The 57254-nt window shown below is 75.9% G+C and carries 51 protein-coding genes, 1 rRNA gene and 1 pseudogene (1 of these 53 running past the window's edge); 37 read left to right on the forward strand and 16 right to left on the reverse strand.

Annotation, left to right across the window (positions count from 1 at the left end; all coding sequences use genetic code 11):
* The first annotated feature begins 8 nt into the window (after positions 1 to 8).
* From rrf to IEY75_RS18420, 4 genes are all read left to right on the forward strand, one after another.
* Positions 9 to 125 (forward strand): 5S ribosomal RNA (rrf, locus tag IEY75_RS18405).
* Between the two features lie 826 nt (positions 126 to 951).
* A complete protein-coding gene (locus tag IEY75_RS18410) occupies positions 952 to 3546 on the forward strand; it encodes a valine--tRNA ligase (RefSeq protein WP_189115684.1) in 2595 nt (864 codons plus the stop codon).
* A gap of 110 nt (positions 3547 to 3656) precedes the next feature.
* A complete protein-coding gene (locus IEY75_RS18415; protein ID WP_189115685.1) occupies positions 3657 to 4928 on the forward strand; it encodes a bifunctional folylpolyglutamate synthase/dihydrofolate synthase in 1272 nt (423 codons plus the stop codon).
* A 92-nt stretch (positions 4929 to 5020) separates the two neighbouring features.
* Positions 5021 to 5317, forward strand: coding sequence for a DUF4233 domain-containing protein (locus IEY75_RS18420; RefSeq protein WP_189115686.1), 297 nt, complete (start codon positions 5021 to 5023; stop codon positions 5315 to 5317).
* Here the strand turns inward: IEY75_RS18420 and IEY75_RS18425 are convergent.
* Positions 5228 to 6559: a VOC family protein gene (locus IEY75_RS18425; RefSeq protein WP_189115637.1), complete on the reverse strand. Its 1332-nt coding sequence runs from the start codon at positions 6557 to 6559 to the stop codon at positions 5228 to 5230. The two genes, IEY75_RS18420 and IEY75_RS18425, sit on opposite strands and share 90 nt — an antisense overlap.
* Positions 6560 to 6739: 180 nt before the next feature.
* Between IEY75_RS18425 and ndk the strand changes: the two genes are divergently transcribed.
* Positions 6740 to 7159 (forward strand): nucleoside-diphosphate kinase, encoded by a 420-nt coding sequence (ndk, locus tag IEY75_RS18430; RefSeq protein WP_189115638.1) that lies wholly within the window; start codon positions 6740 to 6742, stop codon positions 7157 to 7159.
* A gap of 67 nt (positions 7160 to 7226) precedes the next feature.
* Here ndk and IEY75_RS18435 read toward each other — a convergent pair whose 3' ends face one another.
* The gene (locus IEY75_RS18435) at positions 7227 to 7919 is read right to left on the reverse strand and encodes a DUF4360 domain-containing protein (protein ID WP_189115639.1); all 693 of its coding nucleotides are present in this window, start codon (positions 7917 to 7919) and stop codon (positions 7227 to 7229) included.
* Positions 7920 to 7950: 31 nt separating this feature from the next.
* Positions 7951 to 8604, reverse strand: a complete 654-nt coding sequence (locus IEY75_RS18440) for a DUF4360 domain-containing protein (RefSeq protein WP_189115640.1) — start codon at positions 8602 to 8604, stop codon at positions 7951 to 7953.
* 230 nt (positions 8605 to 8834) lie between these two features.
* On the opposite strand from IEY75_RS18440, the gene IEY75_RS18445 reads away from it, so the two are divergent.
* The 4 genes from IEY75_RS18445 to IEY75_RS18460 all read left to right on the forward strand — a co-directional run bounded on the left by IEY75_RS18445 (position 8835) and on the right by IEY75_RS18460 (position 15139).
* Positions 8835 to 9509 (forward strand): lysophospholipid acyltransferase family protein, encoded by a 675-nt coding sequence (locus IEY75_RS18445; protein ID WP_189115641.1) that lies wholly within the window; start codon positions 8835 to 8837, stop codon positions 9507 to 9509.
* 127 nt (positions 9510 to 9636) lie between these two features.
* Positions 9637 to 11589 (forward strand): TIGR03960 family B12-binding radical SAM protein, encoded by a 1953-nt coding sequence (locus IEY75_RS18450; RefSeq protein ID WP_189115642.1) that lies wholly within the window; start codon positions 9637 to 9639, stop codon positions 11587 to 11589.
* A 26-nt stretch (positions 11590 to 11615) separates the two neighbouring features.
* Positions 11616 to 12770 (forward strand): dTDP-4-amino-4,6-dideoxygalactose transaminase, encoded by a 1155-nt coding sequence (gene rffA, locus IEY75_RS18455; RefSeq protein WP_189115643.1) that lies wholly within the window; start codon positions 11616 to 11618, stop codon positions 12768 to 12770.
* The gene (locus IEY75_RS18460; protein WP_189115644.1) at positions 12767 to 15139 is read left to right on the forward strand and encodes a hypothetical protein; all 2373 of its coding nucleotides are present in this window, start codon (positions 12767 to 12769) and stop codon (positions 15137 to 15139) included. Before rffA ends, IEY75_RS18460 begins: the two co-directional genes overlap by 4 nt.
* Positions 15140 to 15207: 68 nt before the next feature.
* On the opposite strand, the gene IEY75_RS18465 is transcribed toward IEY75_RS18460, so the two are convergent.
* The 5 genes from IEY75_RS18465 to IEY75_RS21085 all read right to left on the reverse strand — a co-directional run bounded on the left by IEY75_RS18465 (position 15208) and on the right by IEY75_RS21085 (position 19949).
* Complete coding sequence (locus tag IEY75_RS18465; RefSeq protein WP_189115645.1) at positions 15208 to 15969, reverse strand: class I SAM-dependent methyltransferase; 762 nt, start codon at positions 15967 to 15969, stop codon at positions 15208 to 15210.
* A gap of 68 nt (positions 15970 to 16037) precedes the next feature.
* Complete coding sequence (locus tag IEY75_RS18470) at positions 16038 to 16901, reverse strand: formyltransferase family protein (protein ID WP_189115646.1); 864 nt, start codon at positions 16899 to 16901, stop codon at positions 16038 to 16040.
* A gap of 32 nt (positions 16902 to 16933) precedes the next feature.
* Positions 16934 to 17920, reverse strand: coding sequence for a glycosyltransferase family 2 protein (locus IEY75_RS18475; protein WP_189115687.1), 987 nt, complete (start codon positions 17918 to 17920; stop codon positions 16934 to 16936).
* Entirely contained in the window at positions 17920 to 18888 is a 969-nt protein-coding gene (gene rfbB / locus IEY75_RS21080) for a dTDP-glucose 4,6-dehydratase (RefSeq protein WP_229789884.1), read from the reverse strand. Before rfbB ends, IEY75_RS18475 begins: the two co-directional genes overlap by 1 nt.
* Positions 18885 to 19949 (reverse strand): glucose-1-phosphate thymidylyltransferase, encoded by a 1065-nt coding sequence (locus IEY75_RS21085; protein ID WP_229789885.1) that lies wholly within the window; start codon positions 19947 to 19949, stop codon positions 18885 to 18887. Before IEY75_RS21085 ends, rfbB begins: the two co-directional genes overlap by 4 nt.
* Before the next feature lie 105 nt (positions 19950 to 20054).
* On the opposite strand from IEY75_RS21085, the gene IEY75_RS18485 reads away from it, so the two are divergent.
* From IEY75_RS18485 to IEY75_RS18500, 4 genes are all read left to right on the forward strand, one after another.
* Complete coding sequence (locus IEY75_RS18485) at positions 20055 to 20522, forward strand: GtrA family protein (RefSeq protein ID WP_189115647.1); 468 nt, start codon at positions 20055 to 20057, stop codon at positions 20520 to 20522.
* Positions 20519 to 22822, forward strand: coding sequence for a hypothetical protein (locus IEY75_RS18490; protein ID WP_189115648.1), 2304 nt, complete (start codon positions 20519 to 20521; stop codon positions 22820 to 22822). Before IEY75_RS18485 ends, IEY75_RS18490 begins: the two co-directional genes overlap by 4 nt.
* 135 nt (positions 22823 to 22957) lie before the next feature.
* Entirely contained in the window at positions 22958 to 23701 is a 744-nt protein-coding gene (locus IEY75_RS18495; protein WP_268244367.1) for a TIGR03936 family radical SAM-associated protein, read from the forward strand.
* Positions 23702 to 23856: 155 nt separating this feature from the next.
* The gene (locus IEY75_RS18500) at positions 23857 to 26814 is read left to right on the forward strand and encodes an Rne/Rng family ribonuclease (RefSeq protein ID WP_189115649.1); all 2958 of its coding nucleotides are present in this window, start codon (positions 23857 to 23859) and stop codon (positions 26812 to 26814) included.
* Positions 26815 to 26905: 91 nt separating this feature from the next.
* Here the strand turns inward: IEY75_RS18500 and IEY75_RS18505 are convergent, their stop codons facing one another.
* Positions 26906 to 27160 (reverse strand): hypothetical protein, encoded by a 255-nt coding sequence (locus IEY75_RS18505; RefSeq protein ID WP_189115650.1) that lies wholly within the window; start codon positions 27158 to 27160, stop codon positions 26906 to 26908.
* A gap of 235 nt (positions 27161 to 27395) precedes the next feature.
* Between IEY75_RS18505 and IEY75_RS18510 the strand changes: the two genes are divergently transcribed.
* From IEY75_RS18510 to IEY75_RS18530, 5 genes are all read left to right on the forward strand, one after another.
* Complete coding sequence (locus IEY75_RS18510; RefSeq protein ID WP_189115651.1) at positions 27396 to 27818, forward strand: hypothetical protein; 423 nt, start codon at positions 27396 to 27398, stop codon at positions 27816 to 27818.
* A gap of 287 nt (positions 27819 to 28105) precedes the next feature.
* Positions 28106 to 28420, forward strand: coding sequence for a 50S ribosomal protein L21 (rplU, locus tag IEY75_RS18515; protein ID WP_189115652.1), 315 nt, complete (start codon positions 28106 to 28108; stop codon positions 28418 to 28420).
* A 9-nt stretch (positions 28421 to 28429) separates the two neighbouring features.
* A complete protein-coding gene (gene rpmA / locus IEY75_RS18520; protein WP_189115653.1) occupies positions 28430 to 28687 on the forward strand; it encodes a 50S ribosomal protein L27 in 258 nt (85 codons plus the stop codon).
* A gap of 96 nt (positions 28688 to 28783) precedes the next feature.
* Entirely contained in the window at positions 28784 to 30283 is a 1500-nt protein-coding gene (obgE, locus tag IEY75_RS18525; RefSeq protein ID WP_189115654.1) for a GTPase ObgE, read from the forward strand.
* 1400 nt (positions 30284 to 31683) lie between these two features.
* A complete protein-coding gene (locus IEY75_RS18530; protein ID WP_189115655.1) occupies positions 31684 to 32226 on the forward strand; it encodes a hypothetical protein in 543 nt (180 codons plus the stop codon).
* A 43-nt stretch (positions 32227 to 32269) separates the two neighbouring features.
* Here the strand turns inward: IEY75_RS18530 and IEY75_RS18535 are convergent, their stop codons facing one another.
* Positions 32270 to 32926 (reverse strand): JAB domain-containing protein, encoded by a 657-nt coding sequence (locus IEY75_RS18535; protein ID WP_189115656.1) that lies wholly within the window; start codon positions 32924 to 32926, stop codon positions 32270 to 32272.
* 167 nt (positions 32927 to 33093) lie between these two features.
* On the opposite strand from IEY75_RS18535, the gene nadD reads away from it, so the two are divergent.
* From nadD to IEY75_RS18575, 8 genes and pseudogenes are all read left to right on the forward strand, one after another.
* Entirely contained in the window at positions 33094 to 33699 is a 606-nt protein-coding gene (gene nadD / locus IEY75_RS18540; RefSeq protein ID WP_189115657.1) for a nicotinate-nucleotide adenylyltransferase, read from the forward strand.
* Between the two features lie 91 nt (positions 33700 to 33790).
* The gene (rsfS, locus tag IEY75_RS18545; protein WP_189115658.1) at positions 33791 to 34207 is read left to right on the forward strand and encodes a ribosome silencing factor; all 417 of its coding nucleotides are present in this window, start codon (positions 33791 to 33793) and stop codon (positions 34205 to 34207) included.
* The gene (locus IEY75_RS18550) at positions 34204 to 34854 is read left to right on the forward strand and encodes a histidine phosphatase family protein (RefSeq protein WP_189115659.1); all 651 of its coding nucleotides are present in this window, start codon (positions 34204 to 34206) and stop codon (positions 34852 to 34854) included. Before rsfS ends, IEY75_RS18550 begins: the two co-directional genes overlap by 4 nt.
* Positions 34855 to 34867: 13 nt before the next feature.
* Positions 34868 to 35272, forward strand: a complete 405-nt coding sequence (locus tag IEY75_RS18555) for a hypothetical protein (protein ID WP_189115660.1) — start codon at positions 34868 to 34870, stop codon at positions 35270 to 35272.
* Positions 35273 to 35555: 283 nt separating this feature from the next.
* Positions 35556 to 36359, forward strand: a complete 804-nt coding sequence (locus IEY75_RS18560; RefSeq protein WP_373290297.1) for a ComEA family DNA-binding protein — start codon at positions 35556 to 35558, stop codon at positions 36357 to 36359.
* A gap of 110 nt (positions 36360 to 36469) precedes the next feature.
* Positions 36470 to 38743: pseudogene (locus tag IEY75_RS21505) on the forward strand (ComEC/Rec2 family competence protein); the annotation flags it as partial.
* A gap of 103 nt (positions 38744 to 38846) precedes the next feature.
* Positions 38847 to 39818 (forward strand): DNA polymerase III subunit delta, encoded by a 972-nt coding sequence (gene holA, locus IEY75_RS18570; protein ID WP_189115661.1) that lies wholly within the window; start codon positions 38847 to 38849, stop codon positions 39816 to 39818.
* Positions 39818 to 41002 (forward strand): hypothetical protein, encoded by a 1185-nt coding sequence (locus IEY75_RS18575; protein ID WP_189115695.1) that lies wholly within the window; start codon positions 39818 to 39820, stop codon positions 41000 to 41002. The genes holA and IEY75_RS18575 overlap by 1 nt, the downstream gene beginning before the upstream one ends.
* 280 nt (positions 41003 to 41282) lie before the next feature.
* Here IEY75_RS18575 and rpsT read toward each other — a convergent pair whose 3' ends face one another.
* Positions 41283 to 41549, reverse strand: coding sequence for a 30S ribosomal protein S20 (rpsT, locus tag IEY75_RS18580; RefSeq protein ID WP_189115662.1), 267 nt, complete (start codon positions 41547 to 41549; stop codon positions 41283 to 41285).
* A gap of 299 nt (positions 41550 to 41848) precedes the next feature.
* Between rpsT and lepA the strand changes: the two genes are divergently transcribed.
* Together lepA and IEY75_RS18590 are read left to right on the forward strand one after the other, a co-directional pair.
* Positions 41849 to 43726 (forward strand): translation elongation factor 4, encoded by a 1878-nt coding sequence (lepA, locus tag IEY75_RS18585; RefSeq protein WP_189115663.1) that lies wholly within the window; start codon positions 41849 to 41851, stop codon positions 43724 to 43726.
* An 80-nt stretch (positions 43727 to 43806) separates the two neighbouring features.
* Positions 43807 to 44091 carry a GlsB/YeaQ/YmgE family stress response membrane protein gene (locus IEY75_RS18590; protein WP_189115664.1) on the forward strand — a complete coding sequence of 95 codons (285 nt, stop codon included), beginning with the start codon at positions 43807 to 43809 and terminating at the stop codon, positions 44089 to 44091.
* Positions 44092 to 44177: 86 nt separating this feature from the next.
* On the opposite strand, the gene IEY75_RS18595 is transcribed toward IEY75_RS18590, so the two are convergent.
* Both IEY75_RS18595 and IEY75_RS18600 read right to left on the reverse strand, forming a co-directional pair.
* A complete protein-coding gene (locus tag IEY75_RS18595) occupies positions 44178 to 45035 on the reverse strand; it encodes a hypothetical protein (protein WP_189115665.1) in 858 nt (285 codons plus the stop codon).
* A 95-nt stretch (positions 45036 to 45130) separates the two neighbouring features.
* The gene (locus IEY75_RS18600; RefSeq protein ID WP_189115666.1) at positions 45131 to 45922 is read right to left on the reverse strand and encodes an enoyl-CoA hydratase-related protein; all 792 of its coding nucleotides are present in this window, start codon (positions 45920 to 45922) and stop codon (positions 45131 to 45133) included.
* A 78-nt stretch (positions 45923 to 46000) separates the two neighbouring features.
* Between IEY75_RS18600 and hemW the strand changes: the two genes are divergently transcribed.
* Complete coding sequence (hemW, locus tag IEY75_RS18605) at positions 46001 to 47224, forward strand: radical SAM family heme chaperone HemW (protein ID WP_189115667.1); 1224 nt, start codon at positions 46001 to 46003, stop codon at positions 47222 to 47224.
* Positions 47225 to 47290: 66 nt separating this feature from the next.
* Here the strand turns inward: hemW and IEY75_RS18610 are convergent, their stop codons facing one another.
* Positions 47291 to 47902, reverse strand: coding sequence for a DUF4870 domain-containing protein (locus IEY75_RS18610; RefSeq protein WP_189115668.1), 612 nt, complete (start codon positions 47900 to 47902; stop codon positions 47291 to 47293).
* A 228-nt stretch (positions 47903 to 48130) separates the two neighbouring features.
* Here IEY75_RS18610 and hrcA point away from each other — a divergent pair, with 228 nt between their 5' ends.
* The 8 genes from hrcA to IEY75_RS18650 all read left to right on the forward strand — a co-directional run bounded on the left by hrcA (position 48131) and on the right by IEY75_RS18650 (position 56051).
* A complete protein-coding gene (gene hrcA / locus IEY75_RS18615) occupies positions 48131 to 49153 on the forward strand; it encodes a heat-inducible transcriptional repressor HrcA (protein WP_189115691.1) in 1023 nt (340 codons plus the stop codon).
* 70 nt (positions 49154 to 49223) lie between these two features.
* Entirely contained in the window at positions 49224 to 50372 is a 1149-nt protein-coding gene (gene dnaJ, locus IEY75_RS18620) for a molecular chaperone DnaJ (protein WP_189115669.1), read from the forward strand.
* Positions 50373 to 50374: 2 nt separating this feature from the next.
* Positions 50375 to 51142, forward strand: a complete 768-nt coding sequence (locus IEY75_RS18625; protein WP_189115670.1) for a 16S rRNA (uracil(1498)-N(3))-methyltransferase — start codon at positions 50375 to 50377, stop codon at positions 51140 to 51142.
* 65 nt (positions 51143 to 51207) lie between these two features.
* Positions 51208 to 51558: a histidine triad nucleotide-binding protein gene (locus tag IEY75_RS18630; protein WP_189115671.1), complete on the forward strand. Its 351-nt coding sequence runs from the start codon at positions 51208 to 51210 to the stop codon at positions 51556 to 51558.
* A gap of 71 nt (positions 51559 to 51629) precedes the next feature.
* Positions 51630 to 53021 (forward strand): serine hydrolase domain-containing protein, encoded by a 1392-nt coding sequence (locus IEY75_RS18635; RefSeq protein WP_189115692.1) that lies wholly within the window; start codon positions 51630 to 51632, stop codon positions 53019 to 53021.
* Between the two features lie 228 nt (positions 53022 to 53249).
* Positions 53250 to 54221, forward strand: a complete 972-nt coding sequence (locus tag IEY75_RS18640; protein WP_229789889.1) for a PhoH family protein — start codon at positions 53250 to 53252, stop codon at positions 54219 to 54221.
* Between the two features lie 22 nt (positions 54222 to 54243).
* A complete protein-coding gene (gene ybeY, locus IEY75_RS18645; protein WP_189115673.1) occupies positions 54244 to 54708 on the forward strand; it encodes an rRNA maturation RNase YbeY in 465 nt (154 codons plus the stop codon).
* Positions 54705 to 56051, forward strand: a complete 1347-nt coding sequence (locus IEY75_RS18650; RefSeq protein WP_189115674.1) for a hemolysin family protein — start codon at positions 54705 to 54707, stop codon at positions 56049 to 56051. The genes ybeY and IEY75_RS18650 overlap by 4 nt, the downstream gene beginning before the upstream one ends.
* Positions 56052 to 56065: 14 nt before the next feature.
* On the opposite strand, the gene IEY75_RS18655 is transcribed toward IEY75_RS18650, so the two are convergent.
* Both IEY75_RS18655 and IEY75_RS18660 read right to left on the reverse strand, forming a co-directional pair.
* The gene (locus tag IEY75_RS18655; RefSeq protein ID WP_189115675.1) at positions 56066 to 57223 is read right to left on the reverse strand and encodes a pentapeptide repeat-containing protein; all 1158 of its coding nucleotides are present in this window, start codon (positions 57221 to 57223) and stop codon (positions 56066 to 56068) included.
* 2 nt (positions 57224 to 57225) lie between these two features.
* Positions 57226 to 57254, reverse strand: the 3' portion of a protein-coding gene (locus IEY75_RS18660) for a hypothetical protein (RefSeq protein ID WP_189115676.1). The gene runs 400 nt beyond the window's last position; only the last 29 of its 429 coding nucleotides appear in the window; its start codon lies off the right edge, out of view; it ends in the stop codon at positions 57226 to 57228.

Below are 57254 nucleotides of genomic sequence, written 5' to 3' on the forward strand. Positions count from 1 at the left end.
CATAGAGTTACGGCGGCAATAGCGGAGGGGAAACGCCCGGTAACATTCCGAACCCGGAAGCTAAGCCCTCCAGCGCCGATGGTACTGCACTCGTGAGGGTGTGGGAGAGTAGGACGCCGCCGGACATACTTATCGAAAAGGCGACCCGTTTACGCGGGTCGCCTTTTCGCGTTGTGCGGTAACGGGTGCAACATGGCACGCCGGAGGTGAACACCAGCCGGAGGTGAACACGACGGGGAGCCTGGCCGGGCAGCGGCGGGCAGCTCTGGCGGGGCGGCTACGGCGGGTCAGGGCTGGGGGCCGCGGCGGCTTCGCTGCGTCACGGCCGGTGCCGCCGACTCTGGGGGTTCGATGGCTCCGTAGAATTCCGACGTGACCGAGTCAGCCCCGCACCGCAGTGACGCCCCCTCCGCCGACCAGGCCGACACGGCGGCGACGGCGCCGCCCGCCGCCGTCAGCGCGCCCGGGCAGCGCGCGGCCGCGCTCGACGGCGCCGGAGCGACGGTCGGTCAGGACAGCGCCGCCGACGCCCACCCGGCCGGCAGCCCGCTCCCGACCGGCGGCAGTGCCGACCCTGCCCAAGAAGCTGGCGCTGCCGAGCAGGAAGTCGCCGCCACGGAGGCCGGAGCAAAAGTCGTCGGAGCACAGGTCGCCGGCACCGAAGCCAAATTCGTCGAGGCCGAAGCAGGAGGCGTCGAGGCCGAAGCCCGAGTTGCCGAGGTCGAAGCGGGTGGCGCCGCTGGCTCCGAGGCCACCGACACGCGCGATGTCCCCGGAGATGTGGCCGACGCAGTAGCCGGTAGCGGTCGGGTGGACGCCGATCTGGCGGACGCCGGTGCGGATGGCGGGCTGGCCGGCGGCAACGGGGCCGGAGCACCGTCGGCGGGTGCAGACGACGCGGACCCCGCCGGAGCGAGCCCTGTCGAGGCGCCCGCTGCGGCGCCGCCGGCCGTGGAGCTGCCCAGTCAGTACCCGGCGGGAGAGGTGGAGCAGCGCCGCTACGCCGCGTGGCTCTCCGCCGGGGCCTTCGCCGCGGACGCCGCCAGCGACCGGCCGCCGTTCACGATGGTCATCCCGCCGCCGAACGTCACCGGCTCCCTGCACATCGGCCACGCCCTGGACCACACCATCCAGGACGCGCTGGTCCGGCGGAAGCGGATGCAGGGCTTCGAGGCGCTGTGGCTGCCCGGCATGGACCACGCCGGCATCGCCACCCAGAACGTCGTGGAGCGGCAGCTCGCCGCCCAGGGACTCTCGCGGCACGACCTGGGGCGGGAGGCCTTCGTCGAGCGGGTGTGGCAGTGGAAGGCCGAGTCCGGCGGGGCGATCCTCGGGCAGATGAAGCGGCTCGGCGACTCGGTGGACTGGTCGCGGGAGCGGTTCACCATGGACGCGGGGCTCTCCCAGGCGGTCCAGACGATTTTCAAGAAGCTGTTCGACGACGATCTGGTGTACCGGGCCGAGCGGATCATCAACTGGTGTCCGCGCTGCCTGACGGCCCTCAGCGACATCGAGGTCGAGCACTCCGACGACGACGGCGAGCTGGTCTCGATCCGGTACGGCGAGGGGGAGGCGAGCATCGTCGTCGCCACCACGCGCGCGGAGACGATGCTCGGGGACACGGCCGTGGCGGTGCACCCGGACGACGAGCGGTACCGGCACCTGGTCGGCACCGAGGTGGAGTTGCCGCTGACCGGCCGGCGCATCCCCGTCGTCGCCGACCCGCACGTCGACCCGGCGTTCGGCAGCGGCGCGGTGAAGGTGACGCCCGCGCACGACCCCAACGACTTCGAGATCGGGCGGCGGCACGACCTGCCGAGCCTGACGGTCCTGGACGAGCGCGGCGTCATCACCGCGCACGGCCCGTTCGAGGGCCTGGACCGGTTCGAGGCGCGCCCGGCGATCGTCGCCGCGCTCCGCGAGCAGGGGCGGGTCGTCGCGGAGAAGCGGCCGTACGTGCACGCGGTCGGCCACTGCTCGCGCTGCCGGACGACGGTGGAGCCGCGCCTGTCGCTGCAGTGGTTCGTCAGGACCGAGCCGCTGGCACGGGCCGCCGGGGAGGCGGTCCGCGACGGGCGGGTGCGGATCGCGCCGCCGGAGCTGGCCAAGCGGTACTTCGCGTGGGTCGACAACATGCACGACTGGTGTATCTCGCGGCAGCTCTGGTGGGGGCACCGGATCCCGGTCTGGTACGGCCCCGACGGCGAGGTGCGCTGCGTCGGGCCGGGCGAGACCCCGCCGTCGGGGGAGGGCTGGCGGCAGGACGAGGACGTGCTGGACACCTGGTTCTCCAGCGCGCTGTGGCCGTTCTCGACGCTGGGCTGGCCGGAGAAGACGCCGGACCTGGCGAAGTTCTACCCGACCAGCGTGCTGGTCACCGGGTACGACATCCTGTTCTTCTGGGTCGCGCGGATGATGATGTTCGGCCTGTACGCCATGGAGGGCACGCCGCCGTTCGCGGTCGTCGCCCTGCACGGGATGGTGCGCGACCAGCACGGCAAGAAGATGAGCAAGTCCTCCGGCAACGTGATCGACCCGCTGGACTGGATCGACCGGTTCGGGGCCGACGCGACGCGGTTCACGCTGGCCCGCGGGGCGAACCCCGGCGGGGACGTGCCGGTCAGCGAGGAGTGGTGCCAGGGGTCGCGGGCGTTCTGCAACAAGCTGTGGAACGTGACCCGGTTCGCGCTGCTCAACGGCGCCACCGTCGCGGGGGCGCTGCCCTCGCCGGGGGCGCTGTCCAGCGTCGACCGGTGGATCCTGTCGCGGCTCCAGGACGTGGTGGAGCAGGCCGACGAGCAGTTCGAGGCGTACGAGTTCGCCAAGGCGTGCGACCTGCTGTACCACTTCGCGTGGGACGACGTGTGCGACTGGTACGTCGAGCTGGCCAAGCCGGTGCTGGCCGCGGGCGGTCCGGCCGCCGAGGCGACCCGGCGGGTCCTCGGCCATGTGCTGGACGAGCTGCTGCGGCTGCTGCACCCGGTGATCCCGTTCGTGACCGACGAGCTGTGGACGGCGCTGACCGGCTCGCTGACCGTCGCGACGGCGGCGTGGCCGATCCCCGCGCAGTCCTACCTGGACCCCTCGGCCGAGGCCGAGATCGGGCGGCTCCAGCGGGTGGTGACCGAGGTGCGGCGGTTCCGTGCCGACCAGGGGGTGAAGCCCGCGCAGCGGGTGCCCGCGGCGCTGGTCGGCCTGGCCGAGGCCGGGCTGGACGCGCACGAGGGCCTGATCCGGGCGATCGCCCGGCTGGACCCGCCCGGCGAGGACTTCACCGCGGGCGCCAGCCTGGCCGTGACCGGCGCGGTGAGCGTGGAGCTGGACACCCGCGGCACCATCGACGTCGCCGCCGAGCGTGCCCGGCTGGCCAAGGACGCCGCGGTCGCCGAGAAAGAGATCGCCCAGTGCCGGGCCAAGCTCGGCAACGAGGCGTTCGTCGGCAAGGCGCCGGCCGAGATCGTCGACAAGATCAAAACCAGGCTGGCGGCCGCCGAGGCCGACGCCGTGCGCATCGCGGCGGCGCTGGCGACCCTGGCGGACGCGTGAGCGGCCCGGCGGATCCGGGGACCGGCCGGCCCGGTGCGCCGGCCGGCGTGGCGGGTCCGGTGACGTTCGCCGACGCGGAGGCGGCGCTGCTGGCGCGCGGCAACACCCGGATGGTGTTCGACCTCGACCGGATCACCGGCCTGCTGGAGCTGCTCGGCGACCCGCAGCGCAGTTTTCCGAGCATCCACCTGACCGGTACCAACGGGAAAACCTCCACCGCCCGCATGATCGACGCGCTGTTGCAGGCGCACGGGCTGCACACCGGCCGGTTCACCAGCCCGCACCTGGAGACCGTGCGCGAGCGCGTCGCCCTCGACGGGGTGCCGCTGGACGAGGAGCGGTTCGCCGCGGTGTACGCCGAGGTGGCGCCCCTGGCGGCGCTGGTCGACGCGGCCGGTTCGCACGCGCTCACCTACTTCGAGATGACGGTGGCGATGGCCTTCGCCGCCTTCGCCGACGCGCCCGTGGACGTGGCCGTGATCGAGGTCGGGCTCGGCGGCGCCGAGGACGCGACCAACGTGCTCCAGGCGCCGGTCTGCGTGCTCACGCCGATCGGCCTGGACCACACCGAGTGGCTCGGCGACCGGGTGTCCGACATCGCCGACGCCAAGGCGGGGATCATCCACGACGGCGCGACCGTGGTGACCGCCGCGCAGGACGACGAGGCGGCCGAGCCGATCCTGCGCCGGTGCGCCGAGGTGGGGGCGAGCGTCGCGCGCGAGGGCGGCGAGTTCGGCGTGATCGGCCGGGAGCTGGCCTTCGGCGGGCAGCTACTGTCCCTCCAGGGGCTCGGTGGACGGTACGACGAGGTGTTCCTGCCTCTGCACGGGGCGCACCAGGCGCAGAACGCGGCGGTCGCGCTCGCCGCCGTCGAGGTCTTTCTCGGCGCCGGCAGCCGGCGGGCGCTGGACGCCGACGTGGTCCGGGAGGGCTTCGCCCGGGTCAGCACGCCGGGGCGGCTGGAGCGGGTCCGCACCGCCCCGACGATCCTGCTCGACGGCGCGCACAACCCGCACGGGATGGCGGCGACGGTGGCCGCCATCCAGGAGGAGTTCACGTTCCGGCGACTGGTCGGCCTGGTGTCGGTGCTGGCCGACAAGGACGTGCCGGCCGTCCTGGACCTGCTCGAACCGATCCTCGACGCCGTCGTCGTGACCCGCAACAGCGCCGAGCGGGCGATGCCGGCGGCGGCCCTGGCCGAGGTCGCCCGGGAGGTGTTCGGGCCGGAGCGGGTGACGGTCCGCGCCGCGTTCGCCGACGCGATCGAGGCGGCGGTGGCGCTGGCCGAGGAGAGCGTCGACAGCGGGCTCGCCGGGGCGGGCGTGCTCGTCACCGGGTCGGTCGTGACGGTCGCCGACGCGCGGAAGCTGCTGGCGCGGTGAGCGACGGCGGCGGTCCGCGCGACGGCGAGGGCGGCGGGGCGCCGTCCGGGCCGCGGTCGGGTCTGCGCAACCCCGCCGCCGCCGTGCGCGGCATGGGTACCGGGACCCTGGCCATGGAGGCCCTCGTCCTGCTGCTGGCCGTCCAGCCGCTGCGGACGCTCGACGACGGCCTCGGTACCGCCGGGGTGGTCGCCGTGCTGGTGCTGGCGGCGGCGCACCTGCTGCTCATCGGGGCGCTCCGCCGGCCGTGGGGCTGGTGGGCGGTCCTCGGGGCGCAGGGCGTACTGCTCGCCTGCGGGCTACTGCATGGGGCGCTGGGTGTCCTCGGGGTGCTCTTCGGACTCGTCTGGTGGTACCTGCTGCGGGTCCGTCGCAGCATCCTCGGCTGACTCCGCCGGCCGCCACTGCGTGATAGCCAGGCCGTTGCCGTCCGGGTCGCGGAACGGCGCCGACCAGAGCTGGAGCCGGGCGCCGCCGCCGACGACCGCCGGCTCCGCCAGGAACCGCACCCCGGCGGCGCGCAGCGCCTGGTGGCTGGCGTCGATGTCGCCGACCTCCAGGTTGAGGTGCCCCGCCCCGCGCGGCGCGCCGTCGCCGGCCGCCGTGCGCAGGAGCAGCCGGGTGTCGCCCGAGGCGAGGATCGCCAGGTCGGGGCCGCGGTCGATGGTGGCGAAGTCCAGGACGCCGGTGTAGAAGTCGACGGCCCGGTCGAGGTCGCCGACGGTCAGGGTGGCGCCGACGCCGTGGACCGGGCCGGCGCCGGCCGGGCGGGCCGTCCGGTGCACGGTGGCGACGTCCGCGACGCCGGCGAGCGGGACGGCGCCGCTGACCCGGGGCCGGGGTACGGCGACCGGCTCCTCGGGGCGGCGCGCCGCCGGTACCGCGGGCGGCTCCGCCTCCTGGTCGTAGACGTCGCCCGCGCCGCGGTCGGCGGCGGGGTCGCCCGGGCCGGCGGTGCCCGCGGGCGGCTGGTCGGGCGCGGGCGCGCCGGCCGGGTCGTCGCCGGCGCGGGGCGCGGGCGCGCGGCGCGGCGCGGGGGCGGCGAAGTCGCGGATCTGCGCGGGGGTGGCGAACTCGTGGGTCTGCCCGGGGCCGGTCAACTCGCGGGTGGGCGCGTCGGCGGTGCGCGGGACGTCGATCGGCGCCACGCCCACCGTGGTGGGTACGCGCGGGGTGTCGACGGGGTCCGGCCGGGCGGCGGGGACCTCGTCCCACTGCACCCGGACGTTGCGCCGGTCGTCGACGGCCACGAGGACGGGCAGCGCGGTACCGGGCCGGGGCCAGCGGTCCACGGGGACCTTCGGGTCGCGCACCTTGACGGCCACCGTCGGCAGCCCGGGGCCGGTGAGGACCAGTTCCAGCTCCGCGCGGCCGTACTCCTGGTTGGCCGGCGCCGGGGAGGCGGCGATGACGTGGGCGGAGGCGGCCATCCAGGCCCGCTCGCCGCCCCGGACGGCCTGGACGGTGACCAGCCCGACCGCGACCAGGCCGAGCGCCGCGCCGACCGCCACCACCGACCAGCTCGGCACGCCGATGCCGATGGACAGGATGAACAGCCCGACCGCGCCCAGCAGCGCGGCGGCCGCCCTGCGGGCCGTGCTGGTGCCGGCCTTCGGCTGTCGGGTAGTCACGTGCGCACCTCCGGGGGGACGTCCGGGGGCAAGGCTAAGCCCGCATCGGACGGTGCGCCAAGGCCCACCGGCGAGTCGCCGTGCCGGTGCTCGGTACGCTGCCGTCCGGTATGTGGGCCGGGCGGCACGGAGGTCGCCGCGGCCGGGGAGCGGCCCCGGGCCGCCGTCGGGAGGAGACCTGTGTCCAGCGAGGACAGCGAACGCACGCTCGTGCTGATCAAGCCGGACGCGGTCCGCCGCGGCCTGGTCGGCGAGATCCTGGGCCGGCTGGAGCGCAAGGGCCTGACGCTGGCGGCGGTGACGCTGCGGACGATGTCGGCGGACCTGGCCGACGCGCACTACGCCGAGCACGTGCAGCGGCCGTTCTACCCGCCGCTGAAGCAGTTCATGACCTCCGGGCCGCTGGTGGCCGCGGTCGTCGCCGGGGACCAGGCGGTGGCGGTGGTCCGCACCCTGGTCGGCGCCACGGACGGGCGGGCCGCGGCGGCCGGCACGATCCGCGGCGACCTGTCGCTGTCCAACCGGGAGAACCTGGTGCACGCCTCCGACTCGGCGGCGAGCGCGCAGCGCGAGATCGCCCTCTGGTTCCCGGCGGGTTGAGTCCGGGACACGCGGCAGGGGGCGGGCCACCGTGGGTGGCCCGCCCCCTGCCGTTCGTGTGGCCCGGTCAGCAGACCAGGTTGACCAGTTTCACCGTGAGGCCGGCCTTGGTCTTGGACGGCATCAGGTTGAGCGTCGTGGTCGCCTTGGCGGAGCTGCTGCCCCGGTTGGTGGCCACGGCGCTGGTCAGGGTGAGCGCCCGGGTGGGTGCGCCGCAGTCCCCGCGGACCGGCGGCGCGAGGCTGCCGGTGCCGGAGTAGGCGCCCTTGACCGGTCCCTTGAGCGCCTTGGTGAAGGCGCCGGTGACCGCCGGCTGCCCGGCCGCCGTGACGTCGGCCTGGGCGCGGGCGCCCTTGGCGACGCCGGCCACCCCGTCGACGCGGACGGACTTGATCCCGTAGGTCAGGCCCTGGTCCGTGCTGACGCGGAGCGAGACGGTGCAGGCGCGCCGCCGCTCCTTGGCGTTGACCTTCGGACCGACCCGGGCCGACAGCTTCGTGAACCGGATGGTGAAGAAGCCGCTCTTGAGGTTCGTCACCGCGATGCTCTTGGTGTTCGGGCAGCCTTCGCCGTTGGCCCCGAGCAGCTTCACGGTCGGCGCCTTCGCGGCGTTCAGGAGAGCCTGTGCGGCGGCCGCCGCACGGGCGCTGTCGGTCGCGTCCAGAGTCTGTGCCGACGCGGTGCCGCACCCCGTCAGGAGTGCGGCGACCGCGACCGAGGCACCGACAGTGGCGAGACCGTTGCGGGTCCGCCGATTCATAGTCCGTTTCCCCTCAGTGAGTGAATGGGGGCTACGCCGGGCACTTGACGGCGTTGAGGCTCAGCAGGACGTCGTGGTCCTCCGCGGAGTTCGAGCGGAGGGTCATGATCGCCGAGCTGTTCTTCGGGTCCTTGCCGGCGTTGGCCTGCACCCGGGTGTTGACGTTGAGCTTGCGGTCCTCGCCGCACGGGGCCTGGATGGCCTTGTCCGGCGCGTCGAGCTGGACCCAGCGGCCGTTGTACTTGCCTTCGAGGTTCGTGCTCACCTCGCCGGTCTCGGTCATGCCGCTGATGTAGGACGTGACCAGCGCCATGCCCGTCGTGCCCTCGCCCAGGTACGCGAAGCCCTTGACGCCGATGGCGTCCAGCGACCAGGTGTAGCCGGCCGGCACGGTGATCGCGAGGTTCGCCTGGCAGTTGACGTTGGCGCGGGCGCCGTTCTTGCCGCCGGCCTTGGCCTGCATCCTCGGCAGGTTGATCTGGACGACGCCGGTCGGGAAGCTCGTGACCGTGACCTCCTTGCCGTCGTTGACCTTGCAGCCCGTGCCGTTGGCGGCCTCCAGCTTGGCGCTGATCGGCACGTTGGCCGGGTCCTCGGCGGTGGCCATGGCGGGTGCGCCGGCCAGCGCGGTGCCGGCGACGACAGCGGCGACTCCGGCCGAGGAGATGAACATCTTGAGTGTCATTTGGTCCCCCTTCGTGTCGGCGGGGAAGTTCCTTTCCGCCACCTGACAGAGCGGACGTTAGCGGTCTCATCGGTGTGCGTCACTACCTGAACGGTCGATGTTTACCCCCGCGCGGTCGCGGCCGGCGTGCCGGCAGGATTTTCGTCACGTCGCATGTGGGAGTGGTGGTGGCGGCGACCTGCTCCGTTAGCGTGTGGGCAGCAGATCCCTGCGAGGACGGAGAATTTAGGTTGCCGCCGCTGTACGCCATCGCGAAGCTCACCGTCGTCCCGCTGCTGCGCCTGGGCTGGCTACCGCGCGTCGAGGGGATCGGCCACATTCCGGCGACCGGCGGCGCGATCCTGGCCGGCAACCACCTGTCGGTGGCCGACGAGCTGTTCGTGGGGGCGCTCGCGCCGCGGCACATCGCCTTCTGGGCCAAGTCGGACTACTTCACCGGCTCCGGCGCGCGCGGCTGGCTGAGCCGGACCGTGCTGGAGGGCCTCGGCGCGATCCCGGTGCACCGGGCGACCGGCCGGGCGTCGCTGGCGGCCTTCGACGGCGCGTTCCCGGTCCTGGCGGCGGGGGGGCTCGTCGTGGTGTACCCCGAGGGCACCCGGTCGCCGGACGGCCGGCTGTACCGGGGGCGCACGGGCGTCGCCCGGCTGGCGCTGCGCTCCGGCGTGCCGGTGGTGCCGGTCGGGGTCCGCAACACCGCGCGGGTGCAGCCGATCGGCGCCCGGCTGCCGCGGCCGTTCACCGCCCGCCCCGACATCCGGTTCGGCGCGCCGCTGCACTTCGGCGGCCGGGAGGAGACCGCGAGCGAGCGCCGCGCCGTCACCGACGAGATCATGCGGGCGATCCAGCGGCTGAGCGGGCAGGAGTACGTGCCGCGGTACGCGCCCCGGCGCGAGCCGGTCGGGTGAGCCGGCCGGGCCGCGTCACCGCAGCCCCGGGGGCCACCGCGGCCCCGTCCGGTACCCCGCGGGGCGCCTGAGCGGCGGGCCGCGCCGCGCCCGCGTACCCTGGTGGGCTGGACTTCCGGGAGGTGTCATGCCGGTGACCAGCGTGTTCCCCCAGTTGGAGCAGTTGCTGCCGCGGGTCAGCAAGCCGATCCAGTACGTCGGCGGCGAGCTCGGGGCCGTCGTCAAGGACTGGGACGCGGCGACCGTGCGCTGGGCGTTGATGTACCCCGACGCCTACGAGGTGGGGGTGCCGAACCAGGGCGTCCAGATCCTGTACGAGGTGCTCAACGAGCGGGCCGACGTCCTGGCCGAGCGGACCTACGCGGTCTGGCCGGACCTGGAGGCGCTGATGCGGGAGCACGGCGTGCCGCAGTTCACCGTCGACGCGCACCGGCCGGTCGTGGACTTCGACGTGTTCGGGATCTCGTTCGCCACCGAGCTGGGGTACACGAACCTGCTGACGGCGCTGGACCTGGCGGGGATCCCGCTGCTGGCGGCCGACCGCGACGGGCGGCACCCGGTGGTGCTGGCCGGCGGGCACGCGGCGTTCAACCCGGAGCCGATCGCGGACTTCGTGGACGCGGCGGTCCTCGGCGACGGCGAGGAGGCCGTCCTGGAGGTCACCGACATCGTCCGGGCCTGGAAGGCGCAGGGGTCGCCGGGCGGGCGCGACGAGCTGCTGCTGCGGCTGGCCCGCACCGAGAGCGTGTACGTGCCGCGGTTCTACGACGTGGAGTACCTGCCCGACGGGCGGATCCAGCGGGTGGTGCCGAACCGGGCTGACGTGCCGTTCCGGGTGCACAAGCGCACGACGATGGACCTGGACCAGTGGCCGTACCCGAAGCGGCCGCTGGTGCCGCTGGCCGAGTCGGTGCACGAGCGGTTCGCGGTGGAGATCTTCCGGGGCTGCACGCGGGGCTGCCGGTTCTGCCAGGCCGGGATGATCACCCGGCCGGTGCGGGAGCGGTCGATCACGACGGTCGGCCAGATGGTGCGCGACGGGCTGGAGTTCTCCGGCTTCAACGAGGTGGGGCTGCTGTCGCTGTCCTCGGCGGACCACTCCGAGATCGGGGACATGTGCTCGGGGCTGGCCGAGCAGTACGCGGGTGAGAACGTGTCGCTGTCGCTGCCCTCGACGCGGGTGGACGCGTTCAACATCGAGCTGGCGCAGGAGCTGTCGCGCAACGGGCGCCGGACCGGGCTGACGTTCGCGCCCGAGGGCGGGTCGGAGCGGATCCGCAAGGTGATCAACAAGATGGTGTCGGAGGACGACCTCATCCGCACGGTGGTCACCGCGTACGGCAACGGGTGGCGGCAGGTGAAGCTGTACTTCATGTGCGGGCTGCCGACGGAGACCGACGAGGACGTGCTGGAGATCGCCTCGATGGCGCACCGGGTGATCCGGGCGGGCCGGGAGGCCACGGGCAGCAAGGACATCCGCTGCACGGTCTCGATCGGCGGTTTCGTCCCCAAGCCGCACACGCCGTTCCAGTGGGCGTCGATGGCCACGCCGGAGGTGATCGACAACCGGCTGCGGATGCTCAAGCAGGCGATCAACAGCGACCGGTCGCTGGGGCGGGCGATCGGGCTGCGGTACCACGACGGGGAGCCGTCGCTGATCGAGGGCCTGCTGTCGCGGGGCGACCGCCGGGTCGGCGCGGTGATCCGCCGGGTGTGGGAGGACGGCGGCCGGTTCGACGGCTGGAGCGAGCACTTCTCGTACCGGCGCTGGGTCGACGCCGCCGCGGCCGCGCTGCCGCCGTTCGGGGTGGACCTGGACTGGTACACGACGCGGGAGCGCGACGAGCTGGAGGTCCTGCCGTGGGACCACCTGGACTCGGGGCTGGACAAGGACTGGCTCTGGCAGGACTGGCAGGACGCGCTGACGGAGTACGAGCAGGACGACTGCCGGTGGACGCCGTGCTTCGACTGCGGGGTGTGCCCCTCGATGGACACCGAGATCCAGATCGGCCCGACGGGCCGCAAGCTGCTGCCGCTGACACCGGTACCGGCGGGGCAGCCCGCCACGTCGCCGAGTTGAATGTCCGAGTTGCGTAGAATAGGGTAGTGACCGAGCTACCCGAGATCCCCTTCTCCCGCCCGCACCGCGCCGCCGCCGAGGACAGGTACGTCCTGGACGCGCTGGCCGGCGGCCGGACCGCGGGCGACGGCCCGTACACCCGCCGGGCGGCCGCGCTGCTCGGCGGGCTCGTCGGCGGGGGTACCGCGCTGCTCACGACGTCGTGCACGCACGCGCTGGAGATGACCGCGCTGCTGCTCGACCTGGCGCCCGGCGACGAGGTCGTCGTCCCGTCCTTCACGTTCGTCTCCACCGCCAACGCCTACGCGCTGCGCGGCGCGGTGCCGGTCTTCGCCGACTGCCGGCCCGACACGCTCTGCCTGGACCCGCGCGCCGTCGAGGCCGCGGTGACCCCGCGCACCCGCGCGATCGTGGCGGTGCACTACGGCGGCGTGGGCAGCGACCTGGCCGCGCTGGCGAAGATCGCGGAGAGCGCCGGGGCCACGCTGGTCGAGGACAACGCGCACGGACTCGGCGGCGGGTACGGCGACCGCCCGCTCGGCGCGATCGGCGCCCTGTCCACGCTGAGCTTCCACGCGACCAAGAACATCCAGTGCGGCGAGGGCGGGGCGCTGGTCCTGCACGACCCGGCGCTGGCGGCGCGGGCGGAGGTCATCCGCGAGAAGGGCACCGACCGGAGCCGGTTCTTCCGCGGCGAGGTGGACCGGTACCGCTGGCAGGAGCTGGGGTCCAGCTACCTGCCCTCCGACATCCTCGCCGCCGTGCTCACCGCGCAGTTGGAGGAGTTCGGCGCCATCCAGGCCCGCCGGCACGCGATCTGGGACAGCTACGACCGGGAGCTGGCCGACTGGGCGGCCGGCCACGGCGTGGCCCGGCAGCGGGTGCCCGCGGAGAGCCGGCACACCGCGCACCTGTACGCGCTCCTGCTGCCCGACGCCGCCGCCCGGGCCGGGCTGCTGGCGCACCTGGCGGCCGCCGGGATCCGGGCGGCCACCCACTACCAGCCGCTGCACTCCTCGCCGGCCGGGCTGCGGTACGGGCGGGTGGGGCCGGGCGGCTGCCCGGTGACCACCGACGTCGCCGACCGGCTGCTGCGGCTGCCGCTGTCCGCCGACCTGACCGAGGCCGACGTCGCCCGCGTCGTCACCGCGGTCCGCGGCTTCCGCCCGGGACCGTCGTGACCTCATCGCTGGCCGCGCCCGGCGGGCGCACCGCCCCGGCCGCCGCCGACCCGCCGCCCGCCGCGGACCGGCCGGCGGCCGGCCCGCCCGGCGGCCGGCGGCGGATGCCGCGCTGGCTGCCCGCGCTGGCGGCCGCGGCACCGTGCCTCGTGGCCGCGCACCACTACGGCGCCGGCTGGGGGCCGCTCGGCGCGTTCGGCGCGTACGTGATGCTCGTGCTGGCCGTCCCCGGAACGCTGCTGTGGCGGCTCGCGCACGGGCGCGCGCGGTCGCTGGCCGAGGACCTGGCGCCCGGCCTGGCGGTCGGGTACGTCGGCGAGGTCCTCGGCTACTTCGCCGGCCGGGCCGTCGGGCTGCCGCTGCTGCACCTGGTCCTGCCGGCGGGGGTGCTCGCGGCGTTCGCGGCGGTCCGGCCGCTGCGGCGGTACTGGCGGGCGGCGCCCGACGCCGCGCGGCCGCCGGCCGGCTGGCTGTGGACGATGGCCGGCACCGCCGGGCTGCTGGTGCTGTGGGCATGTGTGTACTTCATGCGCAGCCGCGGCGCGACGTACAGCCTCAACGACGCCGACCTGCCGTTCCACCTGGCGCTGATCGGCGAGCTGAAGCACCACCTGCCGCCGACCGTGCCGTGGGTGTCCGGGGAGCCGCTGCACTACCACTGGTTCGCCTACGCCGACCTCGCGGCGACGAGCTGGAGCACCGGCATCGAGCCTGAGACGCTGCTGCTGCGGCTGTACTTCCTGCCGCTGCTCGCGGTGCTGCCGTTCGCGGTCGGCGCGCTCGCCCGGCGGCTGACCGGGCGGTGGTGGCCGGGGCCGGTGGCGATGGCGCTGACGCTGTTCGCGGTGGCGCCCTACCCGTACGGCTGGGGGCTGCCCGCGACCTACGTCAGCAACGGGCTGGGGCCGGTCGAGGACGGGGTGCTGCTGCGGTTCGGGCTGTTCGCCAGTCCGACCCAGACGTTCGCGGCGGTCCTGGCGCTGCCGCTGGTCCTGCTGCTGGTCGACCGGCTGCGCGGGGACGGCCGCGGCTGGCGCGTCGGGGCGCTGCTGGCCGCGTTCGTGGCCGTCCTCTGCGGCGCCAAGGCGACCTACCTGCCGATCATCCTGTGCGGGCTGCTGCTGGTGGTCGGCCTGGAGCTGGTGCGGCACCGGCGGTGGCACCGGGCGGCGCTGGGGTGCGTGGCGTTCGTGGTGCCGGGCATCCTGTTCGCCCAGTTCGTGCTGTTCGGCGGGGCCAGCCAGGGGATGGTCGTGGACCCGCTGGGCGGGCTCGGCCGGTACGGGCTCGGCGCCGCCACCGGGATCGGGGCCACGAAGTTCGGCGCGGTGCCGACGACCGGGCTGGCGCTGGTCGCGGTCACCGGCGTGACCCTGCTGGCCTGGCTGGCGATCTGGGGCGGTACCGCCGGCCTGGCCCGCGCGCGGCGGGACCCGGCGACCCCGCTGCTGCTGGGCATCGGCGCGGCCGGGATGGGCGGGGCGCTGGCGCTCAACCAGTACGGCTTCAGCCAGACCTGGTTCCTGGCCGCCGCCCGCCCGTACCTGGCCCTGGCCGCCGCCGCCGGGCTCGCCGCGCTGCTGCCGGCCGCCGGGCCGGCCCTGCGCCGCGTGGCCGACTGGCTGGTCGGCGCGGCCGGGGCGGGGCTGCTGGCGGTGTACGGGCTGCGCGCGCTCGGGCCGGCGCAGGCGCCGACGGTGCGGGCCGACGGCCGGCGCCGGGTGCTGCTGGAGCTGCTCTGGCCGAACGCGGCCCTGGTCGGGCTGGCGGTGCTGGCGGCGCTCGCCGGCTGGCTGGTCGCGCGGCGGGCGGGCCTGGCGCTGGCACTGGCCGCCGCGCTGCTGGGCGGGGCCACCCTGCCGGGCGTGCTCGACGTGTTCGCGCGCGACGCGCGGGCCGCCCGCGCGCAGGGCTTCCCCGCGACCGACGCGCGGCGGGTCCTCATGCCGGCCGGCGCCCGCGAGGCCGGCCGGTGGCTGCGCACCCACTCCGACCCCGACGACCTGGTGGCCACCAACGCCCACTGCCGCAGGCCGGAGCCGTGCGACAACCTGCACTTCTGGTTCGCCGGGCTGAGCGAGCGCCGGTTCCTGGTGGAGGGCTGGGGCTACACGGCGACGGTGAACCGGATCCAGACCGAGACCGGCCAGAGCGGGAACCTCATCGGGTACTGGCGGCCGGCGGTCCTGGCCGACAACGACGCCGCGTTCCAGCGGCCGGACGCGGCGACGGTCGGCCGGCTGCGCGGGCACTACGGCGTCCGCTGGCTGCTGGTCGACACCCGGGTGCCGCGCCTGGACGAGGCGGGACTGGGCCGGCACGCGGCACTGCGGTACCGCGCGGGGGAGACGGCCGTCTACGCGCTGTGACCGCGCCCGCTACCGCCCGCGGAGGCACCGGGCCGCGGGCGGTCCGGGCGCGGGTGGTGGCCGTCGCCTCACGAGGTGCTGGCGGCGAGCCGGGACTCCGGCTCGCGGACGGCGGGGGCGCCGACCGGCCGGTGCGCGCGCAGCATCAGCGAGACGCCGGGCAGGCCGCCGGTGGGCAGGTACCGCTCGGCCACGACGACCGAGGTCAGCGCGGCGTTGAGGAGCCGGGGCAGCAGGTCCACGTCGCTGCCCGAGGCCGACCGGCGGCGCAGGGCCACCACCGGGCGCAGCAGCACGTTCCAGCTCCACAGCTCGTCGACGGCCAGGCCGGCGCCGGTCAGCACCCGGGTCAGGCCCGCCCGGTCGTACCGGCGGAAGTGGTGGCTGGCCACGTCGTGCGCCGACCACAGCCGCATGTCGCACGGCACCGTGACCAGCGCCGTGCCGCCCGGCCGCAGCACCCGCCGGATCTCGGCCGCCGCCCGCCCGTCGTCGTCGATGTGCTCCAGGACGTCGAACGCGGTGACCAGGTCGAGCGCCCCGTCGGGCAGCGGGAGGCGGCGGGCGTCCCCGCGCAGGACGGCCAGCCCGCGCTCCCGCGCCACCTGCGCCCCCTCGGCGCTGTACTCCAGGGCCAGCGGCCGCCAGCCGTGGGTGCGCAGGACCCGGGTGTTGCCGCCGCCGGCCGCGCCGAGGTCGAGCGCGACACCGGGGCTGGTCCCGTCGCGGGCGAGCCGGCGCAGCCAGCGGGCGAGGATCCGCCGCCGCTCCTGGAACCACCAGTGGCGGTCCTCGATCGCGGCGAGCTTCCGGATATCACTAGCGTCCATATAGGTATTTTACCGATCGAATCGGGCATCAGTGGCGGCGCCTCACGGAAGAGATGTCACGCGGGCCGTCAGCCGAAGCGGGTGCGGAAGCGCGGCAGCGGCAGCATGCTCGCCCGGCCGGCGTCGTCGCGGACCAGCTCCTCCACGCGCAGTAGGCCGGTGCCGCAGACCACCGTCGGCCGGCCGCCGCGGACGAAGATGACCTTCCCCGGGGTCCGGTTGGCGATCACCACGTCGTCCTCGACGGCGACGTCGAGCAGGCGGGCGGGCACGCCGTCGACCAGGGTGCGGGCGCCGCGGTACGGCGGGCCGACGGCGTACACGGTGTCGCGGATCCGGGTCGCCGGCTGCGACCAGTCCACGGTGTAGTCGGCGTCGTCGCGCCACAGGCTGTACGAGGCGGCGGCCTCGTCCTGCGGCCGGCCGACCAGCGGCGCGCCGGCCAGCACCCGCGCCCCGATCTCGGCGGCGAGCGCCCCGTACGCCGCGGCGACCAGGTCGATCGCGGCCGCCAGGCGGACCGGCCGGGGCAGCGGCACGGCCACCTGGCCGACGATGTCGCCGCGGTCGTACTCGTCGGTGGCCAGCAGCGCCGTCACGCCCGTCTCGGCGTCGCCCTCGATCAGGGCGGTGACCAGCGGGTTGAACCCCCGGTACCGGGGCAGCAGCGAGTCGTGGAACGCGAGCAGGGTCGTACCCTGGGCCGGCGGGACGAGCCACCGCCAGCCGATGGCCAGCGCGTGGGTGCTGTCCTCGGGCGGGACGCCGTCGCGCCGGTCGTGGAAGGGCACCCCCCGGGCCGCGCAGTCCTGCCGCAGCCGCGCGAAGGACCCGTCGGCGACCCCCGGGTCGTCGGCCGAGACGACCCGCCGGACCAGCGTCGGGTCCAGCTTGTCCAGGGCGTCGCACACCGCGACGCCCTTGGCGGTCATCGCGTACAGGGTGATCCCCGGGGCCGGCACGGTCAGCCCCGCTGCCCGGCCGGCGACGGGCGCGCCGCGCGGGCGGCGTGGGCCGCGCCGTCGGGGTCCGGTTCGCCGACGCACTCGCGGATCAGGTACGTCGGGCGGCCCATCCGGTCGGTGTGGATCCGGCCGACGTACTCGCCGAGGACGCCCAGCGCGATGAGCTGCACGGAGGCGAAGATCGCCACCAGCGAGGCGACGGTGGTGAAGCCGGCGACCCGGGTGACGCCGCTGAAGTACTGGTACGCCGTCAGCCCCGCGAACCCCAGCCCGACCACGCCGACGGCGAACCCGAGCGCCATCACCGCCCGCAGCGGCGCCGTCGAGTAGCCGAGCACCATGTTGGCAGTGTGCCGCAGCAGGCCGCGCAGCGTGTACCCCGACCGGCCGGTGGCCCGCGCGTTCATCGGCACCGTCACCGCGACGCTGCGGTCGGTGGCCCAGGACAGCGCGACGTCCACGGAGGCGTGCGGGCCGGCGATCTGGTCGAAGGCGCCGCACAGGTAGGACCGGAACGCGCGGAAGGCGCTCAGGTCGCGCGCGTTGCGCACCCGCAGCGTGGCCGCGATGCCGCGCTTGGCGACCCGGGAGGCCAGGCTGCGCACCGGGCCGTGCTCCTCGCGCTCCGGCACCCCGTACACGAGGTCGACCCGCGAGGACAGCGCGGCGAGCAGGGTGGGGACCGCCTCGGGCGGGTGCTGGAGGTCGTCGTCCATGGTCACGACCGTCTCGTGCCGGGCGGCCCGGACCCCGGCCACCAGCGCGTTGTGCTGGCCGTAGTTGCGGGCCAGCCGGATCGCCCGGACCTCGGCCAGCCGGCGCGCCTGCGCGGCGGCCACGGCCCAGGTGGTGTCCTCGCCGTCGTCCACCACGAGGATCACCTCGTGGGCCTCGGTGTGCGCCGGCAGGACCTGCGCCAGCCGCTCCACCAGCGCCGGCAGGGTGGCGGTCGACCGGAAGCAGGGGACGACGACGGAGACGCGCATCAGCGGCCCGACTCCGTCAGCGGGCGCCACCAGGACTCGTTGTCGCGGTACCAGCGCACCACGTCGGTCAGGCCGCTGGCGAACGGCACCCGGGGGGCGTACCCCAGGGCCGCGAGCTTGCGGGTGTCGACGCTGTACCGGCGGTCGTGGCCGGGCCGGTCGGCGACGTAGGTGACGGCCGACCAGTCGGCGCCGCAGGCGGCCAGGAGCTGGGCGGTCAGCTCCTTGTTGGACAGCTCGGTGCCGCCGCCGATGTTGTAGACCTCGCCCGCGGCCCCGCGCTCCAGCACCAGGTGGACGCCGCGGCAGTGGTCGTCGACGTGCAGCCAGTCGCGGACGTTGCCGCCGTCGCCGTACAGCGGCACCTGCCGGCCGTCGTGCAGGTGGGTGACGAACAGCGGGATCAGCTTCTCCGGGTACTGGTGCGGGCCGTAGTTGTTGGAGCAGCGGGTCACCCGCACGTCCAGCCCGTAGGTGCGGTGGTAGGCGCGGCACAGCAGGTCCGCGCCGGCTTTCGCCGCCGAGTACGGCGAGTTGGGCAGCAGCGGGTGGTCCTCGGGCCAGGAGCCGACCTCGATCGAGCCGTACACCTCGTCGGTGGACACGTGCACCATCCGCGCCCCGGCCGCCCGGACCGCCTCCAGCAGGCACTGGACGCCGAGCACGTTGGTCCGCAGGAACGCGGTCGGGTCGGCGATGGACCGGTCCACGTGGGTCTCGGCGGCGAAGTTGACGACCACGTCGTGGCCGGGCACGAGGTCGGCGAGCAGGGCGGCGTCGGCGATGTCGCCGTGCACGAAGCGGTAGCCCGGGTGGTCGGCGACCGGCGCCAGGTTGGCCGGGTTGCCGGCGTAGGTCAGCGCGTCCAGGACGGTCACTGCCGCCGCGCCGCCGAAGGCGCCGGTGAGCAGGCCGCGCACGTAGTGCGAGCCGATGAAGCCGGCGCCGCCGGTGACCAGCAGCCTCACGCGAGCCTCAGCGCGCACTGGTCGCCGACCACCAGGCGGTGGGTGCGGGGGGTCTTGGGGGCGGCGGTCACCTCGACGTCGCGGCCGATCAGCGACGCCTCGATCCGGCTCACCCCGCGCACCGTCGCGCTGCCGACCAGGATCGAGTACTCGATCTCGGCGTCCTCCAGCGTGCAGCCGTCGCCGATGGAGGTGAAGGGGCCGACGTAGGAGCGCAGCACCTTGGTGTCGGCGCCGATGATCAGCGGGCCGCGCAGCACCGACTCCTCGACGACGGCGCCCGGCTCCACGACGACCTGGCCGATGACCTCGGTGCGGTCGTCGACGGTGCCGTCGAGCCGGCCGGTGAGCGACTGCAGGACGATCCGGTTGCACTCCAGCATGTCGTGCACCCGGCCGGTGTCCTTCCAGTACCCGGTGACCCGGTGCGAGTGGACGGGGTGGCCGTGGTCGATCAGCCACTGCACCGCGTCGGTGATCTCCAGCTCGCCGCGCGCCGAGGGCCGGATCGCCCGGACGGCCTCGTGGATGGCGGGGGAGAACATGTACACGCCGACGATGGCCAGGTCGCTGCGCGGGGAGTCCGGCTTCTCCTCCAGCCCGACGATCTCGCCGCTGCGGCCGAGGACGGCGACGCCGTAGGAGCCGGGGTCGTCGACGGGGGTGAGCAGGATCTGGGCGGCGTACCCGCTGCCGTCGAACGCCTCGACCAGCGCGTTGATGCCGCCGACGAGGAAGTTGTCGCCGAGGTACATCACGAAGTCGTCGTCGCCGAGGAAGTCGCGGGCGATGAGCACGCAGTGCGCCAGGCCCAGCGGCGCCTCCTGCGGGAGGTAGGTGATCCGCACGCCGAGGTCGCCGCCGTCGCCGAGGGTCCGCCGGATCTCGTCGCCGGTGTCGCCGACGACGATGCCGATGTCGGTGATGCCGGCGTCGCGGATGGCCTCCAGCCCGTACCGCAGCACCGGTTTGTTGGCGACGGGGAAGAGCTGCTTGGCCGAGGTGTGGGTGAGCGGCCGCAGCCGCGTGCCCCGGCCGCCGGCGAGCATCAGCGCCTTCATCGTCTTCCTTACCGTCGAGGGTGTGACATAACGAACCAACGACTCGTAAACAGGTAGGTATCGTAACCGAGCCGGCAATTTGGATGTTTACGGACATAGTTTCGGATGCCGGTCGCACGGAGGAGGAGTCCGCTGGGTACCAGCAGCACGTGGCGCCGGTTGGCCGACGACCGGCGGGTCCGGTACGTCGCGGCCGGCGGCCTCAGCTCGGCGATCTACTACGCCGCCTTCAGCGCCCTGTGGCTCGCCGCCGGACACCTCGTGTCCTACCTGCTGGTCGCCGTGGTGACCAACGTCTTCACCGCGCTGGCGACCTACCCCGTCTACCGGGTCGGCGTGTTCCGCGCCGAAGGACCCTGGGTCAGCGGCTTCCTGCGCTTCTACGCGGTCTGCCTGTGGTCGCTGCTGTTCATCCTCGGCGGGCTGTGGCTGCTGGTGGAGGCCGCCGGCCTGCCGGTCCTGCTCGCCCAGGCGGTCGTCATCGTCGTCGGACCGCTGATCAACTACCAGATGGGGCGGCGCTGGGCGTTCCGCGCCCGCCCCCGGCCGGCCGCCCCGGCGGTGCGGCCGTGACCGCGGTGGCCGCGCCCGCGGTCCCGGCGCCCCCCGCCGCCACCGCGCCGCCCGCCCGGCGGGTCGGCCCCGGCTGGCTGCCCGCCCTGCTGGTGGGCGCGGCCACCGTGGCCTGCCTGCGCTGGTACGGGGTCGGGCTCGGGCCGCAGGCGCGGTTCGCCGGGTACCTCGCCGCCGTCGTCCTGCTGCCCGGCACGCTGCTGTGGCGGGCGCTGCGCGGGCGGGCCGGGGCGCTGCCGGCGGACGCCGTCGGCGGGGCGGCGCTCGGGTACGCGGTCGAGGTGGGGCTGTACGTCGCCGGGCGGGCCGCCGGCTGGCCGTACCTGCCGGTGGCCGGCGCGGCGGCCGTCCTCGCCGCGTTCGCCGCCGCACCCCGGCTGCGGCGCTGGTGGCGGGGGTCCGGCGCGCCCGTCGACGCCCGCTGGGCCTGGGCGGTGGCCGGACTGGTCGCCCTGATCACGGCCTGGTGCGCGCTGACCTACTTCCGGGTCCACGGCCTGGACTGGCCCGCCAGCGGCACCCCGTCGGCGGACCTGGCATACCACCACGCCCTCGTCGCCGAGCTGCGCCACCACCTGCCCGGACAGATCCCGTACGTCACCGGCGTGCCGCTGCGGTACCACTGGTTCGCGCACGCCGACTGGGCCGCCGCCACCTGGGGCTCCGGCGTCGACGCGACCCTGGTCACGTACCGCCTGGGTACCCTGCCCGCCGCCGTCCTCGGCGTCGTCGGGATCGCCGTCCTCGGCGGGCGGGTCGTCCCCGGCCGCTGGTGGGCCGGGCCGCTGGTGGCGCTGTGCGCGCTGTTCGCCGTCACCCCCGACCCCGCGCCCTGGTCGCGGGCGCTCACGCCGAGTGCCAACATCCCGTACACGATGTGGCTGAGCCCGACCCAGACCTTCGCGGCGCTGCTGTTCCTCGGGCTCGTGCTCGTCCTCGGCGACCTGCTCGACCGGCGCGGCGGCCCCGGCGCCTGGGTCGCCTTCGGCCTGCTGCTGGCCGCGGTCGCGGGCGCCAAGGCGAGTTTCGTGCCGCTGCTGCTGGCCGGCCTGCTGCTCGTGGTGGCGGCGACCCGCCTGCGCCGGGCGGGCTGGTGTCCGCCGGCAGCAGCCGCCGCCGGCCTGACGGCGCTGGCGCTGGCCGGCGCGCAGTACGCGCTGTACCGGGGCACCAGCGCCGGGCTCATGGTCGACCCGCTGGCCGCGGTCCGGGTGATGCTGCCGGCGCGCGCCGGCTGGCCGGTCTGGCTCGGCCTCGCCGTGTGGGCGCTGTGCTGGGCGGCGGTACCGGCGGCCGCCCTGGTCCTGCTGTGCCGCCGGGCGTGGGCCGACCCGCTGCGGGTGCTCTGCGCCGGCATCGGGGCGGCCGCGCTCCTGGTGGTCCTGGTCACGTACCAGATGGGCGGCAGCCAGCAGTACTTCCTCCAGGCGGCCCGGCCGTACCTGGCCGCCCTCGTCGTCGCCGGCCTGGCCGCCGCGCTGCCGGCCGCCGGAGTCCGGCGGCCCTGGGCGCGGGCGCTGCTGTGGGGCGCCCTCGGCCTCGGCGCCGCCGTGACCGCCGCGGCGGCGCTGGGCGGCCCGCCCCGCTGGCCGACCGCCGCGGGCGGCTGGCTCGCCCCGCGGGCGCTGTGGCCGTACGCCGTGCCGCCGCTGGCCGCCGCGGCGGCGGGGCTGGCCGCCGCCGCGCACCGCCGCACCCGCCCCTGGGCCGCCGCACTCGCCCTGCTCACCCTCGTCGGCGCCGCGGTCCCCGGCAGCCTGGCCGAACTGCGCCGGATGGCCCCCGCCGACGGCCGGTACCGCGACGCGGTGGCCGCCCAGCCGGGCCGGGCCGCCCCCGGTCCGCCGGCGGTCCCCGACGGGGCCGCCGCGGTCGGGCGCTGGCTGCGCCGGCACACCGGCACGGACACGCTCCTGGCCACCAACAGCCACTGCCGCTTCCCGGTCGCCGACCGGGCGGCCTGCGACGGGCGACAGTTCTGGGTGGCGGCGCTCGCCGAGCGGCGGGTCCTGCTGGAGGGCTGGGCGTACACCCCGCCGGCCAACGCCGTCGCCGCCCGCGACCGGCTCCAGTCCAACGAGGTGCCGTACTGGGACCCCGCGCTGATGGCCGTCAACGACGCCGCGTTCGCGGCGCCCTCGGCGGCGACGCTCGGCGCGCTGCGGGACCGGTACGGCGTGCGCTGGCTCGTGGTCGACCGCCGCCACCCGGTGGACCTGCCCGCCCTGGACCGCGTCGCGCCGCGGCGCCTGGCCGCCGGGGACTGTGCGGTGTACGAGGTCGGTCCCGCGACCCCGTGACCGGGCGGGCGGGCGGTGCGGGAAAATGGGCCGACCGCGCCGGACCCGCCGGCCGTACCCCCTGTGAGGAGCCCCACGATCGCCAGGAAGCCGCAGCCGGAGAGCAACCAGGCCCCGGTGGTCCAGCGGGTGCGCCTGCGCTACGCCAAGCGCGGCCCGCTGCGCTTCACCTCGCACCGGGACTTCGCCCGGGCCTTCGAGCGGGCGCTGCGCCGGGCCGCGGTGCCGATCGCCTACTCGCAGGGCTTCACCCCTCACCCCAAGATCTCCTACGCCTCGGCGGCCCCCACGGGCGTCGCCAGCGAGGCGGAGTACCTGGAGCTGGGCCTCCAGCGGGAGGTCGACCCCGAGCAGCTCCGCGGCGCCCTGGACGCCGCGCTCTCGCCCGGCCTGGACATCGTCGAGGCGGTGGTCGCGGCCGCCCCCGGCAGCCTGGCGGACCGGATCGACGCCGGTCGCTGGCGGATCGCCCTGACCGGCGTGACCGTCGAGGCGCTGACCGCCGCGGCGGCGGCCTTCGAGTCCGCCCCGGAGGTGCTGGTCGAGCGGCTGACCAAGCAGGGCAAGCGCCTGATCGACGCCCGCGCGGCGGTCGTCTCGCTGGCCGTGTCGGCCGAGCCGGCGGCCGCGGCGGCGGCCGGGAATGATCCACCTTCCGAGGTCGGCGCCGGGCCGTGTGCGATACTCGACCTTGTCGTACGGCTGGCCAGTCCGACCGTACGGCCCGATGACGTTCTGTCCGGCCTCCGCGTGGTGGCCGACCTGGAGCCGCCGGTTCCGCCGCGTGCGACCCGGCTGGCGCAGGGATTGCTGACCGCGCAGGGGGGCCTCGCCGATCCGTTGGAGGCGGATCGGACAGCGACAATCGGCGAGCGCTGACCGACTGGTCCGCGTGCAACGGGAAGACTTCGGCGGCGACCGTCCGCGGGTGCCGACAGGCCCCGACGGCGGTCCGACGCCGGGAACATCTGCGGCGAACCTGAGTGGCAGCGTCACGTACGCGCCCGGGGGAGCCAGAACTGGAGAGCGCCCGCATGCTCGACAACGAGCCCGAGGGCGGCGACCGGACCGGCGACAAGCCGGCCGAGGCCGCTGAGACCACGACCCGCCCGGCGACCCGTCGCCGGACCCGGGCCAAGACGACCCCGCCGGCCGAGGCCGCGACACCCGTCGCGGCGGACCTGCCGGAGCAGGGGGAGCCGGCGGAGGCGCCGGTGAAGAAGACCACCCGGCGCCGCCGTACGGCCGCGGAGCGGGCGGCCGACGAGGCCGCCGCCGCCCCGGCCGAGGTGGCCGGGACCACCGGCCCGGCGGAACCCGCCGCGGCCGCCGCACCCGCCGCGGAGCCCGCCGCGCCCGCCGCCGCGTCGCCCGCGGCGCCGTCGCCGGACGCCGCCGAGGAGGAGCCGGCGGAGGAGCGGCCGCGCCGCCGGAGCCGCGGCAGCCGGGCCCTGCCCCCCACCGTGCTGTTCATGCCGCCGGACCCCGCGGTCGCGGAGGTCCCGGAGCCCGCCGCCGCGCCCGCCGCGTCGCCGGCCGCCGTCGAGGACGCTGAGGAGGACGAGCGGCCCCGCCGTCGCCGCCGCGGCCGGCGCGCCGAGCCGGAGGAGCCCGCCGCCGAGCCGGCCCCCGAGCCGGTCGCGCAGGACGAGTCGGACGGCGAGGACGACGACGAGGACGAGGACAGCCGGCAGCGCCGCCGTCGCGGCCGCCGCGGCCGTGGCCGCGGCAAGGGTCCGGCCGAGGACGGCGAGGACGCCGAGACCGCCGAGGCGCCGGCCGCCGAGGACGACGACGAGCCGCTGACCCGCCGCCGGCGCCGCCGTCGGCGCAAGGGCGCGGACGGCGAGGACGGCGACGACGACGGCGTACCGACCGTGGTCCGCATCCGGGAGCCGCGCCGGGTCGCCGACGAGGTACAGGGCGTCACCGGCTCCACCCGGCTGGAGGCCAAGCGCCAGCGCCGCCGGGACGGCCGCGACCAGCGCCGCACCCGCCCGCCGATCCTGACCGAGTCGGAGTTCCTGGCCCGCCGCGAGGCGGTCGACCGGGTGATGGCCGTCCGGCAGATCGGCGACCGGACGCAGATCGCGGTCCTGGAGGACGAGGTCCTCGTCGAGCACTACGTGACCCGCGAGGCCACCGCCACCATGGTCGGCAGCGTCTACCTGGGCAAGGTCCAGAACGTGCTGCCCAGCATGGAGGCGGCGTTCGTGGACGTCGGCCGCGGCCGCAACGCGGTCCTGTACGCCGGTGAGGTCAACTGGGACGCCACCGGCCTGGAGGGCCGCGGGCGGGCGATCGAGCAGGCGCTGCGGCCCGGCGACCCGGTGCTGGTGCAGGTCACCAAGGACCCGATCGGGCACAAGGGCGCGCGGCTGACCAGCCACATCGCGCTGTCCGGCCGGCACCTGGTGTACGTGCCGCACGGCAACGCCTCCGGCATCAGCCGCAAGCTGCCCGACAACGAGCGCAAGCGGCTGCGCGACATCCTCAAGAAGCTGATCCCGGACGGCGCGGGCGTGATCGTCCGCACGGCCGCCGAGGGCGCCACCGAGGACGAGCTGGCCCGCGACGTCACCCGCCTCCAGGCGCAGTGGGAGGACATCCAGGCCAAGTCGGCCACCAGCAGCGCCCCGGCGGTGCTGTACCAGGAGCCCGACCTGGTGATCCGGGTCGTCCGGGACCTGTTCAACGAGGACTTCCGCGAGCTGGTCATCCAGGGCGACGCCGCCTACGACGAGGTGGCCGGGTACCTGTCGCACGTCTCGCCCGACCTGCTGGAGCGGCTCAGCCGGCACACCGGCGTCGCCGACATCTTCGCCGCGCGGCGCATCGACGAGCAGATCCTCAAGGGCCTGGACCGCAAGGTCTACCTGCCCTCCGGCGGCCACCTGGTGATCGACCGGACCGAGGCGATGACGGTCGTCGACGTGAACACCGGCAAGTACACCGGTGCCGGCGGCAACCTGGAGGAGACGGTCACCCGCAACAACCTGGAGGCGGCCGAGGAGATCGTCCGCCAGCTCCGGCTGCGCGACCTCGGCGGCATCGTGGTGATCGACTTCATCGACATGGTCCTGGAGTCCAACCGCGAACTCGTGCTGCGCCGCCTCACCGAGTGCCTGGGCCGGGACCGGACCAAGCACCAGGTCACCGAGATCACCTCGCTGGGCCTGGTTCAGATGACCCGCAAGCGGATCGGCGCGGGGCTGCTGGAGGCGTTCAGCGAGAACTGCGAGCACTGCAAGGGCCGCGGCCTGCTCATCCACCCGGAGCCGGTGCCCGACAGGGGCAAGGGCGGTACCGGCGAGAAGGTCCGCGCGGTCGCCTCGGCGGGCGTCAAGCCCGAGGGCGGCGCCGGCAGCGGACGGCGGCGGGGCCGCAAGGCCGCCGCGGAGCCGGTGGCCGACAGCCCGCCCCCGGCGCGGGTCGAGGAGCCGGCGGTCGAGGAGCCGGCGGCGCAGGCCGGCGCGTCCCCGGCGGACACCGGCGCGTCGGCGGCGGAGCACCCGCCGGCGGCGGTCGACCTTCCGCCGGCCGCCCAGGACGCCGTCGACAGCAGGCCCGAGCCCGCCACCCGTCGCCGCCGCGCGTCCGGCGCCCGGCGCGAGCCGGTCAACGGCCGCGCCGAGCCGACCGCGGAGCCGGCGCCGGCCGGCCCGGCGGGTGACGCCGCGGCCGCGGCGCCGCCGGTGCGCGAACCGCGCTCCGGCTCCTCCGGGATCGTCTCCGGCGCGGGCGCGGCGATGACCGGCCCGCCCGCCGACGAGAACCGGTTCGAGGGGTACGACCTGGGCCGCTACGACGACCCGGACGACGACGCCGAGGACGAGGACGAGGACGAGGACCTTCCCGTGGTCCCGGGAATCCTGGCGGGCGTCGACGACGACCTCGCGGACCTGGACGAGGACGACGAGGACGACGACGCCGAACCGGTCGGCATCGGCGGCCGCCGCCGGCCGCGGACCCGCCGCCGCACCCGCCCCTGAGGCGGCGCACCACGCACACAGACAGTCAGGCGCCGGACCCGTTCGCGGTCCGGCGCCTGACTGTCTGAGGGGGTTCCAGGCCCGACGGGGGTCAGTCGCGGGGGCGGGGCAGGGCGGCGGCGGGGATGCCCTGGAGGATCTCGCGGACCCACGCCATCCGACGCAGCGCGGTCTCGGGGTGGTCGCCGAACTCGTGGGCGAACGAGCCGGCACAGCCGCTGCTGCCGAGCCGGGCGACCGTGGCGCTGACCGCGGCGGCGACCTCGTCGCGCGTCGGCTGCTGCGAGGGCTGGAGGTCGGAGACGAACAGGGCCTCCGCGGCGAGATCGGCTGCGGTGACGGTCATGGCTGCCTCCGGGCGGTGCGACGGGTCGGTGCGTGCTGTTACCCAGCTAACAGGCGGTCGAGTGCGGCCCCGGCATCGACTGGGTTGCGGGCCAGTTGCCCGCTTCGGGCCCGCCGAACCGGCCCGGCCGGCCTGCCGCGGCCCGCTAGCCTGGTGCGGAGTATGGCGGCCGGCGTACCGGAGGTGTGGTTTGTCCCGCGGGGTGAGGTGGGCGGCGGTCTGGGCGGTTGCGGCAGTGCTCGCCGGCTGCGGGGCGGACACCGCCCGGCCGGGTGCGGCGCCCCCGCCCCCGCTGTCGGGCGCCGGACAGACGGCGTGCCGCGACGCGCTGGCCACGCAGAAGGTGCGCTGGGCCGCCTTCGACGGCCGCTGGGGCGAGGTCCTGCGGGCACTGGACAGCGGCGACGAGACCGGTAGCGCCGCCGCCGGGGAGATCGCCTCGCAGGAGCTGTACGAGTGGGCGCGGGAGCTGGGGCTGCTGCTGCCGCGGGCCCCCGACCCGCCGCTGCGGACCGGCCTGGAGGGCGCCATCAGCGCGCTCAACGCGCTGGCGGCGCCAGAGGACGAGACGCCGGCCAACGAGATGCGGGCGCGGGTGCGCGACGCCGCCCAGCAGGTGGCGGGCGTGTGCGGCGGTACCGCGCCGCCGGTTCCCTGACCCGTTTTTGTGGCCCGTGCGCGATGGCGTAGGCTGTCCTGCGGCGCATCGTCATGCGCCCGGTACCTGCACCAGTGGCCCCGCGCCAGTGGCCCTGCGCCATTGGCCTCGTGTCAGTGGACTCGCGCCCTCGGCCTCGCGCCGGTGGGACGCGACTGGGGACCGGGCAGGACCCACCGGACTCCGGGCCGGGCCCCCGCATGGAGGCGACCCAGAACCATCCGTTCGCAGCCAGGCGGTCGAGCGTCACGGCTGCGACACGTCATCACGACAGGAGTACGCGACTTATGTACGCGATCGTCAAGACCGGCGGCAAGCAGTACCGGGTCGCCGAGGGCGACGTGATCGAGGTCGAGAAGCTCGTCGGCACCCCCGGCGACTCCGTGACCCTGTCCGCGGTGCTGCTCGTCGACGGCGACAACCTCGTCACGGACGCGGCGGCTCTGGCCAGCGCCACCGTTGCCGGCGAGCTGGTGGCCCACACCAAGGGCCCCAAGATCCGCATCCACAAGTTCAAGAACAAGACCGGCTACCACAAGCGCCAGGGTCACCGCCAGCCGCTGACCCAGGTGAAGGTAACCGGCATCTCGACCGGGAAGTAGGCGTCCACGATGGCACACAAAAAGGGTGCGTCCAGCTCGCGGAACGGCCGCGACTCCGAGGCCAAGCGCCTCGGCGTGAAGCGCTTCGGCGGCCAGCGGGTCAACGCCGGCGAGATCCTGATCCGCCAGCGCGGGACCAAGTTCCACCCGGGCGAGCTGGTCGGCCGGGGCGGCGACGACACGCTGTTCGCACTGGCGACCGGCAGCGTCCTGTTCGGCACCAAGCGCGGTCGCAAGACCGTCAGCATCGTGCCCGTCGAGGGCTGATCGTACGAAGCAACGCGGCGGGCCGGGGCTGACGCCCCGCCCGCCGTTTTCGGTTTCCGGCGCGCGTGGGCGCCCGGACGGAAAGGGGTCGTCGGCGTGGCGATGTTCGTGGACCGGGTGGTCCTGCACCTCCAGGCCGGCAACGGAGGCCACGGCTGCGTCTCCATCCACCGGGAGAAGTTCAAGCCGTTCGGCGGCCCGGACGGCGGCAACGGCGGCCACGGCGGCGACGTGACGCTCGTCGTCGACCCCGCCGTCCACACGCTGCTGGACTTCCACTTCCGCCCGCACATCAAGGCGGACAACGGCAAGGGCGGCGCGGGTAGCAACCGCGACGGCGCCAACGGCAAGGGCCTGGTGATCAAGGTCCCGAACGGCACCGTCGTGCAGACGCCCGACGGCGAGGTGCTGGCCGACCTGGTCGGCGTCGGTACCGTCTACGAGGCGGCCAAGGGCGGGCGCGGCGGGCGGGGCAACGCCTCGCTGGCCAACGCCAAGCGCAAGGCCCCCGGCTTCGCGGAGCTGGGCGAACCCGGCGACGCCTACGACCTGGTCCTGGAACTCAAGAGCGTCGCCGACGTCGGCCTGGTGGGCTTCCCGTCGGCCGGGAAGTCCTCGCTGATCGCCGTGATCTCGGCGGCCAAGCCGAAGATCGCCGACTATCCGTTCACCACCCTCGTGCCCAACCTCGGCGTCGTCCAGGCCGGCGAGCAGACCTTCACCGTCGCCGACGTGCCCGGGCTGATCCCCGGGGCGGCCACCGGCAAGGGCCTCGGGCTGGAGTTCCTGCGGCACATCGAGCGGTGCGCGGTCCTGGTCCACGTCGTGGACACCGCCACGCTGGAGCCGGGGCGCGACCCCGTCGCCGACATCCGGGCGCTGGAGGCCGAGCTGGCCGCGTACGGCGGCCTGGCCGACCGGCCCCGCCTCGTCGTCCTCAACAAGATCGACGTACCCGACGGCCGGGACCTCGCCGAGATCGTCCGCCCGGACCTCGCCGAGTTCGGCTGGCCGGTGCACGAGATCAGCGCCGCCACCCGGGAGGGCCTGCGCGAACTGGTGTTCGCCATGGGCGCCGCCGTCCAGGCCCACCGCGAGGCGCAGCCGGTCCTCGAACCGACCCGCATCGTGCTGCGCCCGCCGGCCGTCGACGAGGCGGGGTTCCGCATCGTGGCCGCGGACGACGGCGTGTTCGAGGTGCTCGGGCAGAAGCCGCGCCGGTGGGTGCTCCAGACGAATTTCGACAACGACGAGGCGATCGGGTACCTCGCCGACCGGCTCGCCCGGCTCGGTGTGGAGGAGGCGCTGGCCAAGGCCGGTGCGACCCCCGGCTGCACGGTACGGGTCGGGCCGCGCGAGTTCGACTGGCAGCCCGCCGTCTACGCCGGTGTGGAGTACACCCCCACCTCCCGCGGGGTCGACAGCCGGTTGGACGAGTTGGACCCGCGCGAGTCGGCCGCCCAGCGGCTCGCCGCCCGCAAGGCCCGCCGCCGGCCCTTCGAGGAGCAGCAGGCGGCCGCCGTCGACGCGACGCCCGCCACCGGGGCACCGGCGACGGTCGGGTCACCCGAGTCGGGCGGCGACGCCGCCGGCTGAGGCCCCGTCGCCGCCGGTGCGGCGGTCCGCCACAGGTGGGTCGTGGTGCCGTCGTCGGCGGTCAGCACGAGGCCGCGGGCGTCCGCGGCCAGGTCCGCCGTACAGCCCGCGCAGGCGGCGGCCGCCTCCGGCGGCAGGGCCACCTCGGCCCAGCGCACCCCGCCGTCCCCCGACCGCCACAGCCGGCGGGTGCCGTCGGCGCCGACCAGCGCGTACAGGCCGTCGTCGGTGGCCGCCGCCGCGGCGACCGACGACGCGGCCCCGCCGCCGAACCGGCCCAGCGGCGTCACCGCGCCGTCGGCCACGCGCCAACTGACATGACCCCGCTGCGCCGTGCCGACGCCCACCGCGCCGTCGGCGACGGGCAGCAGGCGGTCCACCGTGCCGCGGGCACGGGCGGGAACGGCCAGGGCGGTCCACGTGGCGCCGTCCGGCGAGGACCAGGCCAGCGGTGTCTGCGGTGCGTCCGCCGCGGCGCCTGCCAGGAGCCAGCCGGCGGGCGTGGCGGCGCCGTCCGAGGCCCACGCCCGCCGCCGGGCGTCGTGGGCCAGCGCCCCGCCGCCGCGCAGCGTGAAGGCGGCGCCGTCGGCCGAGGTCCAGGCCGCGCCGCCGGTGACCCGGTTGCCGGTGAGCAGCCAGCCGCGCGGGCCGGCGGCCACCCGGGCCACGTTCACGGCGTCGGCGCCGCCGAACAGCGTGTACGCGTCGGGCGCCTCCACCAGCCCGGGCGGCGCGGGTACCGCCGGGCGCGGCGTCGCCGGCCGGCTCGCGGGCCGGCCGGACCAGGTGCTCGTCCGCGGGTACCCGTGCGCGCCGCCGGGCGCCGCACCCAGCGCGACGAGCGCCGGCCCCCGGCACGCCAGCGCGTACAGCGTGTGCTCCGGCCCGTACGGTGACCGCGGCCGCAGGGGCACCAGCCGCCACGCCGCGGCGTCGGCGCTCACCCAGAGGGCCGGTCCGGCGCGGCCGGCGGGACCGCGCGCCCCACCGGCGGCGAACCACGTGCCCGCGCACTGCGCCAGCGCGCGCACCACGGGGCGGCCGCCCGAGGGCGCGTCGGGCAGCGTGACGGCCGTCCAGGCCAGGGCGGCCGGCGGCGCGGAGGGGTGCGGCGGCCCGCCTCCGGTGCAGCCCGCGAGCAGCAGCGCGAGCACCGCCGCGACGGCCGCGGCGGACACCGCCGGCCGCGGTGTCGCGGGCGGCGCCGGGCCCGCCACAGCTCTCGCCGGTGTGGGGTCCGTCGCGACTCGCGCGCGCACGGCCGCCGGCGCCCGCGGTCCCCACCCCGGCGTCGGCGCGGCCGGGGGCGCGGCCGTCCGCGCGCGTCGCTGCCGCCCACCTGTCATGGCACTCACGGTAGGCCAACCCCCTCATTCGAACACCTGTGCGATAGTCGTAGCGTGTGGGTGCTGGAGCAGGAGCGGGCGACGTACGAGTCGGCGGCGGCCGGTGCGGTGCACCGGTTCCACCTGGTCCTGGACCGGGCCCCGGCCGCCGCCTTCCCGGGCGCGCCGCGGCGGCCCGGCCCGGCGGGCACCGTCGAGGTAGGGGTGCGCTGGGCGGCGGCCGACCTGGCGGCCGCCGTGGCCGCGGCGGTCCGCCACGCCGAGGCCGCCGGTGCCCGGGTGTGGCGGGTCGTCGCCGACGACTGGGTGACGGTCGCCGAGATCGGCGTGCGGATCGGCCGGTCGCGGGAGACCGTGCGCCGCTGGGCGGCGGGGAGCCGCCCGCCGGCCGGCTTCCCGCCGCCGCTGAACCCCGGCTGCGCCGTGATGTTCTATAGCTGGGCGGAGGTGCGGCGGTGGCTGCGGTACGAGGCGGACATCGCGGTCGCCGACGCGCCGCCGGTGCTGGCCGCGGCGAACCTGGCCCTGCACCTGCGCCGGACCGCCGCCGACATCCCCGACGCGGCGGCCATCTGGAGCCTGCTGTTCCCCGACTGACCCCTCCCCGCCGGTCCCTCCCCGGCCGCCTGCGGACGCGGTGTCAGTCGACCCGGCGCCACTGCGTGTCGGTGAGGACGACGTGGTCGAGGAACCGCAGGTCCAGGGTGTTGGCCGCCTCGCCGATGCGGGCGGTCGCGGCGCGGTCGGCGGCGCTGGGCCGCACGTCGCCGTCGGGGTGGTTGTGCGCCAGGGCGAAGGCGGCCCCGTCGCGCCGCAGGACCGCGACGGTGATCTCCCGGACGGGCAGCAGCGTGCGTCCGGCGCCGCCCTCGCTGACCACCTCGCACGAGGTGACCTGGTTGCGCCCGTCGCAGACGACGAGGACCAGGCGCTCGCGGGCGCGCCCGTGCAGCAGGGGGGCGGCGATGCTGACGAGGTCGGAGGTACCGCGGATGACCGCCGCGGCGGCCGGTCGGCGGGCGCGGCGGCCCAGCTCCGCGGCGGCGGCGAGGATCGCGGCCTTGGCCGGGCCGACCCCGTGCAGCGTGGTCAGCTCGGCGGGGTGGGCGCGGGCGAGCGCGGCCAGCGACCCGTACCGGGCCAGCAGCGCCGCGGCCAGCTCGTGGGCGCCGTCGCCCGGCCCGGCGCCGGTGCGCAGGAGGACGGCGAGCAGTTCCCGGTCGGCGAGGGCGGCCGGCCCGTGGGTGTGCAGGCGTTCGCGGGGACGGTCGGTGGAGGGGAGGTCGGCGATCCGCATGGCCGGCACCCTAGGGCGCCCCTACGACGGGACATCGGCGGACGTGCACCGCGCGGACCGCTGGTGCCCCGCGCGGGCCGCGCCGGCGGCCGGCCCCGGCGCCCGGGTGCGGACAGGTGCCGGCGGTCCGGTGGGAGGGCCGCTGGTGATCGACATACGATGCCGGAATGGCGGAGGACGGCGAGGTGCGCCGGGTCGGGATCATGGGCGGCACGTTCGACCCGGTCCACCACGGGCACTTGGTGGCGGCGAGCGAGGTCGCCGACCGGTTCGCGCTGGACGAGGTCGTGTTCGTGCCGACCGGCCAGCCCTGGCAGAAGGCCGGCCGGCCGGTCAGCGCCGCTGAGGACCGGTACCTGATGACGGTCATCGCCACCGCCTCGAACCCGCGGTTCACGGTGAGCCGCGTCGACATCGACCGCCCCGGGCCGACCTACGCCATCGATACGCTGCGTGACCTGCGGGCGGCGTACGGGGGCCGCACCGCGCTGTACTTCATCACCGGTGCCGACGCCCTCGGCCGGATCCTCTCCTGGAAGGACTCGGCACAGGTCTTCGCGCTGGCGCACTTCGTGGGCGTGACCCGGCCGGGCTTCGCGCTCAGCGCCGCCCACCTGCCCGCGGACACCGTGAGCCTGGTGCAGGTACCGGCCATGGCGATCTCCTCCAGCGACTGCCGGGCCCGGGTCGCCGCCGGCCAGCCGGTCTGGTACCTCGTCCCCGACGGCGTCGTCCAGTACATCGCCAAGCGGAGCCTGTACGCCGGGGTGTGAGAGGCTTGACCGGCCGCGCGCCGTGAGGCGCCGGCGGACCGCCGCCGGCGCACCCCAGGGGAGCCGGCCACCCGAAGGAGAAGCCAACCCGGTGCCCGCCGCATCCCCGCGCGCCGTCGAGCTCGCCACCGTCGCCGCCCAGGCCGCGGCGGACAAGAAGGCGCACGACATCACGATCATCGACGTCGGCGACCAGCTCGCCATCACGGACGCCTTCGTCATCGCCTCCGCCCCCAACGAGCGCCAGGTCCAGGCCGTCGTCGACGCCATCGAGGAGGCGCTGCTCGACCTGCCCGACAAGGCCAAGCCGGCCCGCCGCGAGGGCGAGCGGGCGGGCCGCTGGGTGCTGCTGGACTACGTCGACATCGTGGTGCACGTCCAGCACACCGACGAGCGCGAGTACTACGCGCTGGACCGGCTGTGGAAGGACTGCCCGCTCATCCCGTTCACCGACCGCGACCTGGCCGGGGAGGAGCACGGGGAGCCCGCGGCCGGCGCCGGGCAGTGACCGCCGGGCAGTTGGTCGTCTGGCGGCACGGCAACACCGACTGGAACCGCGAGGGCCGCGTGCAGGGGGGTACCGACGTCCCGCTCAACGACCTCGGGCGGGCACAGGCCGCCGCGACGGCCCGCGCCCTCGCGGCGCTCGCGCCCACGGCGATCGTGAGCAGCGACCTGCGCCGCGCCGCCGACACGGCGGCGGCGCTCGCCGCGCAGACCGGGCTGCCGGTGCGGACGGACGCGCGGCTGCGGGAGCGCTTCTTCGGGCAGTGGCAGGGCCGGCTGATGGCCGACGTCCGGCGCGAGCACGCCGCCGCGCACGCGCGGTGGACCGCGGGCGACCCCGACCCCGGCTGCGACATCGAGCCGGTCGACGCGCTCGCGGCGCGCGGCGTCGCGGGCCTGCGCGCCGCGCACGACCCGGCCGGGACGACCGTCGTCGTCAGCCACGGCGGCACGGCCCGCTACGCGGTGGCGGGCCTTCTCGGCTGGACCGCCCAGGCGCGGGCCACCCTGGCCGGGCTGGACAACTGCGCCTGGGCGGTGCTGGCCCCGCGCGGCGCCGGCTGGCAACTGCGGGCGTACAACCTCACGGCTCCGCTCGACGCCGCGGCGACGGGTGACCTCGCGGGGGAACCGGCCGAGAGCCGGTGACGTCGGTACGGACATGGACTTTTCGCGTACCCCCCGCCGCGGCGCCGGCTGGCTGCTCGGGGTTGCCCTCCTGACCGGGGCGGCCGGCTGCCAGGACGCCGGTGACCCGGCGCCCGTCGGCTCCCCTTCGCCCAGCCCGTCATCCACTCCCACCGGATCCGCGTCGCCCACCGCGGGCGGTGGTCCGTCGGCCGGCCCGGCGCCCGCGGCCAAGGTGTTCCGCGGGACGGTCGTGGCCGGCGTCGAGGAGGGGTGCCGCATCCTGCGTACCGCCGGCGGCTCCTACGTGCTGGTCGGCCAGGTGCCGGCGGTGCGCGACGGCGCCCAGGTGACCGTCCGCGGGATCCCCGAACCGGGGACGGCGAGCATCTGCAACCAGGGCACGGTGCTGCGGGTGACCGCGGTGGTGGCTCCCTGACCGGTGACGCCCTCTGATCCCCGCGCCCGCCGTCGGGGTGTTCGCGTCGTCGTGCTCGCGCGCCGGGCCGGGCGGGTCGGCGCGTGGCGTCCCGCCGTCCATAGCAGAACCGCCCGGGTGTGTCGCGCGCTGTCCACAGCGCGGCGGCCGTCCACAGGCGCGCCGCTAAACCCGGTGCGGGTACGCCGGCCGTCCTCCTAGCGTCACCGCCGTGCCCGCGACCTCGTACCCACCCGGCCCGCCGTCCCGCCCGCGACGGCCGTGGCCGGTGTCCGACGACGACCTGTACCGCCCGCCGGGCGGCGCCGCCGCCGACGACCCCGACCCGTGGCCGGACCCCCCGCCGACCGTCCCGGACGTGCCGCGGACCTTCGGCGCGACCGCGTTCGACCGACCCAGCGGCTGGCTCCTGGACCCGGGCCGGCGCGGTCTGCGCGCGCTGGCCGTCGTCGCCGTGATCGTGGTGGTGATCGCCGCCGCGGCCGCGTGGTGGAGCCGCCCGCGGGTCGACCCGGTCCCGGAGCCGGCGGAGAGCGGCCTGGTCGCCAGCGTCCCCGCCGGCCGGCCGGCGGCCGACGCTACCGGAGCCCCGCCCGCGGACGGGGCCGCCCCCGGCAGCGCCGGGCCGCCCGGCGGCGCGGCCGCCGAGGTCGTGGTGTCGGTCGGCGGCCGGGTCCGCCGGCCGGGCCTGGTCCGGCTGCCCGCGGGGGCGCGCGTCGCCGACGCGGTGGCCGCGGCCGGCGGCGTGCTTGCCGGCGCCGCCACGCCCTACCTCAACCTGGCCCGCCGTGTCGTCGACGGCGAACTGATCCTCGTGGGCGTGACGCCCCCGCCGGGCGGCATCCCGGGCGCCGCGCCGGCCGCCGGGTCCGGAGCCGGGCCGGCGGCGCCGGCCGGCCGGGTCAACCTGAACACCGCGACCGTCGCCCAGTTCGACACGCTGCCCGGCGTCGGTCCGGTCCTGGCGGCGCGGCTGGTCGAGTTCCGCGAACGCAACGGGGGCTTCCGGGCCGTCGCCGACCTGCGCCGGGTCGACGGTATCGGGAGCACGCGCTACGAGCGCCTCAAGGACCTGGTGGCGCTGTGAGCGCGGCCCGGGCCGTCGACCTGCGGCTCGCGGCGGCGGCCCTCGGCGTGTGGCTCGGCGCCGCCGCCGCCCTGTGGCTGCGGGCGGGCGTCGCGGCCGCCGCGGGCGGGGTGGCCGCGGCCGCGGCGCTGCTGCTGGCCCGGCGCGCGGCGTGCGCGCGGACCGCGGGCGCGCCGCCTCCGCCCTCCCGCCGCCGGGCCGGTCGGTGGAGCCGCTGCGTCGCCGCAGCGGCCCGGCGGTGCGGGTGGGCGGTGCTGGCCGCGGTCGCCGGAGGGCTGGCGGTGGGTGCGGCGGTCACCGCGCTGCGGGTGGCCGAGCGCGACGCCGCGCCGGTGCGGGAGGCGGTGGCGGCGGGCTGGCGGAGCGAGGTCGCCCTGACGGTCACCGACGACCCGCGACCGGTGGGCGGCGGCGCGGGGCCGGCGACGTACCTGGTGCCGGCCCGGCTGACCGCCACCCGGTCGCCGACCGGTGCCGTGCTCCGGTCCGACGTGCAGGTCGTCGTGCTGGGGCGGCACGTCGGCTGGCGGAACCTGCTGCCCGGCCAGCGGGTCGCGGCCGCGGTGCGGTTCGGCGCCGCGCGCCCCGGGGACCTGACCGCGGCGGCGGTCAGCGCCGCCGACGCTCCGCTGCCGCGGGGCCGACCGCCCTGGGTACAGCGAGCGGCCGGCGGCCTGCGCGCGGGCCTGGCGACGGCGTGCCGCCACCTGCCGCCGGAGCCCGGCGGGCTGCTCCCCGGGCTCGTTCTGGGCGACACCTCCCGCCTGCCGGCGGCCGTCGCGGCCGACTTCCGCACCACCGGGATGACCCACCTCGTCGCCGTGTCGGGCAGCAACGTGGCGATCGTGCTCGGCGCCGTGCTGCTGGCGGGCCGGTGGTCCCGGGCCGGACCGCGGTGGTGCGGCGCGGCGTGCCTCGTCGCGCTCGTCGGTTTCGTGGTTCTCGTCCGGCCCTCGCCGAGCGTCCTGCGGGCGGCCGCGATGGGGGCGGTCGGCCTGGTGGCGCTGGTCGGCGGCCGGCGCAAGGTCGCGGCACCGGCGCTGTGCGCGACGGTGATCGCCCTGGTCGTCCACGACCCCGCCCTGGCCGGTGAACCGGGCTTCGTGCTGTCGGTCGTGGCCACCGCCGCCCTGATCCTCGTGGCGCCGCGCTGGCGGGACGCACTGCGCGCGCGGGGCGTACCGGCGGGCCTCGCCGAGGCACTGTGCGTTCCGGCGGCGGCGCAGGTGGCCTGCGGACCGGTGGTGGCGGCGCTGTCCGGCACGGTGAGTCCGGTGGCGGTGGCGGCCAATCTCCTCGCGGCCCCGGCGGTCGCCCCGGCAACCGTCCTGGGCGTCGGCGCGACGGTCGTGGCGCCGTGGGCGCCGCCGCTCGGCGACCTGCTCGTGGCGGTCGCCCGCTGGCCGGCCGAGTGGCTGGTGGCCGTTGCGCACGTCGGGGCGCAGGTGCCGGGTGCGGTGCTGCCGTGGCCGGCCGGTGTCACCGGCGCCGCCCTGTTGGCCGTCGTGACGGGCGGGCTGCTCTGCGCGGGTCGCCGGCAGGCGGTGCGGCGGGTCGTCGCGGTAGCGGCGGCCGCGGGCGTCGTGGGGGCGCTTCCCGTCCGGCTCGTCGCCGCCGGCTGGCCGCCGCCGGGCTGGGTGGCGGTGGCGTGCGACGTGGGCCAGGGCGACGCCGTCGTCCTGCCGGCCGGCGGCGCCGACGCCGTGGTCGTCGACGCGGGGCCGGAGCCGGCGGCGGTCGACCGCTGCCTCACCGCGCTGGGGGTGCGCCGCGTGCGGCTGCTGGTCCTCAGCCACTTCCACCTCGACCACGTCGCGGGGGTGCCCGGCGTGGCCCGCGGCCGGATGATCGACACCGTCGTCGCCCCCGCCGTCGCCGGGGACATGGCCGGCGGACGCCTGCCGGCGACCGTCCGCGCGGCGCTGCCCGGCCCGCCGCGCGTGCCGGGGCCGGGGTGGACCTTCAGGGCCGGCCCGGCGCGGCTGACCGCCCTCGGCCCGGCCACCCCGCTGCGCGGCACCCGGTCGGACGCCAACAACAACTCGCTGGTCGTCGTCGCGCAGGTGCGCGGGGTGTCGGTCCTGCTCACCGGTGACGCCGAGGTGGAACGCCAGCAGGAGCTGCTCGCCGCCCCCGGGTCGGTCCGCGCGCAGGTCCTGAAGGTCGCCCACCACGGCAGCGCCTACCAGGAGCCCGGCTTCCTCGACGCGGTCCGCCCCACGGTCGCGTTGATCTCGGCGGGCCGCGGCAACCGGTACGGGCACCCCCACCCGTCCGTCGTCGGCCAGCTCCGGCGCGCGGGCGTGCGGGTCCTGCGCACCGACGTGGACGGTGACGTCGCCGTCGCCGTCGGGGCCGGGGGGCTGGCGGCGGCCGTGCGCGGCCCGGCCCCGGGTACCCGTCGGCGCGCCGGGCGCCGGCGCCCGGCACCACCCCGGCGGTGTACGGCGGAGGGCGGCCCGGGCGTCTCCGTGCGACGATGGCGGGGTGACCCCCACCGTCCCGCCCCCGCTGCTGCTCGTCCTCGGCGACGAGGAACTGCTCGTGGGTCGGGCGATCCAGGCCGCCAAGGCGTCCAACCCGGGCGGCGACATCGCCGAGTACGAGGCCGGCGCGCTCGACGCGGGGGCGGTGGCCGAGATGCTGAGCCCGTCCCTGTTCGGCGGCCGGCGGGTGGTCATCGTGCGGGCCGGCCAGGACGCCCGCAAGGACCTGGCTGCCGCCCTGCTCGCGTACGCCGCCGCTCCCGACCCCGAGATCAGCCTCGTCGTGGCGCACGCGGGCGGCGCCAAGGGCAAGGCGCTCGCCGAGGGCCTGCGCGCGGCCGGCGCGACGGTGGTACCGGCGGCGAAGGTCACCAGACACCGCGACCGGGTGGACTTCGTCCGCGACGAGGTGCACCGCTGCGGGGGCCAGATCACTGCCGACGGTGTGGAGGCGCTGGTGGAGGCGGTCGGCAACGACCTGCGGGAGTTGTCCGCCGCCTGCTCCCAGCTCGTCGCCGACGTCACCGGCCGGATCGACGCGCAGACCGTGGCCCGGTACCACCGCGGTCGGGCCGAGGTCAGCGGGTTCACGGTGGCGGACGCGGCCGTGGTCGGCGACCTGCCCGCGGCGTTGGTGGCCCTGCGCTGGGCGCTGACGGTCGGGGTGGACCCGGTGCCGATCGCCGACGCGCTGGCCGACGGCGTCCGCACCGTCGGCCGGGTGGCCGGCGGGCGCGGCAGCGCCCACCAGCTCGCGAGTACCCTCGGCCTGCCTCCGTGGAAGGTCGAGCGCGCGCAGCGGCAGGCCCGGGGCTGGACCCCCGAGGGCATCGTCGCGGCCATGCGCGCGGCCGCCGACTGCAACGCCGCCGTCAAGGGCGGCGCCGAGGACCGGGCCTACGCGCTGGAGCGGGCGCTGACGACCATCGTCGCGGCCCGCCGCGCCGAGGCCCCGGCAGCAAGCCGACGCTGATGGCGGCCTTCCGGAAGTACCTCGACCCACGCCGTCGCCACCACACGTGGTACACCCGCCTGCTGCGGCTCCGCCACCTGCACCTCACCGGCATCCGGGGCCTCCTGCTCGGCGAGGGGTCGGTTCTCGCGGCCCTGCTGCTCGCGTTCGCGGAGATCGCGCCCTGGTGGGGCGCCGCGATCCTGCCGCTGGCGGTGGCGGGCGTGGTCAAGTGGAACGACCAGCTCGCCGGTGCCCTGCCGGCCGCCGGTCCGGCCGCGGCGCGCCCCGGCCCCGTGGCGCGCGCCACCACCGGCCGCGGCGCCGGCCCCCGCGGCGGCACCGGCTCCCCGCGAGTTCCCGTCCCCGCAGGGGCAGCCTTCCGGCCTGCTCGGCCCACCGGTGGGACGGCGACGCCCCGCCGAGGTCCCGCGGCGCCGTGGCCCGCGGCGGTGGCCGGCCGGACGGTGCCCACTGCCGCACCCGCAGGCAGCGACGCCTGCGTGCCCGCTGCCAGGCAGGCGGGTGTGGATCCCGCGCAGCACGACGTTCGCGGCCCCCTGGTGCCCTACCCCCTCGACCCGAGCGGCGAGCTGCCCGGTTCCCGGTCGGAAGCGCCCGCACGGCGCCGCGGCCGTCGGTACCGCTCCGGTGCGTCGGCCCCGTCCCGGCAGGAGGCGTCCGACTCCGACGCGTTGTGGCAGGAGGCGGCCGGTGCGGCCGCGGGTACGGGCACCGGCACGTCGGCGCACAGCCGGCACAGCAGCCACGGCCGGCCCGGAGGACGGCACGCCGCCGTCAGCACCGCAGCACCGGCTGCCGAGTCGGACGCCGGCGGCGGCCACCCGGTTGGGCTCGCCGGACCGGGCACCGCCACTGGCGAACGCGACGCCGGGACAAACCCCTACGTGACGCCGCCAGCGAACCCCGCCACCGGCGCGAGCGGAACAACCAGCGCAAACAGGACGACCAGCGGGAGCAGGACGACCAGCGGAGCCAGCACGATCGGCGAAGGTGCGACAGGCGCGGACCGACCGCCCGGCCAGGATCCGTCCACGAGCCTGGAGAGAGCGGCGTACCGGGACGGGGCAGCCAGCCGGCAGGCGGCGCAGCGGATCGTCGGACAGCGCCCGGTCCCCGACGCCGAGCAGGCGGCGCACTCCGGCTGGCGCGCTCGCCAGTCGGCCGCCCACTACTACGACTGACCGCGCCGCACCCGACGGCTACTTCCGCGCCTGGGCGGACGCTCGCGCCTGTATGTCGCCGCGTCGCCCACGGGCGAGCGGCGGTGTGGGGGCTGTCCCGTCAGGCAGTATCGGATTCCCGCGCGTGCGTTGATGTCAGATTCCCGTGTGTGCCGTTGACCGGCCGGCGGACGTAACGACCGCGGGGCGCGTCGCGGGAGACCCGCCACGCGCCCCGCGGTGCGGAGTCGCTGGTCGCCCGCATGACCGGGCGGTGCCGGCTCCGGGAGCCGGCCTGGCTTCAGGAGCCCAGCGTCTGGAGCTTCTTCGCGATCGCCGACTTGCGGTTCGCGGCCTGGTTCTTGTGGATGACGCCCTTGCTGACGGCCTTGTCGAGCTTGCGGCTGGCCTCGCGCAGGAGGGCGCCCGCGGCGTCGTTGTCGCCGCCGGTGGCGGCCTCGTGGAACCGTCGGACAACCGTCTTCAGCGACGACTTGACCGACTTGTTCCGCAGCCGACGCTTCTCGTTCTGCCGGTTGCGCTTGATCTGGGACTTGATGTTCGCCACGCGACAGCCTCGTCCTGGTAGCTCGGGATGATCAGTTCATGGTGCGCGCGGGCACGCCGGAGCATCCGCCACACACGCGAAAAGTGAGGTTACCAGTTCGCCGCCCCGCCACGAAAACGGGGGACGACCCCGACGGGCCGCCGCGCACCCGACGCCGCCCCGCGGCGACCGTGCCCGAGCTGCCCGCCGCGCCGCCGCGGCGGGATGCCCGCCCGCCGACCCCGGGCGGGGGCGGGGTCCGGCGCGCGACGCCATGGGAGGATGGGAGGCCGTTGACGGGACCTGGAGATCGGACGACTGTGCCACCGACGCATTCCGGCGTGAGTAAGCCTGGGGCGACCGTGCCCGCACACATCCGAAACTTCTGCATCATCGCCCACATCGACCACGGCAAGTCGACGCTGGCGGACCGGATGCTCCAGCTCACCGAGGTGGTCGACCCGCGGCAGATGCGGGCGCAGTACCTGGACCGGATGGACATCGAGCGCGAGCGCGGCATCACCATCAAGAGCCAGGCCGTGCGGATGCCGTGGACCGTGCGCGAGGGGGAGCGGACCGGCGAGTCGGTGATCCTGAACATGATCGACACCCCGGGGCACGTCGACTTCACGTACGAGGTGTCGCGCAGCCTCGCCGCCTGCGAGGGTGCCGTCCTGCTCGTGGACGCCGCGCAGGGCATCGAGGCGCAGACGCTGGCCAACCTGTACCTGGCCATGGAGAACGAGCTGCACGTCATCCCGGTGCTCAACAAGATCGACCTGCCGGCCGCCCAGCCGGAGAAGTACGCCGAGGAGCTGGCGCACCTCATCGGCTGCCAGCCCGAGGACTGCATCCGCGTCTCCGGCAAGACCGGTCTCGGGGTGCCGTACCTGCTGGACGAGATCGTCCGCCAGTTCCCCGCCCCGGTCGGCGACGCCGACGCCCCGGCCCGCGCGATGATCTTCGACTCGGTGTACGACATCTACCGCGGGGTGGTGACCTACGTCCGGGTCATCGACGGGCGCATCGAGGCCCGCGACCGGATCAAGATGATGTCCACGGGCGCGGTGCACGAGTTGCTGGAGATCGGCGTCATCTCGCCCGAGATGGTCAAGGCCGGCGCGCTGAGCGTCGGCGAGGTCGGGTACCTGATCACCGGGGTGAAGGACGTCCGCCAGTCCCGCGTCGGCGACACCGTGACGATCAACCAGCGCCCCGCCAGGGAGGCGCTGGGCGGCTACAAGGACCCGAAGCCGATGGTCTACTCGGGCCTGTACCCGATCGACGGCTCGGACTACCCGGCGCTGCGCGACGCCCTGGACAAGCTGAAGCTCAACGACGCCGCGCTGGTCTACGAGCCGGAGACCTCGGCCGCGCTCGGCTTCGGTTTCCGCTGCGGCTTCCTGGGCCTGCTGCACCTGGAGATCATCGCCGAGCGGCTGGAGCGCGAGTTCAACCTCGACCTGATCTCGACCGCGCCGAACGTCGTCTACCGGGTCGACCTGGAGGGCGGCGCCTCGGTGGTGGTGACCAACCCGAGCGAGTACCCCACCGGCAAGATCCACCAGGTGCACGAGCCGACGGTCAAGGCCACCGTCCTGACGCCCAACGACTACGTCGGCGCGGTGATGGAGCTGTGCCAGGGCCGCCGCGGCGTCCTGCAGGGCATGGACTACCTGTCCGCCGACCGGGTCGAGCTGCGCTACACGCTGCCGCTGGCCGAGATCATCTTCGACTTCTTCGACCAGCTCAAGAGCAAGACCAAGGGGTACGCCAGCCTCGACTACGAGCCCAGCGGCGAGCAGGTCAGCGACCTGGTCAAGGTGGACATCCTGCTGCACGGCGACGCGGTGGACGCGTTCAGCGCGATCGTGCACAAGGACAAGGCGTACGCCTACGGCACCACCATCGCCGCCAAGCTCCAGAAGCTGATCCCGCGCCAGCAGTTCGAGGTGCCGATCCAGGCGGCCATCGGCAACCGGGTCATTGCCCGCGAGACGATCCGCGCGATCCGCAAGGACGTGCTGGCCAAGTGCTACGGCGGCGACATCAGCCGCAAGCGCAAGCTGCTGGAGAAGCAGAAGGAGGGCAAGAAGCGGATGAAGATGGTCGGCCGGGTGGAGGTACCGCAGGAGGCCTTCATCGCCGCGCTGTCGACCTCCGACGCGCCCGAGGCCGGCAAGGGCGGAAAACGCTGAGTTGGTGGCGCGTTTGGGCCGCGATCGCCCCGGGCATCTAGCCAGGTGTCCAAGGGTATCCCGCACGTGAGGAGCGGATCGTGACCGTCACTGGCATTTTCACGGCGTTGATCGTCGGTCTGGTCATCGGCGCGCTGGGTCGGCTGGCCGTTCCCGGCAAGCAGAACATCCCGGTGTGGCTGACGATGCTGATCGGTGTCGTCGCCGCCCTGCTGGGCACGGCGCTGGCGCGCGTGCTCGGGGTGGACACCGAGGGCTTCAGCTTCCTGGAGCTGGGCGTGCAGGTGGCCCTGGCAGCGGCCGGCGTCTTCGCGGTCGTAGGCCTGACCGGCCGCGGCGACCGCACCACCCGCAGCATTCACTGATCAGAGGACCAGACAGCACGCGCGGCGGGCGGGGAGACCGGGAACGGTCGACCCGCCCGCCGCGTGCGTGTGCCGCGGCGCCGCGCTCAACCGGCGGTGAAGACCTCGGCCGTGACGCCGCGCCCGGTCGCCTCGGGCGACGCGCCCCAGTCGCCCCGCTCGGCCGTCCAGCGCAGGCCGGCGTACGAGACGGCGCGGACGCCGTGCGCGGCCGCGTGGGCGACGAGCCAGTGGGCGTACCGCCAGCCGTGGCGGGCGGAGCCCGGCGCGACCGTGACGGCGTGGGTGTCCACGCCGCTGGTGGCGAAGTCGCCCCAGTCCAGCCGCAGCCCGCGCAGCACCGAGGTCGTGGCCGCGCCGTCGGCCGGGGAGTCGCCGCGGGGGACCGTGCAGGCGACCGCGCCGGTGGCCCGGCCGAGCAGCGCCCGCGTGAGCACCTCGGCCTCGTCGACCCACTTCTCGTACGCCTGCGGGAACGCCGAACGCTGCACGTGCTGGGCGGCGTCGGTGACCCGCATCCGCTCCCAGCCCCGCACCTTGGCCAGGCCCTGGTAGAACTTGCGGGCCGCGTACCGCGGGTTGCGGATCTGCTTCGGCGACCCCCAGCCCATGCTCGGCCGCTGCTGGAACAGCCCGACCGAGTCGCGGTCGCCGCCGGGCAGGTTCTTCAGCTTCGACTCCTGCAGGGCCGTGGCCAGGGCCACCACGACGGCCCGCTCTGGCATCTCCTGGCGCACGCCCATCGCGGCGATCGTGGCGGCGTTGGCGGTCTGGTCGGCGTCCAGGGCCACCTCGCCGCTGGCCTTCACCGTGCAGTGCCGGTCGATGGCCGCCAGCCGCAGGCCGTCGAGGACGTCCCGGACCACGACGACCCCGAAGCCCGCGACGACCACGGCGGCGACCGCCGTCACGACAACGGCGGTCACCTTGCGGCCACGTGACATCTGCGTTCGCTCCCTGTGCGCGGTCGGGTCTCGCAAGCTTACGTCGCCCCCGCACCGTGACCGGTCCGCCGGGAGGGGGCCGACCAGGCGATCGGTCAGTCTTCGGGCGTCCAGGCCGGCGGGCGCTTCTCCTTGAAGGCCGTCACGCCCTCCCGACCCTCGTCCGACCCGAAGTAGGCCACCGACAGGGCGGTCAGGTCGTCGAGCTCGGCCCGCACGGTCGGCCCGGCGGGCCGGCGCAGGAGCTGCTTGGTGGCGCCCAGGGCGATCGGTCCGCCGCAGGTCAGCGCGTCGGTGTACTCGGCGACCGCCTCGTCGACCTCGGCCGCCGGCACCGCCCGCGTGGCCAGGCCGATCTCGGCGGCCCGGAGGCCGTCGAAGACCTCGCCGGTGAGCAGCAGCTCGGCGGCCGGGCGGGGGGCCACCCGCCGCAGCACCGGCGCGGAGATGATCGCCGGAACGACGCCGAGGCGCACCTCGCTGAACGCGAACGTCGCGTCCTCGGCGACCACCGCGATGTCGGTGGCCGCGATCAGGCCCAGCCCGCCGGCCCGGGCGGCGCCGCCGACGCGGGCCACGGTCGGCTTCGGGAAGTCCCACACGGCGCCGAGCAGGTCGCCGAGCATCGCGGCCGGCATCTCCGCCGTGCCCGCGTACGCCGCCGCGGTCTCCGCCAGGTCGGCGCCGGAGCAGAACACCGGGCCGGTGTGGGCCAGCACCACCGTGCGTACGGCGTCGTCGTCGGCGGCCTCGGCCAGCGCGTCGAGGAGCTGGGTCATCAGCGCCCGGGACAGCGCGTTGCGGTTGCCGGGGCTGTCCAGCGTGAGCGTGGTGACGCCGCGCGCGGTGGCGGTCCTGATCAGTTCCGGGGCGGACTCTGCGGTCATGGGGGCACACCTTAGTAGCCGTACGCCCGTCGTGGATGCCGCCGGGGTCACATCGGCGCCGGGTGCGACGATGGGGGGATGCCCGGTCCGCTTCCCGACGGCGCGCCCGTCCCCGTCGACGGCGCGCTGCCCGAGGCCGCCCGCGCGGCGGTCGGGCGGGCCGGCTTCGGCGTGTACGTCCACGTGCCCTTCTGCGCCAGCCGGTGCGGCTACTGCGACTTCAACACCTACACCGCCGCCGAGCTGGGCGGCGGCGCCAGCCGCGAGACGTACGCCGACACCGTGCTCGCCGAGCTGGCCCTGGCCCGCCGCGTGCTCGGCGACGCCCCGCCGGCCCGCGTCGACACCGTGTTCGTCGGCGGCGGCACGCCGACGCTGCTGCCGCCGGCCGACCTCGCCCGGATCCTCGCCGCCGTCGACCGGACGTGGGGGCTGGCGCCCGACGCCGAGGTCACCACCGAGGCCAACCCCGAGTCCGTCGACCCGCGCAGCCTGGCGGCCCTGCGGGCGGCCGGCTTCACCCGGATCTCGCTGGGGATGCAGTCCAGCGCCCCGACGGTGCTGCGGCTGCTCGACCGGCAGCACACCGCCGGCCGCGCGACCGCGGCGGTCGCGGAGGCCCGCGCGGCGGGGTTCGACCACGTCAACCTCGACCTCATCTACGGCACGCCGGGCGAGCGGGCCGAGGACTTCGCGGACTCGCTGGCCGCCGTCGTCGCCGCCGGGGTGGACCACGTCAGCGCGTACGCGCTGATCGTCGAGGACGGGACCCGGCTGGCCGCCCGGATGCGCCGCGGCGAGGTGCCCTACCCCTGCGACGACGTCGCCGCCGACCGGTACCTCGCCGCCGAGGCGGCGCTGGGCGCCGCCGGGCTGGGCTGGTACGAGGTGTCGAACTGGGCCGCCGCGCCGGCCGCCCGCTGCCGGCACAACCTGCTGTACTGGGCCGGCGCCGACTGGTGGGGCCTGGGGCCGGGCGCGCACAGCCACGTCGGCGGGGTCCGCTGGTGGAACGTGAAACACCCGGCGGCGTACACCCGCCGGCTCGCCGAAGGCGTGTCGCCGGGCGCGGGCCGGGAGATCCTGGACGCGGCCCAGCGGTACACCGAACGGGTCATGCTCGGGCTGCGGCTGGCCGACGGCCTCGCGCTGGACGCGCTGGCGCCGGCCGGCCGGCGGGCGGCGGCGGGCGCCGCGGCGGACGGACTGCTGGAGCCGGACGCGCTCGCGGCGGGGCGGGCCGTCCTGACGCTGCGCGGCCGGCTGCTGGCCGACGGCGTGATCCGCACCGTCCTCGCCTAGCCGGCGGGAGCGGGGACGGGTGCGGGGCGGGTCCGGCGGACCCGCCCCGCGGTGACCCGGTGCGCGCTACTTCACCATCCGCAGCGCGGTCGGATAGGTGTAGAGGACGCCGTCGTTGGCCTTCACGCCGCCGATGATCCCGAGGATCACGGCCACGGCCACGGTGATGATCGGCATGAAGAACAGCAGTCCGATGCTGCACACCGCCATCACGTAGGCGATGACGGTGGCGATGGTCCAGGTGAGCTGGACGTTCAGGGCCGCCACCGCGTGCGCGCGGGTGTTCGGCGACTCCTTGCCCCGCGACACGAGCGCGACCAGCGGGGGTACCCAGCCGAGGCTGCCGCCGCTGACGAAGGCCGCGGCCGCGCCGCCGAAGTGGGAGATCAGCGCCCAGGTCTTCTCCTCGGCGCTGGCGTACCCGCCGGGCGCCGCGCCGAAGCCGCCCACCGGCGGGTACGCGCCGGTGCTCCGGTACTCGCCCGGCGGCGGGGAGTAGGCGGGCGGCAGGGACTCCTGCCCCAGCGGCGGGCCAACCGGCGGCGGGCCGCTCGGCGGCGGGCCGCTCGGCGGCGGCGGGGCCGGGGTGCCCGGTGCCGGGTACGCCGGCGGCGGCGCGGTCGGGTCGGGGGGCAGGCCCCCCGGCTGGTCACCGGGCGGACGAGGCGGTTCGGTCATATCGTCACCGTACGGCGGGCCAGCGCCCGATACCAGCGTTACCCTCACGATCCGCGAATCGTGATCTCGGAGTCGGTGCGGCGGCGGAGTAGACTGGCACTCATTTCCGGCGAGTGCCAGCCGTCGGCGGCCGGCCGCAGCCAGGGGCCGCGGGCTACGAGGTATGGGCTGCGGGCTACGAGGTACGGGCTGCGGGCTGCGGAGCGCGAAGTGCAGGAGGGTGGCGTGGTGGGAGCGGACGACCGCCGGCTGGACGTGCTCCGCGCCATCGTCGAGGACTACGTGCTCACCCAGGAGCCGGTCGGCAGCAAGGCGCTGGTCGAGCGGCACCGCCTCGGCGTGTCCCCGGCGACGGTCCGCAACGACATGGCGGCGCTGGAGGAGGAGGGCTACATCCGGCAGCCGCACACCAGCGCCGGCCGGGTGCCCACCGACCGGGGGTACCGGCTGTTCGTGGACCGGCTGTCCCGGGTCAAGCCGCTGTCGGTCGCCGAGCGGCGGGCCATGGAGCGCCTGCTGGTCGGGGCGGTCGACCTCGACGACGTGGTACACCGCACCGTCCGGCTGCTCGCCCAGCTCACCCGCCAGGTGGCGGTGGTGCAGTACCCGAGCCTGGCCCGCTCCTCCGTCCGGCACCTCGAACTGGTCCCGATCTCCACCACCCGGCTCACGCTCGTCATGATCACCGACACCGGGCGGGTGGAGCAGCGGATGGTGGAGCTGCCCGAGCCGGTCCCGGCCGAGGACGTCCTGCACCTGCGCGGGGTCATCAACGCCAGCCTCGGCGGCGTGGCGCTCAGCCAGACCCCCCCGATCGTGGCGGACCTCGTCGAGACGGCGGCCGCCGAGCACCGGACGGCCATGCGCGCGCTGGCCAGCGTCCTGCTGGAGACCCTCGTGGAGCGCACCGAGGAGCGGCTGGCGCTGGCGGGCACCGCCAACCTGACCCGCGGCAACGTGCTCGACTTCCCCGGCTCGCTGCGGCCCATCCTGGAGGCGCTGGAGGAGGAGGTCGTCCTGCTCAAGCTGATCGGCGAGGTCGAGCCCAGCACGACCCGGGTGCGGATCGGCGACGAGAACGAGATAGAGGACCTGCGGGCGGCCTCCGTGGTGAGCACCGGCTACGGTCCGGGGCGGACTGTCGTCGGCAGTCTCGGCGTGGTGGGTCCGACCCGGATGGACTACCCCGGCAACATCGCCGCCGTACGTGCCGTGGCACGCTACCTCGGCGATGTGCTGGCGCAGAACTGACCCGGCGCCACCAGGTCAGCCGACAGCGACGACGCCGCACGGACCGATCGGACACGAGGACATAGACGCAGTGGCCAAGGATTACTACGGGATTCTCGGGGTCAGCCGGGAAGCGACCGACGACGAGCTGAAGAAGGCGTACCGGCGGCTGGCCCGCCAGTACCACCCCGACGTCAACCCCGATCCTGAGGCGCAGGAGAAGTTCAAGGAGATCAACGCCGCGTACGAGGTGCTCACCGACGACACCAAGCGGCAGATCGTCGACATGGGCGGCGACCCGCTGGCGCCCGGTGGGGGCGGCGGCCCGGGGCCCGGCGGTCCGGGCGGGCCGTTCGTCGGCTTCCAGGACATCATGGACGCGTTCTTCGCCACGGCCGGTACCGGCGCGGGCCCCGGCCGCGGGCCGCGGCCGCGCACCCGGCCCGGCGCCGACGCGATCCTGCGACTCGAACTGGACCTGGCCGAGACCGTCTTCGGCATCGAGGCGCCGATCACCGTGGACACCGCCGTGCTGTGCACGACGTGCACCGGCGCCGGCACCGCCGCGGGTACGCAGTTGGCCACCTGCGACACGTGCGGGGGCCGCGGCGAGGTGCAGACGGTGCAGCGCACCTTCCTCGGCCAGATGGTCGCCACCCGGCCGTGCGCCGCCTGCCAGGGCCAGGGCGCGACGATCCCGCACCCGTGCCAGACCTGCGCCGGGGACGGCCGGGTCCGCACCCGCCGCTCGCTGACCGTCAAGATCCCGGCCGGGGTCGAGGACGGGATGCGCATCCGCCTGGCCCAGCAGGGCGAGATCGGGCCGGGCGGCGGCCCGGCCGGCGACCTGTACGTGGAGATCCACGAGCGGCCGCACGACGTCTTCTCGCGCAAGGACGACGACCTGCACTGCAAGGTCACCCTGCCGATGACCTCCGCCGCGCTGGGCACCCGCCTGACGATCAAGACGCTGGACAGCGAGGAGGCCATCGAGGTCCGGCCCGGCACCCAGCCCAACGCGACGCTGCGGCTGCGCGGCAAGGGCGTCCCGCACCTGCGCGGCCAGGGCCGCGGCGACCTGTTCGTGCACCTCGACGTCCGCACGCCGACCAAGCTCGACGCCGACCAGGAGCGGCTGCTGCGCGACTTCGCCAGCTCCCGCGGCGAGGAGGTCGCCGAGCTGGCCAAGCAGGGCGGCTTCTTCTCCCGGGTGCGCGACGCCTTCCAAGGGCACGCCTGAGGGTGAGCGCCCCGCTGTTCCTGGTCGACGCGCTGCCCGCGGGTGACACCTGCACCCTGGCCGGCGCCGAGGGGCACCACGCCGCGGACGTCGTGCGGCTGCGCGTCGGTGAGCCGGTCCTGCTCGGCGACGGCCGCGGCGGCGTCGCCCACGGCCACGTGACGGCCGTCGCGCGCGGCGAGGTGCAGGTGGCAGTCGCCGCGCGGCGGCGCGAGCCGGCGCCGGACCCGCGGCTCGTCGTCGTCCAGGGGCTGCCCAAGGGCGAGCGCGGCGAACTGGCCGTCCAGGCGATGACCGAGGTGGGCGTCGCCGAGATCGTGCCCTGGGCGGCGCGGCGCAGTGTCGCCGTCTGGCGCGCCGAGCGCGGCCGGCGGGCCCAGGCCAGGTGGGCGGCGACCGCGCGGGAGGCCGCCAAGCAGGCCCGCCGCGCCTGGCTGCCCGCGGTCGCCGGGGCGGCGCCGGACCCGACCGGCCCGACCCCCGAGGGCGGCGCCTACCCGACCGCGCGGGTCGCCGCGCGGGTCGCCGCCGCGACCGGCGCGTTCCTGCTGCACGAGGAGGCCGACGCGCCGCTGAGCGCCGCGGCGCTGCCGGCGGCCGGCGACATCCTCCTGGTGGTCGGCCCGGAGGGCGGGGTCGACGACGCCGAGGTCGCGGCCCTGCGGGCGGCGGGGGCGGTACCGGTCCGGCTGGGCCGCACGGTGCTGCGCACCTCGACGGCGGGGGTGGCCGCGCTGGCGGTACTCCAGGCGCGGCTCGGGTACTGGTAGCGCCCGGCCCGGCCGGTGTCCGCGGTGGGATGTCCGGCTGCGGCCCGGAGTCGTAGGATCGCCCGATGACGAGCGAATGCCTGTTCTGCCGGATTGCCGCGGGCGAGATACCCGCCGAGGTCGTGCGGGAGACGCCCACCACCCTGGCCTTCCGGGACATCGACCCGAAGGCGCCCTCGCACGTGCTGGTGATCCCGCGCACCCACCACCCGGACGTCGCGGCGCTCGCCGCGGCGGACCCGGGGCTCGCGGGCGAGGTGCTCGCCACGGCCGCCGCGGTGGCGCGGGCGGAGGGGCTGGCCGGGCCGGGCTTCCGGCTCATCTTCAACACCGGCGCTCACGGCGGCCAGGAGGTCCCGCACGTGCACGCGCACGTCCTCGGCGGCGCGCCGCTCGGCCCGATGCTCGCCCGATGACGCCCCCGACGATGACGCCCCCGACGATGACGCCCCCGACGATGACGCCCCCGGCGACGGCGCCCCCGGCGATGCCGGCGGACGTCCGGCGCCAGCTCGCCCGCATGGCCGCCCGCGTCCAGGCCGACGCCCGGGTACCGGCGCTGGCGATCGCCGTCCACCGCGCCGACCGGGCGCCGTGGACCCACCAGTTGGGGACCACGGGCAACGCCACCCCCCTGGACGCCGACACGCAGTTCCGCCTCGGCTCGGTCACCAAGACGTTCACCGCCGTCCTGGTGATGCAGTGCCGCGACGACGGCCTGCTGGAGCTGGACGACACCCTCGACGCGCACCTGCCGGTACCGGCGCACGGCCGCGCGACGGTCCGCCAGCTCCTGTCGCACACCTCGGGCCTGCAGCGGGAGCCGTACGGCGACGTCTGGGACACCCTGGACATGCCGGACGTCGCCGGGCTGGTCGGCGCGCTGACCAGGGCCGAGCGGATCCTGCCGCCGGGGCACCGGTACCACTACTCCAACCTCGGCGTGGCGCTGCTCGGCCACCTGGTGGCGCGGGTGCGCGGCGGGACGTGGGCGGAGGTGCTGGCCGAGCGGATCCTGGCGCCGCTGGGGCTGGCCGCCACGACGGTCCTGCCGACGTCCCGGACGGCCACCGGCCACCTCGTCGACACCTACTCCGACCACGCCCGCCCGGAGCCGGACACCGACTTCCGGGCGCTCGGCCCGGCCTGCCAGCTCTGGGGGACCGCCGCCGACCTGGCGCGCTGGTCGGCGTTCCTGGCCGACCCCGCGTCGTGCGACCCCGCGGGCCGGGTCCTCGCGCCCGGCTCGGTCGAGGAGATGCGCTGGCCGCTGACGGTGACCGACGACCGGGAGTGGCACACCGCCCTGGGACTCGGTCTGATGATCGCGCCGCGCCCCGGCCGGGCCGTCCAGGTCGGACACTACGGCGCCATGCCCGGCTACCTGGCCGCCGGCATGGGCCAGGTCGGCGGCGCCGACACCCCGCCCGGCTGCGGGGTCGGCGTGCTCGGCTCGGCGGGTACCGCCGACGCGGTCCTGACGCTGGCCCACGACCTGCTGACCCGCGCCGTCGAGCTGGACCCGGCCGACATCGCCCCCTGGTCCCCCGCGCCACCGGCGCCCGCGCCGTACCGCTCGGTGCTGGGCCGCTGGTGGAGCGAGGGCACCGGCTACGACTTCTCCTGGCGGGACGGCCAGCTCCAGGCGCGCGCCCCGCGGGTGCCGGCGGGCCACCCGCCCTCGGTGTTCGCGCCGCTGGACGGCGACCCGGACGTGCTGCGCACGGTGTCCGGGCGGGAGACCGGCGAGCTGCTGCGGCTGACCCGCGACGACACGGGGACGGTGGTCCGGCTGCACTGGGCGACCTACCGGTTCACCCGGCGCCAGGAGACCTTCGACGGCGTGTCGGCGAGCGACGACGACATTACCGGCCGGTAATCCGGCCTCGCGCCGCGGGCCCCCGCGGCGGGTCGGCGGCCCGGCGGGGTCAGGGGCGCGGCGGCCCGTTCGGGGGCCGGATACGATGACCGGACTATGAGTGGCGACACAGACGGCGGCGCCCGCGGCGGCGGCCGGAACAAGCCCGGCACCCGCGCCGCGGGGCGCGGCGACCCGCCGGCCGCCGCGCGGGTCACGACGACGATCACCGTCCCCGACCCGCACGTGATGGTCGGCCTGCTGGGCACCGGGGACGCGCACCTGCGCCTGGTGGAGCAGGCGGTCTCCAGCGACATCCACGTCCGCGGCAACAAGATCACCATCACCGGCGCGCCGGCCGACAACGCCCTGGCCGAGCAGGTGTTCTCCGAGCTGCTGGAGCTGCTCACCCGGGGTGAGACGCTGACCGCCGACGCGGTGCGCCGCACCGTCGACATGCTCGCCGACGGCGCCCCCGAGCGCCCGGCCGAGGTGCTGACCCTCAACATCCTGTCCCGGCGCGGGCGGACCATCCGGCCCAAGACGCTGGGCCAGAAGCAGTACGTCGACGCCATCGACCGGCACACCGTGATCTTCGGGATCGGGCCGGCCGGTACCGGCAAGACGTACCTGGCGATGGCCAAGGCGGTCCAGGCGCTCCAGGCCAAGCAGGTCAGTCGGATCATCCTGACCCGGCCGGCGGTCGAGGCCGGCGAGCGGCTCGGCTTCCTGCCCGGGACGCTGTACGAGAAGATCGACCCGTACCTGCGGCCGCTCTACGACGCCCTGCACGACATGATCGACCCCGAGTCGATCCCCCGGCTGATGGCCGCCGGCACCATCGAGGTCGCGCCGCTGGCCTACATGCGGGGGCGTACCCTCAACGACGCGTTCATCATCCTGGACGAGGCGCAGAACACCACGCCGGAGCAGATGCGGATGTTCCTGACCCGGCTGGGCTTCGGCTCGCGGATCGTCGTCACCGGCGACATCACCCAGGTTGACCTGCCCGGTGGCACGCGCAGCGGGCTGCGCGTCGTCCAGGAGATCCTGGACGACGTCGAGGACGTGCACTTCTCCCGGCTGACCAGCGGGGACGTGGTCCGCCACCGGCTGGTCAGCGACATCGTCGACGCGTACGCCCGCTGGGACGCCGCGCAGGACGAGCCGCCCGCACCGCCGCAGCCGCGCGCCGCCCACCGCGGCCAGCGGCGGCGGTGACCTCAGGAGGAAGACCCGCACCGTGTCCATCGAGATCGCCAACGAGTCCGGCGTCGCCGTCGACACCGAGTCCATCCTCGCCGTCGCCCGGCACACGCTGGAGCAGATGGGCGTCAACCCGCTCGCGGAGCTGTCGGTCCTGCTCGTCGACGTCGGGTACATGGCCGAGCTGAACCACCGCTGGATGGGCGGCGACGGCCCGACCGACGTGCTCGCGTTCCCGATGGACGAGGGCAACGTCGACCACGGCCCCGGCGAGCCGACGCCCGGCGAGCCGGCCCTGCTGGGCGACATCGTGCTGAGCCCGGAGGTCGCCGCGAACCAGGCGGCCACCGCGGGGCACGCCCCGATCGACGAGCTGCACCTGCTGACGGTGCACGGCTGCCTGCACCTGCTCGGGTACGACCACGCCGAGCCGGAGGAGGAGAAGGAGATGTTCGACCTCCAGTCCCGCCTGCTGGCGAGCTGGCGGAGCGCGGCGCGTTGACCGGCTGGTCAGCGGTCCCCCTACCCGTCGAGCTGCCGGACGCGCAACTGCCGGACGCGCAGCTCCTGCTTTCGGCCGCCGGCCTGGTGGTGCTGGCGGGCGTGTTCGCGATGTCCGAGGCGGCGCTGGGCGCGGTCTCGGAGGCGCGCGCCGCCGAGCTGGTCCGCCACGGCGCCCGCGGCGCGCGGGCGCTGCGCGCCGTCGCGGCGGACCGGGCCCGCCACCTCAACCTGCTGCTCCTGCTGCGGCTGCTGTGCGAGCTGACGGCCACGACCCTGGTCGCCCTGGTCGCGGTGGACTCGTTCGGGGCCGGCTGGCAGGCGGCGCTGGTCACGGCCGGCGCGATGACGGTGGTCAGCTTCGTGGTCGTCGGCGTCGGGCCGCGCACCATCGGCCGCCAGCACGCGTACGCGGTGGGGCAGGGGATCGCCCCCGTCGTCCGCTGGCTGGGCCGGGTGCTCAACCCGCTGGCGTCCCTGCTGATCGTGATCGGCAATGCGGTCACCCCGGGCAAGGGGTTCCGCGAGGGGCCGTTCGCCAGCCAGGTCGAGCTGCGCGAGCTGGTCGACCTGGCCGAGGAGCGCGGGGTGGTGGAGCACGGCGAGCGCCAGATGATCCACTCGGTGTTCGCCCTCGGCGACACGATCGCCCGCGAGGTCATGGTGCCGCGCACCGAGATGGTGTGGATCGAGTCGGACAAGTCGCTGGAGCAGGCGCTCACGCTGTTCCTGCGCTCGGGCTTCTCCCGGATCCCGGTCGTCGGCGAGGGCGTGGACGACGTCCTGGGCCTGCTGTACCTCAAGGACGTGATCCGGCGGACCAACAACGGCGCCGCCGACGGCGCGACGGTCGGCGACCTGATGCGCGAGGCGTCGTTCACCCCGGAGTCCAAGCCGGTCGACGACCTGCTCTCGGAGATGCAGGCCGCCCGCACCCACCAGGTGGTGGTGATCGACGAGTACGGCGGCACGGCCGGGCTGATCACCATTGAGGACATCCTGGAGGAGATCGTCGGCGAGATCACCGACGAGTACGACGTCGAGCGCCCGCCGGTCGAGCGTCTGGCCGACGGCGCGGTCCGGGTGACCGCGCGGCTGCCGATCGAGGACCTGGGCGAGCTGTTCGACGTGGAGCTGCCCGCCGAGGAGGTCGAGACCGTCGGCGGCCTGCTTGCCCAGCAGCTCGGCCGGGTGCCCATCCCGGGCGCCACGACGGACGTGGCCGGCCTGCGGCTGGTCGCCGAGGGCACGGCCGGCCGGCGCAACCGCATCGACACGGTCCTGGCCCGCCGGATCGCCGACGGCGACCCGGCCCTGTCCGCGCCGGTCCCGGCCCCCTCCTGAGGCGGGCCGGAGCCTCAGACGGCGACGCGGTCGCGCGACGGGCCGGGCGGGCGGACCCGGAACACGCCCGGTTCGACCTCGTCGGAGGAGTGGTGCACGAGGTCGTGCAGGTACGCCGGCCAGCGGGTCTCGCGGGTCCAGCGCGCGTTGGCGATCAGCGGGAGCGTCAGGCAGCGCGCGCCGGTCAGCACGGCGCCGTGGAGCCTCGCCTCGTGCAGGACCGCCTCGGACATCGGCGCCTCGCTGAGGTCGGCGTCGTCCAGCCGCGCCCCGCGCAGGTTCGCCCGCAGCAGCCGCGCCCGGTGCAGGGTCGCGCCCTCCAGGCCCGCCCCGCGCAGGTCGGCCTGTTGCAGGTCAGCGCCCGTGAGGTCGGCCCGGTACAGGTTGGCGGCGATGAGCAGGGACTGCGGCAGGCTCGCGCCGGTCAGCGACGCGCCCGCCAGGCAGGCGCTGCCCAGGTGCGCGTGCGCCAGGTCCGCATGGTCGAGGGCGGCCTCGGTCAGGACGGCGCTGCCCAGGTTGGCGGCGCGCAGTTCGGCGTGGTCCAGGGCGGCGCCGGTGAGGTTCGCCCGGCGCAGGTCGGCGTCGTCCAGCCGGGCGCGGGACAGGACCGCGTTGCGGAGGGTGGCCTGCCGCAGGTCCGCCCGGCGCAGGTCGGCGTCGTCCAGCCGGGCGGCCCGCAGCGCGGCGTGCGCCAGCCGCGCGCCGCCGAGGTCGGCGCCCCGCAGGTCGGCGCGCGGCAGCAGCGCGCCGGACAGGTCCGCCTGGCGCAGCCGGGCGCGGGCGAGGTCGGCGCCGGACAGGTTGGCCCCGGGCAGCCGCGCCAGGGTCAGGTCGGCCCCGCTGAGGTCCGCGGCGGCGAGCTGGGCGCCGTGCAGGTGCGCCCGGGGCAGCCGGACGCCCGGCAGCGCCACCCCGCGCAGGTCCTTCCCCGACAGTCGTGCCCGGACGCCCAGCCGGGCCAGCCGCAGGCGCCAGCGGACGGCGTGCCGGCGTTGCCGCGCGTCCGGGGTGGGCGCCGCGGTGCGGGCGGGCCGGGGGTCGTCACCGCGCAGCGCGATGCCCGCCAGCACCTCCCCCCAGAAGCCCGGCAGCACCGGGGCCGCCCCGGCCGGCGGGTCGTCACCGCGCAGGGCGTGGCGCACCTGGTCGAGGAACGAGTCGTCGCGCATCCCTAACCCCCGGTCCGTTCGGTCTGTGGGG

Source organism: Pilimelia terevasa, from assembly GCF_014647915.1.
In the GTDB taxonomy this organism is placed as follows: domain Bacteria; phylum Actinomycetota; class Actinomycetes; order Mycobacteriales; family Micromonosporaceae; genus Pilimelia; species Pilimelia terevasa.

What these genes read in the sequence shown, in the direction of transcription:
- IEY75_RS18595 (WP_189115665.1), bottom strand. Translation starts at nt 45,035, where the DNA reads ATGTCACGTGGCCGCAAGGTGACCGCCGTTGTCGTGACGGCGGTCGCC.
- IEY75_RS21085 (WP_229789885.1), bottom strand. Translation starts at nt 19,949, where the DNA reads ATGAAGGCGCTGATGCTCGCCGGCGGCCGGGGCACGCGGCTGCGGCCG.
- IEY75_RS18630 (WP_189115671.1), top strand. Translation starts at nt 51,208, where the DNA reads ATGACGAGCGAATGCCTGTTCTGCCGGATTGCCGCGGGCGAGATACCC.
- nadD (WP_189115657.1), top strand. Translation starts at nt 33,094, where the DNA reads ATGGCGGAGGACGGCGAGGTGCGCCGGGTCGGGATCATGGGCGGCACG.
- IEY75_RS18500 (WP_189115649.1), top strand. Translation starts at nt 23,857, where the DNA reads ATGCTCGACAACGAGCCCGAGGGCGGCGACCGGACCGGCGACAAGCCG.
- hemW (WP_189115667.1), top strand. Translation starts at nt 46,001, where the DNA reads ATGCCCGGTCCGCTTCCCGACGGCGCGCCCGTCCCCGTCGACGGCGCG.
- IEY75_RS18465 (WP_189115645.1), bottom strand. Translation starts at nt 15,969, where the DNA reads ATGGACGCTAGTGATATCCGGAAGCTCGCCGCGATCGAGGACCGCCAC.
- IEY75_RS18555 (WP_189115660.1), top strand. Translation starts at nt 34,868, where the DNA reads ATGGACTTTTCGCGTACCCCCCGCCGCGGCGCCGGCTGGCTGCTCGGG.
- IEY75_RS18420 (WP_189115686.1), top strand. Translation starts at nt 5,021, where the DNA reads ATGGGTACCGGGACCCTGGCCATGGAGGCCCTCGTCCTGCTGCTGGCC.
- IEY75_RS18485 (WP_189115647.1), top strand. Translation starts at nt 20,055, where the DNA reads ATGCCGGTCGCACGGAGGAGGAGTCCGCTGGGTACCAGCAGCACGTGG.
- IEY75_RS18575 (WP_189115695.1), top strand. Translation starts at nt 39,818, where the DNA reads ATGGCGGCCTTCCGGAAGTACCTCGACCCACGCCGTCGCCACCACACG.
- IEY75_RS18535 (WP_189115656.1), bottom strand. Translation starts at nt 32,926, where the DNA reads ATGCGGATCGCCGACCTCCCCTCCACCGACCGTCCCCGCGAACGCCTG.
- IEY75_RS18635 (WP_189115692.1), top strand. Translation starts at nt 51,630, where the DNA reads ATGCCGGCGGACGTCCGGCGCCAGCTCGCCCGCATGGCCGCCCGCGTC.
- IEY75_RS18505 (WP_189115650.1), bottom strand. Translation starts at nt 27,160, where the DNA reads ATGACCGTCACCGCAGCCGATCTCGCCGCGGAGGCCCTGTTCGTCTCC.
- IEY75_RS18600 (WP_189115666.1), bottom strand. Translation starts at nt 45,922, where the DNA reads ATGACCGCAGAGTCCGCCCCGGAACTGATCAGGACCGCCACCGCGCGC.
- rpmA (WP_189115653.1), top strand. Translation starts at nt 28,430, where the DNA reads ATGGCACACAAAAAGGGTGCGTCCAGCTCGCGGAACGGCCGCGACTCC.
- IEY75_RS18655 (WP_189115675.1), bottom strand. Translation starts at nt 57,223, where the DNA reads ATGCGCGACGACTCGTTCCTCGACCAGGTGCGCCACGCCCTGCGCGGT.
- IEY75_RS18470 (WP_189115646.1), bottom strand. Translation starts at nt 16,901, where the DNA reads ATGACCGCCAAGGGCGTCGCGGTGTGCGACGCCCTGGACAAGCTGGAC.
- IEY75_RS18415 (WP_189115685.1), top strand. Translation starts at nt 3,657, where the DNA reads ATGGTGTTCGACCTCGACCGGATCACCGGCCTGCTGGAGCTGCTCGGC.
- IEY75_RS18440 (WP_189115640.1), bottom strand. Translation starts at nt 8,604, where the DNA reads ATGACACTCAAGATGTTCATCTCCTCGGCCGGAGTCGCCGCTGTCGTC.
- IEY75_RS18450 (WP_189115642.1), top strand. Translation starts at nt 9,637, where the DNA reads ATGCCGGTGACCAGCGTGTTCCCCCAGTTGGAGCAGTTGCTGCCGCGG.
- IEY75_RS18610 (WP_189115668.1), bottom strand. Translation starts at nt 47,902, where the DNA reads ATGACCGAACCGCCTCGTCCGCCCGGTGACCAGCCGGGGGGCCTGCCC.
- rplU (WP_189115652.1), top strand. Translation starts at nt 28,106, where the DNA reads ATGTACGCGATCGTCAAGACCGGCGGCAAGCAGTACCGGGTCGCCGAG.
- IEY75_RS18435 (WP_189115639.1), bottom strand. Translation starts at nt 7,919, where the DNA reads ATGAATCGGCGGACCCGCAACGGTCTCGCCACTGTCGGTGCCTCGGTC.
- IEY75_RS18475 (WP_189115687.1), bottom strand. Translation starts at nt 17,920, where the DNA reads ATGCGCGTCTCCGTCGTCGTCCCCTGCTTCCGGTCGACCGCCACCCTG.
- IEY75_RS18640 (WP_229789889.1), top strand. Translation starts at nt 53,250, where the DNA reads ATGGTCGGCCTGCTGGGCACCGGGGACGCGCACCTGCGCCTGGTGGAG.